The following is a 55404-nucleotide window of genomic DNA, read 5'->3' on the forward strand; positions in this document are numbered from 1 at the left end:
GGGCCTGTTCGTCCTGGGCGTCGGTGGAGGCCTGTGGGTCGGGCGAGTTCAGCTTCGGCAGCGGGTGCGCGGCGGCCGAGGGTACGACCAAGCGATCGCCGGGCTTGAGGGTATCGAGGTCGCGGCCGGGGTTGAGGCTGCGCAGGGTGGCGATGGTGGCGGCGTATTGGGTGGCGATCGAGGCCAGGGTGTCACCCATGGCGAAGGTGTGAAGACGGGAAGGCGCGGGTGATCGCTTGGCCGGTTCAGTGGTGGGGGCGGCACTGGCTGAAGGCGTGGCCAATGCCAGGGTCAACGGAAGGACCGCCTGGACGCCGATGTTGAGCCAGGCCATCCAGCGGATGCCCAAAGAGGTACCGGAATAAATAGGTTGGTTTTTCATGAAAGTCACGTGGGCAAGAGTTACGTAACTTCGCTACGAAAAGGCCGTGGAACCCATATTTCATTCAGGCGTGCCTAAATACTTGGTTACCCGCACAAAGGGGGCGGTAAGTTGAAGTTGGCAACAGAAATGAAGTAAGCGGCCTTTTCAGCAAAGCAGCGGAGTTCTACTTATCTGAAGGCGCTTGAATGATTGAGAAGTACGAGCATATCGAATGTCCCTTAGTATTTTCAGGGCGCGAAAAATACAAGGCGTTATGCGTTTGATCTGTAAGAAATTACGGATTGTTAACTTGAAAAAGCCGATGGTGGTATGGGTAGGCCCAAGGTAGGTGGCTGCACCAGTGGGACAATGCTCGCATTCGACAAAAAAGTGCTTAACGGCGTGGAACACTCTTGGCAGATGAAGTGACCTGCTGAGACGGCAGGTATGTTCAACGCGCCTGCCCTGACTGTTTTTGTCGCAGTGCCTTGGCGACCTCGGCCTCGATCTTGTAGGCCGGCCCTTCCAGGTCCTCGTAGTTGCGGGTGTACCGCCGGGCAAATTCCTCCACCCCCAGGTCCTGGTACTGCTGCACATGCTTGAGTTCATGAGCCCAGAGCGCCACGTTGTCCTCGGCGTCTTGGGCGTGGCGGAAGATGATCGTGTCGATCAGGGTCACCGCGTTCACGTCCGGGTTTTGCAGCAGGGCATTGGCCGCGCTGACCTGCTGCTCGTCTCCCACCCGATAACGCGCTGCATCGAGCACGGCAAAGTCATACCAGGGCTCGAGTTGGGCGCGGATGTGCAGGGGAATCGGCTCGGTGCCGTTGGCGGTGGCTTCGTCGCGAGCTTGGCGCAGAGCGAAGGCCAGGCTACCGGAGGCCATGAGTTCGACGTCCTTGAGTACCTGGCCGGCCTGGCCTGGGTCGATCGGTGCGCAGAAACAGCCCATCAGGCACACCTGGTACTGCCCAGGCGGGCAAGTGTTTTCGGCCAGGGCCGGCAAGGCGAGCGCCAGGCCGAGCAACAGGCTGATGCGCTTCATTCAGAGATTCCCGTGGCCAGGAGCTGCTCGATGCGGCCACGCTCCCAGATACTCAGCAGATCGGTGGGGTTGGTGCCATAGCGGTGCCAATCTTGCAGGCCGGCTTCATGGCCGTCGGGCGTGCGGCAATGGCTGCACTGGACCAGGCCATCGGCGTCCAGCAGCAAGCGCAGCTGCCAGCCGTCGATGCGTACATCGACCTGCCCCTCGGGTGTGCGGGCCAACACCTGCAGCGCATGGATACCCAGAGCGGCGTCACGCAGGCGTTGGCAGGCTTCTCGGCTGTTGGGCGGCAGCACGGCGGATCAGAAGTTGGCCGGGGTGTTGGCGCTGATGATCTCGGCCTCGTCCGGGCCGATGTTCTTGAAACTGTGCGGTAGGGTGGTGGGGATGTAGTAGCCATCGCCTGCATTGAGGACACTTACCTGGCCATCGACCCACAGCTCGATGGTGCCACGGGTGACCAGGCCACATTCTTCGCCTTCGGAGTGCACGATCGGTTCGCCCGAATCGGCGCCCGGTGCGTAGAGCTCGCGCAGCATGCGCATTTGCCGGCCGGGGACGCTGGCGCCGACCAACAGCATGCGCAGGCCATTGCGGCCCAGGTCGGGTTGCTCGCCGCCGCGGAACACATAGCGCTCTTCGCGCACCGGCTCATCGAAGCTGAAGAATTCCGCCAGGGACATGGGGATGCCTTCGAGCAGCTTTTTAAGGGAGCTGACCGACGGGCTGACGCGATTCTGCTCGATCTGCGAGATCGTCGAGTTGGTCAGGCCGCTACGGCGGGCCAGCTCCCGCTGGGAGAGGTTGTTGCGTTCACGCACCAGTTTGAGTCGTGTCCCCGTGTCCATAGCCGCCTTGTTAGATAGAGAGGTGTCAAAAATAATGGGCGACGCATTAAAGCACACTCTGGACAGCAACGCGCTGTGCTTGTCAGTGACGTTTATCGGCGGGTGTCGGCCATAGCCCGACCAGCAGCAACAGCACAGCGACCGCCGCGAAGGGCAGGGCTGGATCAACCGCATAGACCAGCGTGCCGGCCAGCGGACCGAGCACTGCGCCCATGCCCTGGGCCGCGCCGATGGAACCTGCGGTGGCGCCTTGTTCGGTGGCATGCATGGCGTTGGCCGCCAGTGCCGAAAACGCCGGGAAGACAAACCCCATGCCAGCGGCTGCCACGAAGAATGCCCCCCACAGCCAAGGCGCGGTGTTCGCCAGGGCGGCGCTGGCAAACCCCAATGCCGAGACTGTGGCGCCCACGCGGATCATCTTCAGCGGCGGCCACTCGAGCTTGCGCAGCAGTACCTGGGCCAGTATCAGCGCGACACCTACGCAGGTGAGGGCGATGCCCGCGGCCTGGGCAGCCTCGACCGCGGCCAGGTGCAGGCGGTCGAGGGCAAAGAAGCCCACGGTGATCTGCGAGACCGTCACGCTGAACATGGCGCTGAAGGCCACCAGCAACGGGCGACGCAGGCGCGGATCGCGCAGCCGCACCGGGCTAGGCGCATGGCCATGTGCCAAGGGTTGTGGTTTGAGTTTGAACAGCAGCACGAAGAAAGCGCTCGCCGGCAACAGCGACATGACATAGAACGGCATGCTCAGGCTGTGGCGAGCCAGCAAGGCCGCCAAGGCCGGCCCCAGGACCAGGCCGACGGCGTTGGCTGCGCCCAGCGAAGCCATGGCCCGCGCCCGGCGTTGGGGTTCGACATGGTCGGCGATCAGGGCGTTGGCCCCTACCGGTAGTGCTGCATAGAACGCACCGATCAGACCGCGAGTGAGCATCAGGCCGATGAAGGCCAGGGTCGCCCCAGGCATCCAGCGCAGTGCACCGTCGATGAACAGGCACAGCGACCAATACGAAAGCGTGAAGCCCGCGCTGCCCAGCAACAGGATGCGTCTGCGGCCATAGCGGTCGGCGGCGCGCCCCCAAGGCCGGGCCAGCAGTACCCAGACCACCCCTGCCACGGTCACTGCTGCACCTGCCTGCCAGGTAGCCATGCCCAGCTGGCGGGCGATCGGGCCGATCAGTGCCACGAACGCCATCATCGACAGGGTGCACGCGCCGCTGATCAGCAGCAGCGGGCGCAGATCCAAGGTCGCAGGGGGAATCAGGGCAGCAGGGTCCTTTGCAGCGGTCATGGGCAGTCCAGTCGGTTGGAGGTCAGGGGCCAAACTTGCCCACAGCGCTCATTCGCTGCGGCGCACTGGGCCAGGCCACATGCTACGCAATACGCCGTCCCGACGCACCCAAGCGTGCATCAACGCAGCACCCAGGTGCACCAGGATGGTGGCGAATAACAGGTAGCCAGCCCAGCCGTGAGCCTGGCGCAACACCGCGTACAGCTGCAGGTCATGGGGGGCGATGGCCGGCAGTTGCAGTGGGCGCGGGTAGTCGCCGGCCGAGAGCATGGCCCAGCCAAGCAGCGGCATGGCTAGCATCAGGCCATACAGCAGCAGGTGGGAAGCACCGGCGGCCAGGCGCTGAACGGGCGGAATGTCCCTGGGCAGCGGTGGGTGAGGTAGGGTCAGGCGCAGGGCGATGCGCAGCACCACCAACACCAGCAAGGTCAGCCCCGTGGCCTTGTGCAACTCGACCAGCAGCGGATGGCGTGGCGACAGGTCGCCGACCATGCTCACGCCGATGAACAGCATCGCCAGGATCAGCACGGCCATCAGCCAATGCACCAGTCGGGCGAGGGGATGGAAGACGGTGACGGTCATGGGCGTGCTCCGGTAGCGAGAGACTCGCGGCTGCGGCGGTTGAAAGACTCCGAGTACGCGGCCGAACGAGCGGCCAGGATCGGGTCGGCGGAGGGCTCGATGCCCTTGGGCAGGATCAGCGGGTCGAAGTTGATGTCACGGCACGCGCCTTGTTCGGGCGCATCGACCTGTTCGACGACAAGGGTGCCGGCCTCGATGCTGCGCCGCTCGGCCGGCCAGGGGCGAGAGGCGTCATCCACTGGGTCGCCGGGTTCGGCAAGCACCAGGCGCAGCGTCCAGCGCAGCGGGCCTTGCGCCAGGCGTCGCTGCAGGTCGTGCTGCAGGAACTGCTTGTCATCGATTTGCGTCGGCAGCGCTACGAACGGGGTTTGCGGTTCCAGCTGCCAGCGCACCGGATGGCTGATGCCGCCGCGATCCTTGAGCAGGAAGGCATTGATGCTGTGGTATTGGGTGCTGGCGAAGCTGTCGCTGGGTTTGTAGGTGGCGGCCCATTGACGGAAGGCCGCGCTTTCGGGGTGGGCCGCGAAGAAGGCCTGCATCTTTGCAGGGTCGGGCTTGCCGGTGGCAGGGGTTGGCGCCATGGCCAGGACTTGCTCGTAGAACGCTTGCGGCGTGCCGATTGCCAGCACAGGCGGATTGTTCATGCCGGTCCGCCAGATCTGCCCGTCATCGGTGCTGAATTGCAGCGCCAGGCTGCGTACCGGAATGCTGGTGTCCGGGGCGAACGGGTTGGCGCCACCGATGGCGAAGCGGCCAACGACTGGCACGCGGGGCTGGCTGAACACCCGCGCACTGGACAACGGCTCGGCCAGTCCGCTGCTCTGGAAGTAGCCGCTCACGCACAGGCCTTTGGCGTGGTTCTTGCGATAGCCGGGGTAATGGCCGGCCTGGGCTTCGAAGGTGTCGATGATGCGTTGGGGCGTCAGCGCCGGGGCACCGATCCAGCCGGCGGCATAGGCAAAGCCGGCGCCCACGGCCAGCAGGGCCGCGCCGATGGCCGCCAGGCGCAAGGCCTTGGCCGGGCCGTGCAGAGAAGTGGTCATGGTCAGGTTCCACGCAGTGAATGAGCCGGTACGACGGGCCGGCCAGAGATTTATTCCCGCTATGGGAATAAATGTCGTGCCAGTGCGTCTGCCCCCTTAGACTGACCATCAAAGGGCCCGGGACCTGACCATGCACGACCTGGATGAACAACAATGGCGCGAACTGCTGCAGCGGCTGCGCCGCTTCGCGTTGTGGCTGTGCCGTGAGTCTGGCAGCGCCGACGATCTGGTCCAGGCTACCATCGAGCGCGCCTTGCGCCGCAGCGGGCAGCAGCGTGACGCCGACAGCCTGCGCGCCTGGCTGTTCACCATCCTTTATCGCCTGTTTCTCGACGGCAAGCGCCGCGAGCGCCTGCATGCCCGCTGGCTGGCCTGGTTCGGCCGTGGCCAGGAAGAAGCGCTGGGCGGCGAAACCGAGCGCATCGTCATGGCCCATGCCGACCTTGCGGCCTTCGCCCGGCTGTCCACGGAACAGCGCGCCTTGCTGTTGCTGGTGAGCGTCGAAGGGTTGAGCTACAAAGAGGCCGCCCAAGCCCTGGGCATCCCCATCGGTACGGTCATGTCGCGCCTGTCACGCGCCCGAGCCGCCCTGCGCGACCTGACCGAGGGCGACCCGACGCCCCCAGCCTTGCGGAGACTGAAATGACCCCGTTGATCCCCACCGAACATGAGCTGCATGCCTACATCGATGACCGGCTCGACCCGGTGCGCAGAGCCCAGGTGCACGCCTGGCTGGCAGCCAATCCGCAGGAGGCGGCGCAGGTGGAGGCCTGGCGCAACGACGCCCGGCGCCTGCGCGCGGCCCTGGCCGGATTCGGGCAGGCCACCACCACGACCGACCTGGATCTTGGGCAGTTAAAGCGGCGCTTGCGTCAGCGTCGCCAGCGGCAGTGGGCATCGGCTGCGTTGCTGCTTCTGGCGCTGGGCGTGGGAGGTTTCGGAGGGTGGCAGGCCCGCGAGGCGACGCTGGTGGCCGATATCTTGCCGATGGCCGACGCCGTACAGGCCCATCGCCTGTTCGCAGGTGGAACCAAGCTGGATGTCCAGGCCGGCGACCCACAGCTCTTGCAGGCCTGGCTCGAGCGCCATTTCGACCGCGTCGGGCAGTTGCCGGACCTTGGCGCCTACGGGTTCCAGCCGGTGGGCGCCCGGCTGCTGAGCAACGAACAAGGCCCGGCGGCGCTGCTGGTGTTTCAGGACAACAAGGGTGAGCGGATCAGCTTGTTCCTGCGCTCGCCCAGCGAGCGCTTTGCACGTATGCCCAGCGGGCAACGGACTGAGGGGCAGCTCGAAGCGCGCTACTGGTCTCATGGTGCCTACAATTTTGCCCTGGTTGGCGCGGTCGATGATGCACGTGCCGATCGATTGCGGCAGGCGTTGGGCGTGAGCCTTTAGTCGCTGACACACCAGACGTAACTATTTAACGCGTGTACCTGTACCGTCCTCTCTAGCCTCACCGCTTCGTTTATCGGTGAGGGAATTCGCGGTATGGGAAACGTCAGTGACAACGCGCAATCGACGGCCATGGACATGATGGCCATTGCGCAGCAGTTCCAGGATCAACTGATTGCCAAGCGCCTGCCTGATTGGATGGGCAAGGTTCGGGTTTCTGATTTCACGCTCCTGCGGGAGGCGTTGGTCAACGGCCTGCAGAGTCGTCGGCAATTGGCCAAGTGTTGGAGCAAGATTGAAAGCCTCGACAGCTTCTGCATCACGCGCCTGAACACCGCGCTGCAAGAGAAATTCAACGCCGGTCTGGATGCAAAGCAGCACTTCCTGCGCCAGTGGTACACCTACACGAGCCCCGAGCACAGTTACTACACCAGCCATTACCCGACGCCGGCGAGCGACTACTTCGACGTGTCGTTGCTCAGCGCAGCAATGTCCAATTTCAGCAAGGCTCAGGCTGCCGAGGGCGGGCAGCATGCGCGTAACACGCTGGTCGATGGGCCGGGGGCCGCGCTCACGACACCCTCGGTGCCGGCATTCGCCACGTTCTGCCGTGACCTGGACTTGGGGGGACAGTACCAGAGCCATCTTGAAGCAGTGCTTGAGGCCAAAGAGCTCAAAGACATGCAGAGCTGCAAAGCCTTGCTCAAGGCGCAATACCGCTCAAACCTGCTGGTGGACGCCTTCAAGGCCCATGCCGAGGGTGTACTCAGGGACGCCGAACTCGAACTGATCATCGGCTTGTATACCGACGGCAAGCTCGGGCGGCTCGAAGGCGCACCGGTGGTCGCCAAGCAGCTCAAGGCATTCAACTGTCACCTTCAGCAGATCGTGGTGTTGGACGTGATCGACGAAGGCTTGCTGCTCAACAGCAGCAAGCGGGTGCTGGTGTATATCCCAGGGGACCGACTAGGTGCCTGGTGCGTCGCCAAGAACCTGGAAGGCTTCGCCAGGAAGATTCTGGGCAAGCGCCTGCGCAAGGACGATTACCGGCAGTTCTTCGAGCGGTTCGTCCTTCAGCGCGACCGCGCCGGATTCTTTGCCGCTGTCCAACAGCGGGTGGGCGATGTGGCGGACTGGGCCACGCGGGAGTTGGACCAGCACATGAAGGTCTACCCGACGCCCTTGTTCGACCATTTGGCGACGATGCGCATCCAGCAAATCAAGGACGACGCGGCCGTGTTCGCCACACCTGTTGCGCGCATCGATGGCGATGTCGCGTTGGCCAAGAGCGAGCGTCGGCATGCGCAAGGGATGGCCCTGTTGGCGCTCGCAGGGCTGTTCATCCCGGCGATCGGCGCGGCGTTGTTGGCGGTGATGGCCTGGGAGCTGCTCAGCGAGGTATTCCAGTCGGTCAAGGACTGGCGGGAGGGGGACACCAATGCGGCTCTGGACCATTTGGTGAACGTAGGCAAGGACGTGGCCCTGCTGGGGGCCACGGCTGTCGGAGTGGCGGCGGCGCGAACGCTGTGGACGCGCAGTGTCCTGGTGGACGGGCTGGTACCTGCGATGCTTGAAGATGGCAGCGAAAAACTCTGGAACCAGGATCTGGCGCCTTACGTCAGCGAACCGCCACCTGCGCAGGCGATTGTCGATCAAAGCGGGATCTACCGCCTGGGCGAGCAATCGTGGATCGAAATGGAAGGGTATTACTACCCGGTGTACCAAACCGAAAGCGAAGATTGGTACCTGGAACCTTACGAAAATCATGCCCCACTGCTCGAACACAATGGTGCTGGTGCCTGGCGGCTGTGGAGCGAACGGCCCGCGGAATGGCGAGGCACCGAGCGCATGTTTCGCAGGCTTGGCGTCGCGTATGCAAGCCTGAGCGATAAGCAGATTGGGCAAGTCCTGCTGGCCCACGGCCTCGAGGAAGACCACCTGCGGGCTGTGCATGTCTTTGCCAATGTACCCGAGGCAGAACTGACCGATACGGTGAACCGCTTCGTGCTGGCCAATCGTATCGTTGAGGTCAAGGATCGCCTGCAGGAAGGCCGGAATGTGATCGACCCGGCGCTGCTCGAAGAGGTGCTGGAGCTACCGGGTGTAGCCGGGCTGGAGGGCGAAGCCCTGGCGGAGGTGGTCTGGGAGCAGCGACGGGTCTTGTTTCAGAACCTCTACGACAAGAGCAACGTCAGCGAAGATGCTTCGGTGCAGGCATTGCGCAGGGACTTCCCCAGCCTGCATCGGCTTGCTGCCGAGCAGCTCCTGAGCGAGGCGAGCGATGGAGACCGTGAATTGCTGGTTCAGACCGGGCGGGTACCCTTGCCGATGGCCCAGGTTGCCCGACAACGAGCGATGCGTATCCGGGTGGCGCGGGTATTCGAGGGGCTATTCATCGACACGCCGCAGACGCTCGATATGGCCCGTGGCGTCATCAAGCTGATCGATAATTTGCCAGGTGCGCCGCAGGGCCGGCACTGGGTGCTGTCCGACGGGGACGGCCTGCTGGCGCCTCGCTCTGCAAACGAGGCCATCGAGACCATCCACCTCAGCCATCAGGAAGGCGTGTTCGTATTGCGCGATGAGCGCGGTCATGCGCTTGACCAGCCCGGCGAGCTATTCGAGGTACTGGCGGACGTATTCACCCAGGCGCAGCGAGAGGCGATGAACATTGGCGAACCGTTCGGCCAACAGCTTCGCGAGACGCTGGCCAAGGACGTTGCCTCGCGCCGTCAGGAGCTGGCCGAGCTGATGAGCCGGGAACAGCCCACACCTTCCTTCCTGCTGCCGTTTCGCCTGGACGATGGCCGGGTCGGCTACCCGTTGAGCGGTGGTCGGCGGCTCTTTGGTTTCGGCAGCCCCAGGTCTCTGGTGGCCAAACTTCGATACCTGTACCCCAGTTTCAGTGACAGTGATATTCAGAAATGGCTGCGAAGCATGCGGGACCGTGGCAACAACCTACAGGATGTACTCAACCAGCTGGAGGATCAGCACGAACTGCTCAGCGCCACCCTGACGAACTGGCAGCGAGAGGGGCTCCTCCACTATGAGCGCAATTCGCGCTACAAGTTGCGCAAGGAACTGATCCGCTGCTGGCGCCACTTGATACCCGAGCAGCCCAAGCCATTGGAGGATCGGTTGCGCTACAGGTTTTCTCGCAGGGGGCTGGATGTGAGCAGTTTGCCGGACCTGCCCGAGCCAATAAGTTTCCCACATGTCACCGCAATCGATTTTCGCTCGATGGCGCTCCAAGATCTTCCTGACGGATTCCTGAATGCTTTTCCGAATCTGGTCTCGGTGGAAATCACCCATTGCAAGTTGAAACGGTTCCCGCAGATGACTGGCAAGCGGGAGCTCCTGCGAATTCTCGACCTGTCCGACAACAAGATCCGACTGGATGCCGCGCAGGTAGAGCTGATCGAAGAGTGCGCGGCATTGGAATACCTGAATCTGTCACGCAACCCGCTGAAACTCCCGTTTTCGATCACAGCAATGCCGAGACTGACAACGTTGATACTGCGTGACGATCAGCTGGACGCAATGCCCATCGGCGTGGAGTCGCACCAAAAACTGTATGAGCTGGACATGATGGGCAATGACTTCAAAGTGTTGCCTGAAGGACTTCTGGAGTCGCCGCTGTGGGGTAAAGGCAGGGTGCGTTTTGCAAGCAAGACACTCGGCCGTTCGGCGACACAAGTAGGTGCCTGGTATCGGCCCGATGATGGCAAGGTTCCGGCGCGCTTGCTTTGGCTGGATCGTATCGATGCCAAGGACCGGGACGAAATGGCGCATCGCTGGCATCTATTGGTAAGCGATCCCGAATCCGAGGAATTCGTTCGGGTGTTGGAGCGCCTGGTGCAGTCCAAGGATTTTGCGATAGACCAAACCGCACGCGACCTGGCCGATCGAATCTTCTCCCTGCTCGGCGCTATGGAGGAAGACGAAGCGCTGAGCGAGCATTTGTTGGCACTGGCTCAAGAACCTAACTGTGGTGATAACGCCCTGTTGCGTTTCGTCGACCTGGAAAACAGAAAGCTGGCGTGGGACGCCGAGCATGATGAATACGAAGTCGATCCAGAACCAGGGCTGCTGCGCTTGGGGGGGCAGCTTTGGCGGCAAAACGCGTTGGAGGAGTATGCCAGGCGTTTTGCCGCAGGCATGCGTGGCCCTGTGGATGAGGTCGAAGTGGTGCTCGCATTTCGGGTTCGCTTGTACAAGGACCTGCAGTTGCCGGGCCATCCCAGTCAAATACGTTTCGAAGACGTGGTGGGCGACATTGACGAAGGCGTCGAGAACGCCCGCGAAACCATTTTGAGAAACCAGGACGAGGACACGCTTTCATTGTGGATGGTCAACCAGTCCTTCTGGAACAAGTACCTTGAGCACGCCTATGGGTCCAGACTCAAGCTGCCACGAGAATACCGCAAGAAAGAGCAGGAGTTGTCCAGCCGCGGTGGGACCCGGCAGGAGTTCGATGCGCTTCAGGCGCAGGTGAAACAATGGCGGCTCAATCAACGCCTGGCATTGACCAAGGCGGCAATGCGCCGATTGGTGTCTGATTGGCACCTCTCGACTCCAGGCCAGCTGGTCTAGCCCAGCGTACGTTCCAGCGCGCCGAGCAGGAGGCTCTGCATCAAGGCCAGGCCTTGGTCGCTGTCCAGCTCACGCCCGCGCAGCAGTCCGGGCAGTTGGTTGAGCAGTGTGGCCAGCACATGCCCGGTGGCCGCCAAGGCCTGGCCTTGCAGCCGGGCCTGTGGCGCGATCAGGTGCAGCAAGCCTTTCTCGTAGCGGGCCCGCGTACTGGCCAGGCGGGCTTGCTGGTCTTCGCTCAAACAGCAGAAATCGCGCTCGGCCAGACGAAACTGCAGGGGGCGCTCCTCGTGCAATTGCCAATGTGCGGCAATCAAACAAGGCAGCACCGCCTGGCCGCGAGCGAGGGCGCGCCGGCCCTGGTCGAGTGTTGCCTGCAGCTCTTCATAGAGCTCCTCGATCAAGTCGAACAAAAGGTCCTGCTTGCTGGGGAAATGGTGATACAGCGAGCCTGCGGTCAAGCCCACATGGGCCGCCAGCTCGCGCATGCTGACCTGGCCAAAGCCTTTTTCGGCAAAGAGCGCCATGGCCTTGTCGCGGCGCTCTTCGAAGCTCGCACAGCGTAGGGCGGCAGTGACTGGCATGGCGCTCGCTCCCGATCAGTAGGTGAAGAAACCGCGACCGCTCTTACGGCCCAGGTAGCCGGCGGCGACCATTTCCTTGAGCAGCGGGGCAGGGCGGTACTTGCTGTCGTTGAAGCCCTCGTGGAAGGCCTCCATGATCGCCAGCAAGGTGTCCAGGCCGATCAGGTCGGCCAGGGCCAGCGGGCCGATCGGCTGATTGCAGCCCAGGCGCATGCCGGTGTCGATGTCCTCGGCACTGGCCAGGCCCTCCTGGCGGACGAAGATCGCCTCGTTGATCATCGGCACCAGGATGCGGTTGACCACGAAGCCCGGGCGGTTGCCGGCGGTGATCGGCGTCTTGCCCAGCTTTTCGGTGACCACCAGTGCCTGGGCATAGGTACTGTCGCTGGTTTGCAGGCCGCGGATGATCTCCACCAGGGCCATCATCGGCACTGGGTTGAAGAAGTGCACGCCAATGAAGCGCTCAGGGTGCTCGATGCTGGCCGCCAGCGCAGTGACCGACAGCGACGAGGTGTTGGTGGCGATCAGGCAGTCGCTGGCGACGTTGGCCGCCACCTGCTTGAGGATGCGTTGCTTGAGCTCCAGGTTCTCGGTGGCCGCTTCGATCACCAGTTGCGCGCTGCCCAAGTCGGCATAGTCGGTGCTGGTGCGGATGCGCGTCTTGGCCGCCTCGGCCTTGTCGGCTTCCAGTGTGCCTTTGTTGACCTGACGCTCCAGGTTCTTGCCCAGGGTGGCCACGCCATGCTCCAGTGCCGCCTGCGAGACGTCGATCAGCAGGACCTGGTAACCGGCCACCGCGCATACCTGGGCGATACCGTTGCCCATGGTGCCGGCGCCGATCACGGCGATGTGTTGAATGCTCACGTTCAGGCTCCTCAGACGCGCTCGAAGACAACGGCGATGCCTTGGCCGCCGCCGATGCACATGGTGGCCAGGGCATAGCGGCCCTGGGTGCGTTGCAGTTCATGAATGGCCTTGGTGGCGATGATCGCTCCGGTGGCACCGACTGGGTGGCCGAGGGAGATGCCCGAACCATTGGGGTTGACCTTCTCTGGATCGAAGTCCAGCGCGCGGGCCACGGCGCAGGCCTGGGCGGCGAAGGCTTCGTTGGACTCGATCACGTCCAGATCCTTGATGCTCAGGCCGGCTTTTTCCAGGACTTTGCGTGTGGCCGGGATCGGGCCCAGGCCCATCAGCTCCGGCTCGACGCCAGCGTGGGCGTAGGCCACCAGGCGTGCCAGAGGCTTCAGGCCCAGGCGGCGAACCGCATCGCCAGTGGCCAGGACCAGGCCGGCTGCACCGTCGTTGATGCCACTGGCGTTGCCGGCGGTGACGCTGCCGTCTTTCTTGAACACCGGCTTCATGCCGGCCAGTTGCTCGGCGGTCACTTCGCCACGCACGTGCTCGTCGGTGGCGAACTGCACGCTGCCTTTGCGGGTTTTCAGCTCTATCGGGACGATCTGGCTGTCGAAGCGACCTTCGGCGATGGCGCGGGCGGCGCGGCGCTGACTGGTCAGGGCCAGTTCATCCTGCATTTCGCGCGTGATGCCATGCTGGGCGGCGACGTTCTCGGCGGTGATGCCCATGTGGAAGTGCTCGAAGGGGTCTTGCAGCACGCCGACGGTGTAGTCGATGCCCTGCAGGTCACCCATGCGCGCGCCCCAACGGGCTTGCGGCAGCAGGTAGGGGCCACGGCTCATGGATTCGGCGCCAGCGGCCAGGGCCACATCGGTGTCACCCAGCAGCAGGGTCTGGGCGGCCGAGACGATGGCTTGTAGGCCAGAGCCGCACAGACGATTGACGTTGAAGGCTGGGGTTTCCTTGGGCACGCCCGCGTTCATCGAGGCGACGCGGCTCAGGTAGGCATCGCGCGGCTCGGTCGGGATCACGGTACCCATGACCACATGGCCGACATCGCTGGCGGCGACACCCGAGCGCTCGATGGCTGCGCGGGTGATGGCGCTGGCCAGGTCTGCCAGTGGCAGGTCCTTGAGAGACCCACCGAAACCACCGATGGCCGAACGGACTGCACTGACGACGTAGATTTCTGCGTTGCTCATGGAAGGCTCCGATTGCGAAGGCATGGCGGGACCGGCACAGGCTCTGAGACAATGGCCGGCGTTCCCGGAATGGGTCGAGTCTAGGCAACCGCCCAGGCTTGGCCTATGCCGGATCTGTTCAGTAAACCTGGCATTTTTTGCCACCCAGCATAGACAGTGAAAACCAGCCATGCGCGATAGCGATTCGGTCGCGGTGTACTTTCTCAACGCCATGCTCCATGCCCTGCGCGAGCGCCCCGCCGAACGCGATGCCTACCTGCGCGGCGTGGGGATCGACCCGGCACTGCTCGAGCAGCCCCAGGCCAGGGTGCCGGCCAAGGCGTTCGCCCAGCTCTGGTTGCAAATGATCCATGTGCTGAACGATGAGTTCTTCCACCTCGACAGCCATGGCATGCCCTTGGGCAGCTTCGCCCTGATCTGCCGGGGGTTGATCCAGGAGCCCACCCTGGAAAAGGCCTTACGCCAATACCTAGGCAATTTCGCGCTGTTCCTGCGCGATGTGCGCGGTACATTTTCGGTGCGCGGCGGGCGGGTGGTGATCAGCGTGCAGTCGAGCATCACCGATCCGTTGACGCGGGTCTACGCCGAAGAAACCTACCTGGTGCTGGTGGTCGGATTGCTGTGCTGGCTGGCCGGACGGCGCATCGCGATCGACCGTACCGAACTGGCCGTGGCGCGCCCGGCCCAGGAGGACGACACCTTGTTGTGGGGCCCGGACCTGCGGCTGGGCAGTGGGCGTACGGAAGTGGAGTTCGACAGCGCTTACCTGCGCTTGCCGGTGGTGCAGGACCTGGCCGCGCTGAAGACCTTCCTGCGCAGTGCGCCCCAGGGGTTGGTGATTCGTTTTCGCAATCAGAACGGCCTGGCAGCGGTGGTCTATCGCCATCTGCGTGCCCGGCGCTACGGCCAATGGCCGACCCTCCAGGCCATGGCCGAGCAGCAGGGCATTAGCGCCAGCACCTTTCGCCGGCAGCTGGAGCGCGAAGGGCGCTCCTACCAGCAGATCAAGGATGAAGTGCGCCGTGCCATGGCGTTCGAACGTTTGCGCGAAGGTGTGCTGAGCATCGCCGAAATCGCCGAGCAGACCGGCTTCCAGGAGCCCAGCGCCTTCCACCGCGCTTTCAAGAAATGGACCGGTTACAGTCCGGGCAGCTATCGGGCGCGATTGGCCGATCGCACCCGCTAGGCGTTGTCAGTCGCGCAGCTCCCGTGCCAGTGCCTTGACCCGGGTGAGGTCACCCTTGGCGACCTTGGCAACGCGCTTGCCATAGTCGGGGTCGGCCTTGTAGAGGAACGACAGGATGATGTGCTTGCTGTCGTCATCGGCCCCCGCCAGGGACTGGCCAAAACTGTTCACCAGGTCGCGCTGCTCCTGCTTGCTGTAGGACCGGTACAGCTCACCGGCCTGCTTGAAGTTCTGCTCCCGTGTGATGCCGCGTTGCTGGGTGCTGCCAGCCAGGGGTAGCTGGCTGTAGCGCGCCGACTCGGTGCTGGTGCGCGGCTGCAGGCGGCTGGGCTCGTAGTTGACCATGCTGCGGGTGCGACCGTTGTCGAGGGCAGCGTCCTGGTTGCCGTTGTTCACCGCCGCCCGTGGCTGGTTGATCGGCAAGCGGCCGGCATTGGCGCCGACCCGGTACATCTGGGTGTCGGCGTAGGAGAACAGGCGTCCTTGCAGCAGGCGATCCTCGGAAGGCTCGATGCCCGGGATCAGGTTGGATGGGGCCAGCGTCACCTGTTCGGTTTCCTGGAAGAAGTTGTTTACGTTGCGGTTGAGCACCATCTGGCCGACACGGCGCTGCGGTACATCAGGCCAGATCTTGGTCGGGTCCAGCGGATCGAAGTCGAAGGCCGCCAGCTGCTCGGGCTTGAGCGTCTGGATGTACAGGTCCCATTTGGGGAACTCGCCACGGCCAATGGCAGCGACGAGGTCGTGGGTCATGTGGTTGAAGTCCTGGCCCTGGATACGCTCGACCTCCTTGGGCGCGAGGTTTTCGCGGCCTTGCAGGCTCTTCCAGTGGAACTTCACATAGGTTACGTCGCCCTGGGCATTGACGAACTTGTAGGCATGTACGCTGTTGCCGTCCATGTGCCGGTAGCTCTTGGGGGTGCCCTCGTTGGAGTACAGCAAGGTGAGGGTGCGGGTGGCCTCGGGCATGTGCGAGAACAAGTCGAAGCGCCGGGCGTCGTTGGCCAGGTTGGTGCGTGGATCGGGTTTGAAGGCGTGGACCATGTCGGGGAACTTCATCGCATCGCGGATGAAGAAAGTCGGGAAGTTGTTGCCAACCAGGTCCCAGTTGCCGCTGCTGGTATAGAAACGGGTGGCGAAGCCGCGAGGGTCGCGCAGGGTTTCCGGTGAGTGCAGACCATGAACCACCGAGGAAAAGCGCACGAATACGGGCGTTTTCTCTCCCGGCGTGAACAGCCGGGCCTGGGTCAGCGTGGAGAGATCTTCGAACGCGGTGAACTCACCATGGGCACCCGTGCCACGGGCATGGACGACGCGTTCAGGAATACGTTCTCGGTCGAAACGTTGCAGCTTCTGGATGAGCTGCACGTCCTGAAGCAATACCGGGCCGTTGGCTCCGGCGGTCTGCGAATGCTGGTTGTCGCCAACCGGGGCGCCGTTGTCGCGTGTCAGGGGGGCGGCATGCAGGGTGGCGCTGGCAAGCAACGTCGCACCGAGCAGACGCCCGACGATGCGGGTGGGTCGGGTTGCGGGCATGGAAAGGTACCTGAGGGCTATTGATCGGGTGATCGATGCTAGGGGTACACATCCACGCTTTCAGTCGGTGCGAACGTTGTTTGTCGTGGCTGTTTTCAGGGCAGGGTGTCAGGCCGGGACCATGGCAAAGCCTACGCCGAAGCGGTTCCAGGCATTGATGGTGGCGATGGCCAGGGTCAGGTTGGCGACTTCGGCGGGCTCGAAGTGTTCCAGCAGGGCTTCGTACTCCGGCTGCGGCGCGCCGCGCTCGGGCAGGCGGGTGAGGCATTCCAGCCAGGCCAGGGCGGCCCGTTCGCGTGGGGTGAAATAGCGTGTTTCCTGCCAGGCGCAGAGGGTCTGCAGGCGAGCCTCGGTCTCGCCAGCCTTGCGCGCATCGTTGGCGTGCATGTTGACGCAATAGGCGCAGCCGTTGATCTGCGAGGCGCGCAGGCGGACCAGTTCGAGCAGGGAGTTTTCCAGGCCGCTGTTGGCGAGGGCTTGCTCCAGGCCGATCATGGCTTTGTAGGCTTGCGGGGCGTGCTTGGCCCATTCGATACGTTCGTGCATGGCGGACTCCGGTGTAAGGGGATCACGTTTGCCGGCGCTGGGGCAGCGCCTGGCCTTGGTCATACGTTAGCGCTAGGGCACGAACGGCCCGATAGCCAATCCTGCGCTTTGCCAGGAGGCCAATGGGCTATTCAGGGGGCCACTGACCTGCATCCAATCTCTTCATTTTTGCTGGCGCCGCTCAGCCGCGATAATGAACACGTCTTGCACCGAGAGATTTCCTACGATGTCCGATGAACGTTTCATGCGCGAAGCCCTCGACCTGGCCCGCGCCAATATCCAGGCCGGCGGCCGGCCATTCGGCGCCGTGCTGGTGTATCAGGGGAAAGTGCTGGCGCGTGCCGTCAATGAAATCCACAGCACCCAGGACCCGACCACCCACGCGGAAATGCAGGCGATCCGCAAAGCGGCCCAAGCCCTGGGGCAGGCGCGTCTGGACGGCGCCGAGATCTACGCCAGTGGTCATCCATGCCCGATGTGCCTGGCTGCCATGCACCTGTGCGGCATCGAGCGCGCCTGGTTCGCCTACGACAACGACGAGGGCGAGCCCTATGGGCTGTCCACCGCGGCGGTGTATGCCCAGATGGCTCGTCCACCCCAGCAGCAAAGCCTGCCTCTGCGGCCGCTCAAACCCGCCGGTGAGGCCGACCTGTACATTCAATGGAAGCAGGCGCACCAGGGATGAGTGGCGCACTGAACCTACTGCTGGTGCTGTTGCTGGCACTGAACCTGCGGCCGATCCTCACCAGTATCGGTCCGTTGCTCGAACCCATGCGCGCAAGCACCGGCCTGGGCTACCAGCAGGCTGCGCTGCTGACGGCTTTGCCGGTGCTGTGCATGGGCCTGATCCCATTGCTGCAACCCTGGCTGCGCCGCTGGTTGAGCGAGCATGGCGGCATGCTCATGGGCCTTGCGGCAATCGCCCTGGCGTGCCTGTGGCGCTTGCAACTGGACAGCGCCTGGGCGCTGATTGCCAGTGCCGTGCTGGCCGGGCTCGGCGTGGCCGTTGTCCAAGGGATGATGCCTGGGCTGGTCAATCGCTGGTTCCCCACGCGCCTGGCGACCACCATGGGCCTGTACTCGGCGGCGTTGATGAGCGGCGGTGGTTTGGCGGCCGTGCTTGGCCCGTCCATCAGTGCCGCGACCGGGCGCTGGCAGGTCGGCCTGGGCGTCTGGGCGCTCCCGGCGGTGCTGGCAGTATTGGCCTGGCTGGCGCTGCGACCACGGCACAACACGCCGAAACTCGCCGGTGGCGGGGGCGGGCATTGGTTCGGCAACCGCCGGGCTTGGCTGCTGGCCAGCTACTTCGGACTGATCAATGGCGGCTACACCAGCATGGTGGCGTGGTTGCCGGCCTACCACATCGAGCACGGCGGTACCGCGCAGGGGGGTGGTGAGCTGGTTGGTTTGATGACGATCTTCCAGGTCACCGGCGCCTTGGGGCTGCCGCTGTTGCTGCGCAGCCTGGCGGACCGTCGCCCGGGCCTGTGGCTGGCGCTGTCTATCCAGTTGGGGGGCTTTCTTGGCCTGCTGCTGGCGCCGACCTTGGCCATGGGTGTGTGGGTGGCGATGATCGGCCTAGGCCTGGGCGCGTGCTTCAGCCTGAGCCTGACCCTGACCCTGGAACATTTGCGCAAAGACCCTGCTCAAGCCGGGAGCCTGGCCGCGTTCGTGCAGGGCATCGGGTTCATCATCACCGGGATCATTCCCTACCTGACGGGCTGGTTGCGCGATATAAGCGGCGATTTCCAGGCTTCCTGGACCTTGCTCACCATCACCGTGGTGGCGATGCTGCTGGTCACGGCGCGCTTCGCCCCGCACGGCTATGTCGCCGCCATCGCTCGCCCCGGTCAGCCGGCCCAGGCAGCGGTCAGCTGAGGCCTTGCAGGGTATCGCGCACGCGGTCCAGCGCGGTGTCGATATCCAGCAATTCGATGGCCCCGAAGCCCAGCAACAGCCCAGGACGCACCGGGGCCTCGCTGTAGAACGGGGCCAGCGAATACAGGCCGACCTCTACCTTGCGCGCCAGGCTCACCAGCAAATCCACATCGACCTCGGGGCTGGCCAGGGCGCTCAAGTGAAAGCCGGCGTTGGCCGGGACGGCCGTCAGCCAGGGCGCCAAGTCGCTGCTCAGACGGGCCAGGATTCGCTCCCGGCGGGCGCTGTATACCTCATGACAGCGGCGGATATGCTTGTTCAGGTGACCTTCGCTGATGAACCGCGCCAGCGCCCATTGCTGCACGCTCGGGCTGTGCCAGTCGGTCAGGTGTTTGGCCACGCATGCCGCGCGTAGCACGCTCGCAGGCAGCACGGCGTAGCCCAGGCGCAACTCGGACAGCAAGGTCTTGGAAAAGGTGCCCACGTAGGCCACCAGCCCATGGCGGTCCAGGCGCTGCAAGGCATCGCTGCCCGGCCCCTGGTAGCGGAACTCGCAGTCGTAGTCGTCCTCGATGATCAATGCCCCCAATTCGGCGGCCCGCGCCAGCAGGGCGGTGCGCCGGCGTTCGCTCATCGGCATGCCGAGGGGGAACTGATGGGACGGTGTCACGTAGATCAGCCGCGTGCCGTCGGCGATCTGTTCGACGCACAGCCCTTCGTCATCCACCGGCACCGACTGCAGGTGCGCGCCCAGCGCCAGGAACAGCTGGCGCGCCGGTGGATAGCCGGGGTCTTCCATGGCCACTTGGCAGCCGGGTTCGATCAGCACCCGGGCGATCAGGTCCAGTGCTTGCTGGGCACCGTTGCACACCATCACGTCGGCCGCGCTGCAATGCACGCCACGGGCGAAGGCGATGTGGTGGGCGATGGCTTCGCGAAGTTCCGGCAGGCCTTGGGCGTCGAACTGGCGTTGGGTGTGACGCTGGCTGCGGCGCAGGGCGTACTGCAGGCAACTGCGCCACTGATCGAACGGGAACTGCGCCTTGCTCGATGCGCCACCGACGAAGTCGTAGCGCGATGGGGTCTGCAGAGCGGACTGGGAGAGCACCGTGGCCCGCTGCTGCCAGCGCGCCACGGACGCGGCGGCGGCCAGGGGAATGGCCTGGGCCTGGATGGCTTGCAAGGGGCGTTGCGGTGTCACGAAGGTGCCGCGACCGACCACGCCGCTGAGCAGGTTGTCGTAGGTCAGGCGCGAGTAGGCTTCGGCGACGGTCTTGCGGGACACGCCCAGTTGTTCGGCGAGCAGGCGAGTGGGGGGCAGTTGGGTGCCGGCGGCCAGGTGACCGCTGTCGATGCTGGCACGCAGTTGCTGATAGAGCTGGTCGGCCAGGCCTTTGCGGCCTTGCAAGCGGATGTGCAGTTCCATGGGGTTGTCCGGGGGGTGAGAGGGCAAGCTTCGGGGTTTGTGGGGTTGGCTGCAAGGGCGCGGGCTGCAGGGCAGTCCTTCGCGGGTAAAGCCGCTCCAGCAGAGGGCAGCGCCAACCTTGTGGGCGCTACCCGCGAAGTGGCGGTCGGCTAGGTGTCTGTCAGGGCAGCGTCGACGATCTCGATCCAATGGCGGACCGGTGTGCGTCCGGCGCTGTCCAGGTGCGCCTGGCAACCGATGTTGGCGGTGGCGATGAGCTGAGGGTTGCCGCTTTCCAGCGCCGTGAGGCGATCGTCCCGCAGGCGGCGCGACAGCGCAGGTTGGGTCAGCGAGTAGGTGCCGGCCGAGCCGCAGCACAGGTGGCTGTCCGGCACGGGAGTAAGGGTAAAGCCCAGGCGTGACAGCAACTGCTCCACCGCACCGCCGAGCTTCAGGGCGTGCTGCAGGGTGCAGGGGCAGTGGAAGGCCAGACGCTGCTCGGCACACAGGCCTAGTCGCTCGACGGGCTCGGCCTGCAGCACCTCTACCAGGTCTCGGGCCAGGGCGCTGACCCGGGCGGCCTTGGCGGCGTAGCGCGGATCGTTTGCCAGCAAGTGTCCGTAGTCGCGCACGAAGGCACCGCAACCACTGGCGGTCTGCACGATGGCTTGGGCGCCGGCCTCGATGGCAGGCCACCAGGCATCGATATTGCGCCGCGCCCTGGCCAGGCCGTGCTCCTGGGCGTTGAGGTGGTAGTCGACCGCGCCACAACAGCCTGCTGCGGCCACCGGTTCCACACTGATCCCCAGGCGGTCCAGCACGCGTGCGGCCGCGGCATTGGTGTTGGGCGACAGGGCCGGCTGCACGCACCCTTCGAGCAGCAACACCCGACGGGCATGGTGGGGGGCCGGGCGTTGGCCGGGAGCTGCGATCCGTGCGGGCAGCTTGGCTTTGAGCACGCCGGGCAACAGCGGGCGCAGGGCCTGGCCTGTACGGGTCAGGGCCTTGAACAGCACAGGATGCGGCACCACGGCGCGCAAGCCCTGGCGCAACAGGCGCTCACCCAGCGGGCGCGGGACCTGTCGTTCGACCACGGGGCGGCCGATGTCCAGTAGGTCGTGGTAGTTGACACCCGATGGACAGGTGGTCTCGCAATTGCGGCAGCTCAGGCAGCGGTCCAGGTGCAACTGGGTGCTGGCGCTGGCCGGCGCGCCTTCGAGCACCTGCTTGATCAGGTAGATGCGTCCGCGCGGGCCATCGAGTTCATCACCGAGCAGTTGATAGGTGGGGCAGGTGGCGGTGCAAAAGCCGCAATGCACGCAACTGCGCAAAATGCGTTCGGCCTCTTCGCCGCGTGGCAGGGCCTTGGCGGCCTCGCTCAGGTTGGTTTGCATGGCAGCCTCACAGGTCTGGGTACAGGCGACCAGGGTTGAAGATGCCCTGGGGATCGAGTTGTTGCTTGAGCGTGCGGTGGTAACGCATCAGTGCGGCAGGCAGCGGCGGCATGCTGTCATCGCCCGGCGTGTACGCCGTGGCATGGCCGCCGACCTGGGCCAGTTGCGCACGTAGCTGCGCTGGCGCGGCCGAAGACTTCAACCAGCGCTGGGCACCGCCCCAGTCGATCAATTGCCTGCCGGGCAACGCGAGTGGGCCCGTGGCGGTCGGTACCGAGAGTCGCCACAGCGGCGCCGGGTCGTCGAAAAAGGCCAGGCGCTGTTCGCGCAAGTCCTCCCAGAAGCGGCTGTCGAGCGCCTCCCCCCCCAGCCGCTGGCGGGCCGACAACACCGAACCTTCTCCGCCTTCCAGGCGCAGGTAGAGCGCTTGGCCGTCGTGGCAGGCGGCGCTGATCGGCAGCGGTTGCTGACCCCATTCGGCCAGTGCGTGCAATGCTTGGTGAGTGTTCATCTCCAGGCGAAGGCTCGCGCATTGACGGGGTCGTGGCAGCACTTTCAGCGACACCTCGGTGAGCAGGCCCAGGCAGCCGAAACTGGCGACCATCAGTCGTGAGACATCGTAACCGGCGACGTTCTTCATCACCTCGCCGCCAAAACGCAGCAGCTTGCCGTGGCCGGTGATCACACGCGTGCCGAGCACGTAGTCGCGCACCGCCCCGGCCCAGGGCCGGCGTGGCCCGGACAACCCTGCGGCGACCATGCCCCCGAGGCTGGCATCCGGGCCCAGGTGGGGCGGCTCGCAGGGCAGCATCTGGCCGGCTTCGTGCAGTACTGCTTCGATCTCGCGCAGGGGCGTGCCGGCGCGGGCGGTGAGCACCAGTTCGGTCGGATCGTAGCGCACGATGCCTCGGTGGCTTCGGGTATCGAGGATTTCGCCAGTCACAGGGCAGCCCAGCATGGCCTTGCTGTTGCTGCCCTGGATGCGCAGAGGGGTGTCCATGGCCAGGGCTTGGTTGACTTGCTCGAGCAGGTCCTGGCTCATGTCGCGGTCCGCATTCATCAGAAACGCTCCAGGTCAGGGAAGGGCAGTTGGCCCTGGTGTACGTGCAGGGCGCCGAACTCGGCGCAGCGGTGCAGGGTGGGGATGTTCTTGCCGGGGTTGAGCAGGCCTTTGGGATCGAACGCGGCCTTGACCGCATGGAACAGGGTGATTTCGTCGGCGTTGAACTGGGCGCACATCTGGTTGATCTTTTCACGCCCGACGCCATGCTCGCCGGTGATGCTGCCACCGACCGCCACGCACAGCTCCAGGATCTTGCCGCCGATGGCTTCGGCGCGCTCCAGTTCGCCGGGCAGGTTGGCGTCGAACAGGATCAGCGGGTGCATGTTGCCATCGCCGGCGTGGAACACGTTGGCCACCCGCAGCCCGTATTCCCGGGACAGCTCGGCGATGCCCCTGAGTACCCCAGGCAGTTCACGGCGGGGTATGGTGCCGACCATGCAGTAGTAGTCCGGCGAAATGCGCCCCACCGCGGGAAAGGCGTTCTTGCGCCCAGCCCAGAAACGCACGCGTTCGGCCTCGTCGCAGGCCAGGCGTACCTCGCTGGCACCGGCCTGGCGCAGCAAGGCGGCGACGCGCTCGCAGTCGTCCTGCACGTCCGATTCCACACCGTCCAGCTCGCACAGCAGGATCGCCGCCGCCTCCACCGGGTAACCGGCGTGGATGAAGTCTTCGGCGGCGCGGATGGCCAGGTTGTCCATCATCTCCAGGCCGCCTGGGATGATGCCGGCGGCGATGATATCGGCGACCGCGCCGCCGGCCTTCTCGACGCTGTCGAAGCTGGCCAGCAGCACCCGCGCGACCTGGGGCTTGGGCAGGAGCTTGACGGTGACTTCGGTGACGATGCCAAGCATGCCTTCGGAGCCGGTGAACAGCGCCAGCAGGTCGAAGCCGGGGCAATCCAGGGCATCGCTGCCCAGGGTCAGGTGTTCGCCTTCGACAGTGAGGATGTCCACCTTGAGTAGGTTGTGCACGGTCAGGCCGTATTTGAGGCAATGCACGCCGCCGGCGTTTTCGGCGACGTTGCCGCCGATGGAGCAGGCGATCTGCGAGGAAGGGTCCGGCGCGTAATATAGGCCGTAAGGCGCTGCTGCCTGGGAGATCGCCAGGTTGCGCACGCCGGGCTGGACCCTGGCATAGCGCCCTTGTGGGTTGACCTCCAGGATGCGGTTGAAGCGCGCCATCACCAGCAGGATGCCCTGGGCCAGGGGCAGGGCGCCGCCGGAAAGGCCCGTGCCCGCGCCGCGCGCCACCACCGGTACGCCGCGTTGATGGCACAGGCGTAGCAGTGCCTGGACCTGGTCGAGGCGCTCGGGCAATGCCACCAGCAATGGCACGGTGCGGTAGGCCGAGAGGCCATCGCATTCGTAGGGTTTGAGGTCTTCGGCGTGGTGAAGGATCTGAAGATCCGGCAGGGCGTCGTGCAGGGCTGCCAACAAGGCCGCCTTGTCCACGGTGGGCAGGGGGCCGTCCAGGTGTTCGTCGTAGAGAATACTCATGGCTCGGCTTCACGCCTCCGGTGGGAAGGCGGTTGAGCCGTGGTATGACAGCGGCATGGGCTTGGGTCTCTTGTTCTTGTCGTCAAGAGACCAGCCTAGACCACTGTGACTGTTACAGGTCGAGCACCAGGCGCGCGCTGCGGGCACGCGAGACGCAGAGCATCATGGTTTGCTGCGAGGCTTTTTCCTCGTCGCTCAGGTACTGGTCGAAATGCTCGGCTTCGCCCTCGAGGATCGCGGTTTCGCAGGTGCCGCACACGCCTTCGCGGCACAGGCACTCGACCTTGGCCGCCTTGGACTTCTCGATGGCCTGGAGGATGGTCATGCCTTCCTCGACCTGCAGCTCGGTCCCGGACTTGGCCAGCACCACGGTGAATGCAGCGCCGGCGGCGGGCGCTGCGGCGGCGAACTGCTCCCAGTGCACGCGCGAGGCATCGATGCCCGCAGCGGCGGCCGTGGCGATGACGGCGTCGATCAGCGGCTTGGGACCGCAGACATAGAGGTGCGCGTCGTCGGCCAAGCCCGCGCACAGGCCGGCCAGGTCCAGCTTGCGGTCCAGGCTGTCGATGTAGAAGCGGGTGCTTTGCGCATGCGGGCCGCTTTCCAGGTCACCCTGGAAGGCGCCGTGCTCCGGGGCGCGGAAGGCGTAGTGCAGCTCGTAGGGGGTATCGCTGCCTTCGAGTTCATGCAACTGGGCCAGGAACGGGGTAATACCGATGCCCCCTGCGATCAGCACGTGGCGGCCGGCCGTGGGGTCCAGGGCGAACAGGTTGTTGGGGGTGGAGATGGTCAGCTCGGTGCCCACCTGGACGTGATTGTGCATGAACGCCGAGCCGCCCTTGGACTGCTCTTCCAGGCGCACACCAATCTGGTAGCTGGACAGGTCACGCGGGTCGCTCATCAGCGAGTAGGCATTGCTGAACTGGCTGCCACAGGCCGACTGCATCTGCACGATGACGTGACTGCCGCCGCTGAAGGCGGGCAGGCTGGCACCGTCTTCGCGGGCCAGGGTGAAGCGCTTGATCAGCGGCGTGGCCTGTTCCACGTCGGTGACACGCACCTTGAACATTTCGTATTGCTTGGCCATGGTTCACCTCGACTTGCTCATCACGCGGCAGGCCCTGCCGCGTGACACAGATACTGGCTCGCTCAGACGGCGAGGCACAGGTACTTGATTTCCAGATAATCCTCGATGCCGTACTTGGAGCCTTCGCGGCCCAGGCCCGATTGCTTGATGCCACCAAATGGCGCGACCTCGTTGGAGATCAGCCCGGTATTGATGCCGACCATGCCGTACTCCAGGCGCTCGGCCACGCGGAACACGCGGGCCAGGTCACGGCTGTAGAAGTACGCCGCCAGGCCATACTGGGTGGCGTTGGCCAGTTCGATCACTTGCTCGTCGGTGGTGAAGCGCACCAGCGCGGCCACCGGGCCGAAGATCTCTTCCTGCAGCAGCTCCATGCCCGGGGCGATGTCAGTGAGCACGGTCGGCTCGAAGAACTGCCCGCCCAGGGCGTGGGCCTTGCCGCCCAGCAGTACGCTGGCGCCTTTGCCGGTGGCGTCGTCGATCAGGCTGCGTACCTTGGCCACGGCCTTGTCGCTGATCAGTGGGCCAATCTGCGTGCCTTCGGTGTCGCCAGGGCCGACCGCCAGGGCGCGCACGCGCTCGACGAAGCGTTGGGCGAAGCGCTCATAGACGCTGTCGTGCACATAGAAGCGGTTGACGCACACGCAGGTTTGCCCGGCGTTGCGGTACTTGGCGATCAGTGCGCCTTCGACGGCCGCCTCGATGTCGGCGTCATCGAAGACGATGAACGGGGCGTTGCCACCGAGTTCCAGGCTGACCTTCTTGATGGTTTCGGCGCACTGGCCCATGAGCAGGCGACCCACCGGGGTGGAGCCGGTGAAGCTGAGCTTGCGCACGCTCGGGTGGCCGGTGAATTGGGCGCCGATGGCCGGGGCATCGCCGGTGACCACGCTGAACACCCCGGCAGGGATGCCGGCGCGCTCGGCCAGTTCCACCAGCGCCAGGGCGCTGAACGGGGTTTCGTTGGCCGGCTTGACCACGATGGTGCAGCCGGCGGCCAGCGCCGGGGCGACCTTGCGGGTGATCATCGCCGCCGGGAAGTTCCATGGGGTGATCGCGGTGCACACGCCGATGCCTTGCTTGATCACCAGCAGGCGTTTGTCATTGGCCGGGCTCGGGATCACATCGCCGTAGACGCGCTTGCCTTCCTCGGCGAACCACTCGACGAAGGAGGCGGCGTAGCGGATCTCGCCCAGGGCTTCGTGCAGGGGTTTGCCCTGTTCGCGGGTCATCAGTCGGGCCAGGTCCTGCTCATGTTCGAGCAGCAGTTCGAACCAACGGCGCAAAATGCTCGCCCGCTCTTTGGCGGTACGGCCGCGCCAGTCTGCCAGGGCCGCTTCGGCGGCTTCGATGGCGCGCACGGCTTCGGCGCTGCCCATCAGTGGCACATGGCCGAGCAGCTCGCCGCTGGCCGGATCATTGACCGCCAGGGTCTGGCCGCTGTCGGCGTCGCACCAGCGCCCGTCGATGTAGGCTTGCTGGCGCAGCAGTGTGGTGTCTTGAAGTTTCACGCAAGGCTCTCCGAAGGCCGCCGACCCGCAAGCCGGCGGCCGGGCGCATCAGTCCAGGTGGGCGACGGCGATCAGGTTGTGGAAATGGGCGATGCCATGCTCGCTCACGCCGCTGCGCTGCTGGTCGACCATGATCCGGCCCTGGCCACGGTAGCCACGGGATTTCAGGCCTTTCTGCACGCTTTCGACTAGGCGCAGGTCTTCTGGGCGGAAGACTTCGCGGTACCAGTCGATCAGCTTGAGCTGCTCTTCGGTCAGGTCCTTGTTCAGGAAGTAGATGTCGTAGTGCTGCAGGGTGGTTTCGGCATCGACCGGGAACTCATAGATCACGGTCATGAAGTTGGCGCCTGGCGGCACGTTGAACATGGTGCACGGCCAGGCCCAGAAACCGGCGAACGATGGGTCCTTGACGGATTCGTCGAACTTGAACGACTGCTCGGAGGGCTTGGCCAGGCCGTACTGCAGGGTCCAGTTGCCGTGCAGGCTATGGTTGTACTGGCCGACGTCGACGGAGTCGGAGAAACCTGGGTGGGCCGGGGCGCAGTGGTAGCACTCCAGGTAGTTGTCGACGATCGACTTCCAGTTGGCCGGGGTGTCGCTGACAAAACGCGCGGCCAGGTGCAGGTCGTCGATCACGGCGCAGGCTTCGCGCATGCGCTTTTGCAGACCCGGCAACTGGTCTTCCACGCTGCCGGCCTCCATGTCCATGTTGATGAAGATGAAGCCTGCGTACTCTTCGACGCGTAGCTGCACCAGGGTGGAGTTTTCCTTGTCGAAGTTGACCACGTTCTCGCAGTTGCGGGCGTGGGCCAGCTCGCCGTCGAGCTTGAAGGTCCAGGCGTGATACGGGCAGGTAATGACGTTCTTGGCCTTGCCGCTGCCTTCGAGCAGTTGGTGGCCACGGTGCGGGCAGACGTTGTAGAAGGCACGCAGCACATCGTCGCGGCCACGCACGACGATGATGCTCTCGCCGATCACCTGGCGGGTGATGTAGGCGTTCTTTTCAGCGACTTCGCTGCGATGACCGACGCAGATCCAGCTTTTGGCGAAGATCGCTTCTTTCTCATGCTCGAACACGGCGGCCTGGGTGTAGAAGTTGGCCGGAAGGGTGAAGGCCTCTTCAGGGTTGGCGCAGAAATCGGCTGGCAGTCGTTTGAAATCGTTCATGGCTCTTTCTCGGTTTTTACTTATTGGTTAACGCGTATCTATTGGTTAACAAGTCGGGCAAAAAAATTTGGCCGGACGCTTTAGGGCTGCTATGCAGCCCATCGCAGGCTTCGCCAGCGCCTACAGGAGACTGGCGATGCCCTGGGTCATGCGATCAATGCAGGGCAGCGGCGCTGCGCGGTGCCTGGTGCTCCGGCTCTTCGCCGGCCAGGCGCGCGGCCTCTTCTTCGATACGGTAGGCCGGAACCTGGCCGTAGTCGGCGGCGAGCCATTTGAAGAAGCCGTAGATCTTCACCAGCAGGATCACCATGAAGGGGATCGCGGTGAGGACCACAGCGGTCTTCATGGTCGACAGCGAGGCCTTGGCGAACAGCATGGCCAGCGGCACCAGGGTCAGCACGATGCACCAGAACAGACGCAGGGTCGGGGTCGGGTCCTCGCCTTCGCGCAGGTTGCGGGTGCTGGTGGCGGCCACGGCGTAGGCCGCTGCATCCATGTGCGAGGCGCAGAACACCGCCATGATGAACAGGTACACCGCCAGGAACAGGGTGCCCCATGGCAGGGCCAGCAACAGGTCGGTCACTGCGGCTTCGCCACCGACGCTGCTCAGCAGCTTTGGCACGTCGATCTGGCCGTTGATGAACTGGTGCATGCTGTAGCTTTCCAGGGCGCCGAAGAAGAACCAGCAACCGAAGCTGCCGCCCAGCAACAGGGCGAACACCACTTCCTTGATCTGACGGCCGCGCGAGACACGGGCGACGAACATGGCAACGCCTGGGGCGTAGGACACCCACCACAACCAATAGAACACGGTCCAGTTGCGGGTGAAGGCGCCGTCACCGGCAGGGTCGGTGAACAGGCTCATGTGCACGTAGTGCTGGATCATCAGGCCGATGGCGTTGGCAGTGTTGTTGACGGTGAACTGGGTCGGACCGACCAGCAGCACGACCACGGCGAACAACAGGGCGCCGATGCACACCATCTTCGACAGGCGCTGCAGGCCACCGTCGATGCCGATGTAGGAGCTGAGCGAGAACAGCAGCGCTACCGCACCGATCACCATCAATTGCACGGTGAAGGTGTTGGGAGTGCCGGCTAGGTCCGACAGGCCGCGGGTCAGGGTCGAGGCGGTCAAGGCCAGGGAAACGGTCAGCGCGCCCATCATGGTCAGCAGGAAGATCAGGTCGACGGTGCGTCCCACAGGGCCGGTGGCCTTGAAGCCGGTCACCGCTTCGATGATCGAGGCCAGGTTCAAGCCGCTCTTCTTGCGCACGTGGAAGTGGTAGGCCATGGCCAGCGAGGCCAGGGCGTAGATCGACCAGGCGCTGATACCCCAGTGGAAGAACGAGTAGCTGACGCTGTACTCCAGAGCTTGGGCCGACATCGGGGCGATGTTAAGACCGGGGGTCTGGTAGTAGTAGGCCCATTCCATCACGCCCCAGTACAGGGTCGAGGAACCCATGCCGGCGCAGATGAACATGAAGACCCAGGTCGCCGTGGAATATTCCGGTTTGCCAGCGCCCAGGCGGATGTTGCCGTACTTGCTGAAGGCAAGGTACAGAACGGCCAGGGAACTGCCGAACACCAGCACCTGGACGCTGGTGCCGAAGGTACGGGTGGACAGTTCGAACAGGTGGTTGGCCATGCTTTCCGCTTGGGCGGGGTAGGCAGCAAGGCCGATGACAGTGAGCAGTACAGCGATCAGGCTCACGGTAATCAGGAACACATCAATCTTTTTATTGTTGTGGGACATCAATTGTCTCCTGGAGCGTTTGGAATGCTAAGCGCTTGGGAAGTCCATGTCAGATAGAGCTTTTTTCCTCGACTGTTAACCTAAAGTTTACGCATATCTTTTGGTTAACGAAGTGTGCATTGAAATGGGGCAAAACTGCAATAGGATCGTCAGACAATCTGATGGTTGGTGGCGTCTATTTCGCGGGTAAACCCGCTCCTCCAGGGTCGCGGGGCCTGGCGAGCGGGTTTATTTGCTAATGGACGCCGCCGAATCAGGCCCCCAGCAGTTCTGCGATGGCCTTGCCGACTTCCTGGGTCGAGCGGTTCCCGCCCATGTCGCGGGTGGTATCGCCGTTGGCGATGACCGTCTCGATGGCCTTGAGGATGTCGTCATGGGCGGCCTGGTAGCGGGCGTCTTCACTGTCCTTGCCGAGGAATTCGAGCATCAGCGCGCCGGACCAGATCATGGCGATCGGGTTGGCGATGTTCTTGCCGTAGATGTCCGGCGCCGAGCCGTGTACCGGTTCGAACAGCGATGGGAACTTGCGCTCTGGGTTGAGGTTGGCCGACGGTGCGATACCGATGGTGCCCGCGCAGGCCGGGCCCAGATCCGAGAGGATGTCGCCGAACAGGTTGGACGCCACCACCACGTCGAAGCGTTCCGGCTGCAGCACGAAGCGGGCGCAGAGGATGTCGATGTGCTGTTTGTCCCAGCTGATCTCTGGGTAGTTGGCTGCCATGGCGGCGGTGCGCTCGTCCCAGTAAGGCATGCTCACGGCCATGCCGTTGGACTTGGTCGCGGAGGTGACGTGCTTGCGCTCGCGGGTCTGGGCCACGTCGAACGCGTACTTGAGGATGCGGTCCACACCACGGCGGGTGAACACCGACTCCTGCAGGACGAACTCGTTCTCGGTGTTCTCGAACATGCGACCGCCCAGGGAGGAGTATTCGCCTTCGGTGTTTTCGCGAATCACCACGAAGTCGATGTCACCCGGTTGCTTGTTGGCCAGCGGGCAGGGCACGCCAGGGAACAGGCGAACCGGACGGATGTTCACGTACTGGTCGAAGTCGCGGCGGAACTTGAGCAGCGAGCCCCACAGGGAAATGTGGTCCGGGACTTTGTCTGGCCAGCCGACCGCACCGAAGTACAAGGCGTCGAAGCCCTTGAGCTGTTCGAACCAGTCGTCGGGCATCATCTTGCCGTGAGCCAGGTAGTAGTCGCAGCTGGCCCACTCGAAGAATTCGATCTCAAGGTTCAGGCCATGTTTGCGCGCGGCGGCTTCGACCACGCGGATGCCTTCGGGGAGGACTTCGTTGCCGATGCCGTCACCGGGGATGGCGGCGATTTTGAAAGTCTTGCTCATGGGGGCGCACTCGCTGTTCTGGGTAACGGATGCTGGCCATGCTATAAGGACGCTAACCGGAGATAATCTGGTGAATCATCAATTCTTGGTGCACGAATCGTGAATAATCTGCCTAACCTTGACGACCTGGATATCTTCCTGCAGGTGGCGCGCCGCGCCAGCTTCGCCGCCGTGGCCGACGAGCGCGGCATGTCGGCTGCCTTTGTCAGCAAGCGTATTCGTCTGCTTGAGGAGAATCTCGGTGTGCGCCTGCTGCACCGCACCACCCGGCGGGTGACGGTGAGCGAGGAGGGCGAGCGGGTGTACCAGTGGGCGTTGCAGATCTTCGAATCCCTGCAACGCATGGACGATGACCTCAACGCTGGCCAGCGCGAACCGGCCGGGCAGTTGCGTATCGCCAGCAGCCTGGGGCTGGGCCGACGCTTCGTGGCGCCTGCGCTGTCGGAGCTGGCGGCGCGCTACCCGAAGCTGGATATCCGCCTGGATGTGCATGACCGCCTGATCGACCTGATTGCCGAGGGGGTGGACCTGGACATTCGCGTGGGCAACGTCATTGCGCCGAACCTGATCGCCAAGCTCCTGGCGCGCAACCGTCGGGTGCTGTGCGCGGCACCTGGCTACCTGGCGCGCAGGGGCACGCCCAAAAGCCTGGCGGATCTGGCCAGCCATGACTGCCTGGTGATCAAGGAGCGTGACCACCCGTTTGGTGTATGGCACCTGGAGGGACCAGGCGGCGAGCAAAGCGTGCGGGTGACCGGCCCGTTGTCCAGCAACCATGGCGAGGTGGCGCACCAATGGTGCCTGGATGGGCGGGGCATCCTGTTGCGCTCATGGTGGGATGTGCACGACAACCTTGCCGACGGGCGACTGGTTCAGGTGCTGGAGGACTACCAGCAGGCGGCGGACATCTGGGCGGTGTACACCACGCCCCTGGCCGGGTCGGCCAAGGTGCGGGTGGCGGTGGAGTTCTTCCGGCAGTACTTCGCCGAGCGATATCAGCTGCCTGTGTGAGCCTTGATGTTCAGCGTTGTTGCGTTCGCGGGTAAACCCGCTCCCACAGGGACAGCGGTGTCATTGAGAGCACCGCAGAGCCTGTGGGAGCGGGCTTAGCCATGAAAGGGCCGGTACGCTCTGCGCCTGACCCTGCTCAATGCGCTCCGGCAGCTTTGCTCAGGTCACTCTCGGCCCATTCGGTGTAGATGCAGGCATCAGCGACTGCCCAGCGGACCTTCACGGTATCTCCGGGCTGCATCGGCATGCCGGCTGCCGACAGCGCCTTGACGGTCATTTCGGTGCCGCCGACAGTCACCACATGGCAGGTCTGGCTCTCGCCGAGGAACAACACTTCCCCTACCTTGGCGGTCACTTCGTTCCAGCCGGCGGGCAATGGCTCGCGGGCTGCCTGCTCGGCGCTCAAGGCCAGGGCTTTTTCCGGGCGCACCATGATCAGCGCATCCTGCCCGGCATTAAGGCCCGTGGTCAGGCGGATCGCCAAGGACTGCCCTTCGAACGCGGCCGCGCCATGGCTGCTGGCCTTGACCCGCAGGAAGTTGGAATTGCCCAAAAACGATGCCACGAAGGCATTCGGCGGGTTCTGGTACAGGTCATAACCCGTGCCCAGGCCGACGATCTTGCCGTGGCTGAAGATCGCGATGCGCTGGGACAGGCGCATGGCTTCTTCCTGGTCGTGGGTCACGTAGACGATGGTGATCCCCAGGCGGCGGTGCAACTGGCGCAGTTCGTCCTGCAGGTCTTCGCGCAGCTTCTTGTCCAGCGCGCCCAGGGGCTCGTCCATCAGCAGGATGCGCGGCTCGTACACCAGCGCCCGGGCAATGGCCACGCGTTGCTGCTGACCACCGGAGAGCTGGGCGGGGCGGCGGTGGGCGAACTTTTCCAGCTGCACCAGCTTGAGCATGGCGTCGACCCGCTTGGCGGTCTCGGCGGCGCTCTGCTTGCGGATCGCCAGGGGGAAGGCGATGTTGTCGCGCACCGACAGGTGCGGGAACAGCGAGTAGCGCTGGAACACCATGCCGATGTCACGCTTGTGCGGCGGCACTTTCACCAGCGATTGGCCGTCCACCAGGATTTCGCCGCTGCTGGGGGTCTCGAAGCCTGCCAGCATGGACAGGGTGGTGGACTTGCCCGAGCCGCTGGAGCCAAGGAACGTCAGGAACTCGCCGTCCTGGATCTCCAGGTTGATGTTGTCCACCGCGGCGAAGTCGCCGTAGTGCTTGTTCAGGTTGCGCAGGCTGACCAGGGTCTTGGCGGGCGCGGCATCTTTCATCACTGCACTCATTGTTGTTGTCTCCGGGCGCTCAGGCGCTGACTTCGTTGCGCCGGCGCAGGGCGGCGGCGATGACCATGACCAGGACCGACAGGCCGATCAGCAGCGTCGAGGCGACGGCGATCACTGGGGTCAGGTCCTGGCGCAGGGTGGTCCACATCTTCACGGGCAGGGTCTGCAGGGTTGGGCTGGCCATCATCACGCTGAGCACCACCTCGTCCCAAGAGACCAAAAAGGCGAACAGGCCACCGGCGATCATCCCTGGACGGATCGCCGGGAAGGTCACCTTGAAGATCGCCTGCAAGCGCGAGGCGCCGCAGATCACCGCGGCGTCCTCGATCGACTGGTCGAACAGCTTGAGCGAGTTGATGATCGAGATGATGGTGAAAGGCAGCGCGACGATGACGTGGCTGACCACGAAGGAGAACAGCGTGCCGGTGTAGCCGAGCTTGAGGAACAGCGCGTACACCGCCACGGCGATGATCACCAGCGGCACGATCATCGGCAGGGTGAACAGGCCATACAGCAGCTCGCGGCCTGGGAAGCGTCCGCGTACCAGGGCAAAGGCCGTGGGCAGGCCCAGCAGTACGGCGCAGATCGTGGTGAGCACGGCCACCTTGAGGCTGGCCAGGGCAGCGTCCATCCACTCGGGGTTGGAGAAGAACTGGCCGTACCACTTCAAGGTCCAGCCGGGTGGGGGGAACACCAGCCACTGGGACGAGCCGAACGACAGCAGCACGATGAACAGGATCGGCAGCAGCAGGAAGGCCGCGATCACCCCGGTGGTCAGGTACAGGCCCGTGCGCAGCGGCCGGCCCATGGCATTGGGAGTCAGGAGCATGGCGGTTTACCTCGCGTTGCCGACCGGGGATTCCGGCTGCAGCTTCAGGTAGAAGTAGAAGAGCACCAGGGTGATCAGTACCAGCAACGCAGCGGCGGCGCTGGCCAGGCCCCAGTTGAGGAACGATTGCACCTGCTGGACGATGAATTCAGGCAGCATCATGTTCTGTGCGCCGCCGAGCAGGGCGGGGGTCACGTAGTAACCGAGCGACATGACGAACACCATCAGCGCGCCGGAGAACAGCCCCGAGCGGCACAGTGGGATGAACACCTTCCAGAAGTTGGTCCAAGGGCTCGCGCCGCAGATCGAGCCGGCCTGCAGGACCATCGGGTCGATGGCCTGCATGGTCGCCTGCAGCGGCAGCACGATGAACGGAATCATGATGTAGCTCATGCCGATCACCACGCCTGTGAGGTTGTGCACCATCTCCAGCGGCGCATCGATGATGCCCAGCGCCATCAACACCTTGTTGATCACCCCCGAGGCCTGCAGCAGCACCAGCCAGGAGTAGGTGCGGGCCAGCAGGCTGGTCCACATCGACAACAGTACGATGTTCAGCAGCCAGCGGCCCCAGCCGCGCGGCACCAGGGTGATCGCCCAAGCCAGCGGGAAGCCCAGCAGCACGCTGATCAGGGTCACCAAGCCCGCCACAGAGAAGGTGTTGAACAGCACCCGCGCATAAGCCGAATTGGCGAACAACTGTTCATAGTTGCCTAGCCCCGGTACGGGCTCCAACACCCCGCGCAGCAACAGGCCAATCAGCGGGGCGAAGAAGAACAGGCCCAGGAAAAGCAGCGCCGGCAGCAGATTGCGGCTGCCCCGCCAGCGCTGGCTCAGGGGAGGGCGGCGCACGGCCGCTCCCGGGGCGCCGGTGCCGCTAGGGGCACCTTGGGCGTTGTGCAAGGCGTTGATGGCGACTTTCATTTGACCAGCCACTCATTCCAGCGGGCCGCGATGGCCTGGCCGTTCTTCGCCCAGTAGGCGAAGTCCAGGGTCACCTGGTCCTGGGCATAGGCAGTCGGCAGGTTCGGTGCCAGCTCCGGCTTGAGCTGGGCGATGCTGTCGAGGTTGACCGGGGCGTAGGCGGTGAGATTGGCAAAGTCCGCTTGCCCCTTGGCGCTGCTGGCGTTGGCCAAGAACTTCATGGCCGCGTCCTTGTTCTTGGCGCCCTTGGGAATGACCAGGAAATCGGCCATGACCAGGTTCTGCTTCCAGCTCACGCCCACCGGCGCACCGTCCTGCTGCAAGGCGTAGACCCGACCGTTCCAGAACTGCCCGAGCGAGGCTTCACCGGAGGCAAGCAGTTGCTGGGACTGGGCGCCGCCGCCCCACCAGACGATGTCTTTCTTGATGGTGTCGAGCTTCTTGAAGGCGCGGTCCAGGTCCAGGGGGTAGAGTTTGTCCGCCGGTACGCCGTCGGCCAGCAGGGCCAGCTCCAAGACACCGGGGCTCGGCCATTTGTACAGGGCGCGCTTGCCGGGGTAGGTCTTGGTGTCGAACAGGGCCGACCAGTCCACCGGCTTGTTGGCGCCGAGCTTGCCTTCGTTGTAGCCGAGCACGAAGGAGAAGAAGAACGAGCCGACGCCATGGTCGGAAACGAATCGCGGGTCGATGCGGTCGCGCTGGATCGTGGTGAAGTCCAAAGGCTCAAGCAAGCCTTCGCTGGCGGCGCGCAGGGCGAAATCGGCTTCGACATCGACCACGTCCCACTGCACGTTGCCGCTCTCGACCATGGCCTTGAGCTTGCCGTAGTCGGTGGGGCCGTCCTGCACGACCTTGATCTTGCTGCTTTCGCTGAAGGGTTCGGCCCATGCCTGTTTCTGGGCGTCCTGGGTGGTGCCGCCCCAGCTGACGAAGCTCATGCTGTCAGCAGCCAGGGTGGCTTGGCAGGCCAGGGAGAGCAGGCTGGCGGACAGCACTGCGGTGACTCGTTTGCTCAACAGCATGGTTAACGCCCTCATTGCTTTTGTTATTTGAGCGGGCTTCCTGTCGCCCGCCATGTATTCGGGGAGCAGCTTTCCAACGATGTCGCGTGGCCGTTGTTTGAAGTGTAGGTGCGGCCGGAAATCTAAGGTCTACGGGATATCATATTATGGTATTCCAAACTTTTCGCAAGAGGTCGAAGGCGACCGGCCATCACTAAAAACGCCGGCCCCACTCAGCGAAACGCCACGCCGTCCTCCAGGGGGACGGCGTGGCGTTCTCAAGCGGTGGGTTGTGTGTTTACCCGCGAAGCACACCGCAGAGCAGGACGGTGGCTGTCACGGGTGTCGGCTCAGTTGAACTCGGCGGGCTCGAAGGGAATGCTCTGCACCACCTCCAGCTCGTATCCGGCCAGGCCTGCGTATTTGAGCGGTGGCCCCAGGTGTCGCAGTTTGCCCACGCCCAAGTCCTGGAGAATCTGGGCGCCAGTGCCCACTTCGGAGTAGACCTTCGACTGGCCTCGTTGGAATGGCTTGATCGGCTGGGTCAGCTGCGGCACGCGTTCGAGCAGGGCCTGGGAGGACTCGTGGTTGGCCAGGATCACCACCACGCCCGTGCCTTCGGTGGCGACCTTTTGCAAGGCTGCCCACAAAGTCCAGTTGGCGGGCCCTGCGTATTCGGCGCCGACCAGGTCGCGTAAGGGGTCGATGACATGCACCCGTACCAGGGTCGGCTGTTCTCGACGGATATCACCCATCACCATGGCCATGTGCACGCCACCGTCGATGCGATCTTCGTAGGTCACCAGGCGGAAGGTACCGTGCACGGTGGGCAGTTCGCGCTCGCCGATGCGTTTGATGGTCTGCTCGTTGCTCAGCCGGTAGTGGATCAGGTCGGCGATGGTGCCGATCTTGATGCCGTGGCGTTCGGCGAACACTTCCAGGTCCGGGCGGCGCGCCATGGTGCCGTCGTCGTTGAGCACTTCGACGATCACCGAGGCGGGGGTGAATCCGGCCAGGCGCGCCAGGTCGCAGCCGGCTTCGGTGTGCCCGGCGCGGGTCAGCACGCCGCCTTCGCGGGCGCGCAAGGGGAAGATATGCCCTGGTTGGACGAGGTCCTCAGGACGTGCGTCGGGCGCCATGGCGGCGGCGACGGTACGGGCTCGGTCGGCGGCCGAGATGCCTGTGGTGACGCCGGTGGCGGCTTCGATAGAGACGGTGAACGCTGTGCTGAACACACTGCCGTTGGCCGGCACCATCTGCTCCAGGCCCAGACGCTGGCAGTGCTCGTCGGTCAGGGTCAGGCAGATCAGCCCGCGTGCCTCGCGGGCCATGAAGTTGATGGCCTGGGCGTCACAGCGCTCGGCGGCGATCAGCAGGTCGCCTTCGTTTTCACGGTCCTCGTCGTCCACCAGCAGGACCATCTTGCCCTGGCGGTAGTCCTCGAGGAGTTCTTCGATGCTGTTGAAAGCCATGCTGCACACTCGCTGTGGTAGGGTGATTTTTATGGTATACCATCATACACAAATAACCGTTCACAGGAGAGCGATGGATGAAGGCCTACTGGATTGCCCACGTGAATGTCACCGACCCTGAGCAGTACCAGCACTACACCCAGCGCGCCCCCGCGGCCTTCGCCGCGTTCGGCGGGCGCCTGCTGGCCCGTGGCGGGCGCAGCGAGGCGATGGAAGGACGGCCCACGCCACAGCGTAGCGTGGTGATCGAGTTCGATTCATACGAACAAGCGGTGGCGTGCTACCGGTCCGAGGCATACCAGGAGGCTTGCCGGCATCGGCAGGGAGTGGCGACGGCCGAGGTGATCATCGTCGAGGGCATTGCGCCCTGAAACTACAAGGCGCAATGAGTGCAGGGCTCAGGGCGTCTTGAGATCGATTGCGAGGTCCTTGGCTGCCTTGGTGGCCAGTACACTCATGAGCTTGTTCATTTCATCCTGGCGACCGATGCCCGCTTCCGTGCCGCCCATCATCACATTGGGCACCGGGGCTCTGGCGGCGGCATCGGCCCAGGCCTTGTTGATCTGCACCAGCGCATCGAGCTTGTTCTGCAAGGCACCGTCAGCCTTCAGGGACGCCTCACGGGCGTAGGCTTCGGCGTCGGCGGTGATCTTGGTGGCCTCGGCATTGACCCGGGCCTTGTCGCGCAGCAGTTCGGCTGTCTGTTTGTCGATCTCGGCACGCCGCTTTTCTCGCTCGGCGTTGATCAGTGTGAGCTGTTTTTCCGTCTCGGCCTCGGTCGTGCGTTCGATCTGCTGGCGCAGGCTTTCCTGACGCTTGGCCTCGACATCCTTGGCTCCCCGGGCGGACACCAGCTCCTTTTCTTCCTCTTCCTTGAGGCGGTTCTGCCGGGCCACCGCCAGTTCCGCCAAGGCCTGTTGCACCCGGACCATCCGTTGCTGGTACTGAGGGTTGGGGTCGATGTGGGTGACCCGCGCATCGACGACTTCTACGCCATACAGGCGAAATTGCTGCTGCTTGCGTAGCTCCTGGCCGTGCTTGTCGAGTTTCTTCTCGATGATGAAGCGGGTGGCGGTGTTGTCGCCGAAGCTGCCCTGGTCGGTACCGGCCTGCAGGATGGCGGTCTGTGCCGGCAAGGCGTCGCGCTTGATACGCACTTCCTTGCGGCTGGTGAGGTACAGGCCATTGCGCAACTGGTTTTCGAATTCGGCGCCGAAGTGGCTGCGGTTACCCGCGTAGTAATCGTCTGCGCTCATCAACGAGGCTGTGGCCTGGAGGGTTTCCTTGACCGCGGGCAGCAAGGCGCGTTGCAGGAAGTTGTCTGGCGTTCGGTATTCCTGGGCGATCTTGAGGAAGGCCTCGCCCGATGGCAGGCGAAACTGCGTGCTGAACTCGGCCTTTGCATCGACGTTGCCCAGGAACACGATGGGCAGGTTTGGCAGGACGATCGAAGGCTGCCCGCTACGCCTGTCCTCCTGGATGTCCGCTTGCAGTGCGGACTGGACCCCGATGGTGCGGCGCCAGACCGTGCTGCGTCCGAACCACTTGGTGGCGTAGCCCACGTCCTCGACCACTTTCTCTTCGCCGAAGATCGTGCGCACATGGGTCATCTGACCCGCTTCGTTGTAGAAAAACACGCTATTGAACAGCACAGCCAGGCCGCCAAGGGCGAGTACCGGGAGGGTGACGGTGGTGACGAGCTTGCGGTTGATGCGAGGGGCGATGAATTTGACCAATGGAAGTTTTTGCATGGGGAACTCCTTGTCCGAGGAGCGGGCATGCTGGCGATCGGTTGCGTTGGTCACCATCAGGTGAATCAAGCGTCGCTGTAGGGGTTGTCGCAAATCAAGAAGAACAGAAGACCCGCCATGGCGGGTCTTCTGGGGTCAGGTGTCGTTGAGTGCTCAGACGCCAGCGGCGAGTTTGGCGCTCATTTGCCGGCGGCGGTAGGCGCTGTCGCGGGTCGCCAGCCACCAGTACAGTGGCGAGGTGACCAGCAGGCCCACCAGCCACGACAGGTCGGCGCCATCGATGTGGGCGGATACCGGGCCTACGTACAGCGGGGTGTTCATGAATGGGATCTGCACTGCGATACCCACCGCGTAGGCGATCAATGCCTGGGGGTTGTAGCGCCCGTAGATGCCCCCGTCGACCTTGAAGATCGACTGGATGTCATAGTCGCCTTTGTGAATGACGTAGAAATCGATCAGGTTGATCGCCGTCCAGGGCACCAACACCACCAACAGCACCAGGACCATGTCGACGAAGTGGCCGATGAAGTCCGCCGAGGCGAATACCGCCACCACGCAGCATGCCGCCAGCACGACCAGCGACAGTACCGCGCGGCTCTTGGCGGTGGGGATCCAGCGATAGGCGAAGGTCTGTACCAAGGTGATGATCGACAGTACCGCGCCATACAGGTTAAGGGCGTTGTGGCTGATCACGCTGAGCAGGAACAGCACCAGCATCAGTGGGCCGATGGCGCCGGTGGCGAGCTTGACGGCATCCATGGTGTCCATGCCCGCCGGGATCGCCAGTACCGCCACCGCACCGAACACGAACGACAGGCTCGAGCCCAAGGCCGAGCCCAGGTAGGTGGTCCAGAAGGTCGAGGACACCTTCACGTCGGCCGGTAGGTAGCGCGAGTAGTCCGACACATACGGGGCGAAGGCGATCTGCCACAGCGCTGCCAGCGACACGGTGGCCAGCCAGCCGGAGATGTTGAAGCTGCCGCGGGTCAGGAAGTCATCGCTTTGCACGTGGCTGAAGATGTAGCCAAAGCCCACCACGATGCCGATGCCCAGCACCCAGGTGCCGATGCGGTTTAGCACATGGATGAAGCGATAGCCGATGATGCCGATGATGCCCGAACCCAGCGCGCCGATGACGATGCCCACCGGGACCGGCACGGTATCGACCACGCCATGCAGCGACTTGCCGGCCAGCACGATGTTGGAGGCGAAGAAACCGATGTACATGACCCCGGCGATCACCACCACCAACAGTGCGCCGAGCGAGCCGAACTGGGCGCGGCTCTGGATCATCTGCGGGATGCCCATCTGTGGGCCCTGGGCCGAGTGCAGCGCCATCAACACGCCGCCGACCAAATGGCCGACCAGGATGGCGACGATGCCCCACACCAGGTTGAGGTGGAACAACTGCACGCCCAAGGCGCCGGTGACAATCGGCAGGGGGGCGATGTTGCCCCCGAACCAGAGGGTGAACAGATCCCTTACCTTTCCATGGCGGTCTTGCGGGGGCACGTATCCGATCGTGTGTTTTTCTATGAGAGGGGCCGATGTAGCTGCACGGGTCATGACGGACTCCAAGGCAGGGAGGGGCGCAGGAATGTGCCCGGGTGCGGGCCGGCAAAGGGCGACGCGTTCTTGTAAGCGCGATCATGAGGGGTGGGAGCGGATCGATAAATTAGTAAATATGTGCCTACAAACGTTAAAAAAACTAAGGCTGACAAACGGTTAGCAAACGGCCGATGCAAGGGCCGGGCAGGGGGTGTATCCTTCATTTGACGTTTGGGACTCATCAAATGAGGCTTTCCATGATCGAGACCACCAAAAAGCCCACGCCACGCCGCGCGCGTTACGCCACCATCGAAGGCGGACGCAAGGCCACGTCAGGCAGCGAAACCGCCGGGGTGTTCTGGGGCTATACACAGACTCATGACCAACGCACCGAAGCACAGCGCCTGGCGCAGATCCGCGACGGCTTGTCCGCCAAGCTCTACCTGGAGGTCAAGCGCTTGTTCGGCTTGCCCGAAAAACAAGTGGCCGAACTGTTCAATGCCTCGATCTCGACCCTTGAACGCCGTGTGCGGGACAACCAGCCACTCGATGCCGTGGCATCCGAGCGTCTGGACCGGATCGCCGAGATCACCCACCAGGCCGTGGCGGTGTTCGAGAGTGAGGAACAGGCTGTGGCCTGGATGTCCCGACCCAACGATGCCCTTGGCGTCATGACGCCGGTGATGCTGTGCCAGACCGAGATCGGTGCACGGCAAGTGCGTCGGGTGCTGGCGGCCCTGGAGTGGGGCGGCGTCGTCTGATGCTGGCCTGGCGTGTGGCCAAGGCCTCCCGGGCCGATGACCTGAGCGGCAAGGGAGCGGCCTTGGTTGGTGGCCGTTGGAACCAGGTCGATGTCCCTGCGCTGTACATGGGGCTATCACCGGCGATCTGCACCTTGGAGACGTTCGTGCATGCCGCCGGGCGTCCGCAGTTTCCCTTGAAGATCACCTGCTTCGAACTGCCTGACGACCCCGCCCTGTACCTGGCGCCCGGGCCGCAGGACCTGCCGCCCGGCTGGGATGCGCTGCCCGCCGACAGCCCCAGCATGGCGTATGGCACGCGCTGGCTCCAGGCCCGCAGCCATTTGGGTCTGGTCGTGCCCTCGGTGGTGTTGCAGCTTGAACGCAACCTGGTGGTCAACCCCCTGCACCCGGCCGCGGCGCACATCCGGGTGCGCGAGGTGCTCGATTTCGTCTATGACGAGCGGATGTTCAAGGTACGCGAATTCTGAGGAGGCCTACATGGGCAATTGCCGATCCTGCAGCACTTCCTTCATGACCAAGGTGGAGCTCAGCCGCTGCACATTGGGGATGCTGGTGAGCTGTTCGTCGTACAGCTTCTGAAACGCCGGCAGATCGCGAGTGACCACATGCAGCAGGTAGTCCGGGTCGCCGAACAGACGCTGGGCTTCGACGATCTGTGGGATCGCTGCCACCGCAGCCTCGAAATCCGCTACCGGTTGGCGGGTGACCTCGCGCAGGGTGACGAACACCAGTGCGGCGAAGTTCAGGCCCAGCGCGCTGGGCGCCAGGCGTGCGTGATAGCCCAGGATAGCGCCGGATTCTTCCAAGGCTTTGAGACGACGGTGGCAGGGCGAGAGGCTCAGGCCTACACGATCGGCCAGTTCGGTCACCGAGAGGCGACCGTCTTTTTGTAGCTCGGCAAGAATCTTTCGATCTGTTCTGTCCACGAGGGAGAACCTTCCATTTTTTTGAGCGATGGCGGGAATATACGAAAGAAAATCCCCCGTTGAAATCCGTACTCTTTTTTCACCCAATCGAGTGTGAAGGAAGATTCAACGTGGCAATCAGTGTGTTGACGGCGTTCTGGGCTGTGTCGATGTTGTTCGTGATCACCCCTGGCGCGGACTGGGCCTATGCCATCTCGGCGGGCATGCGCGGACGCTGGGTGATGCCAGCGGTGGCAGGGATGCTGTCGGGGCATTTTGCGGCGACCTTGATCGTTGCGGCGGGGGTGGGCAGCTTGATCGCCGGGCATCCGCTGGCGCTGTCGTTGCTGACGTTGGCCGGTTGCATCTACCTGCTGTGGTTGGGCGCCAACTTGTTGCTGAGTCCGTCGGTGCCACAGGCGGGCGCATCGCACAGCCAGGAGAGCGGATCGCGCTGGGCACTGAAAGGGTTTTGCGTGAGCGGACTGAACCCCAAGGTGTTCTTGCTGTTCGTTGCGCTGTTGCCGCAATTCACCGACCCGGCATCGAGCTGGCCGGTGTGGATGCAGATATTGCTGCTGGGCCTGGTGCACTTGGCCAGTTCGCTGGTGGTGTACCTGATGGTGGGTTACGGGGCCAAGGCCGTGCTGCGCACTCGGCCGGCGGCGGCCAAGGTCGTGGGGCGAGTGTCGGGGCTGGTGATGATCCTGATTGCGCTGGGGCTGATTGCAGGGCAGATGCGCTGAAGCTGCCGGCTGTGACGCGGGGCGCGTCGATCAGCGGATGAAATGCACCTTGCCGGTATCGTCGTTGCCCATGTAGATGCCATAGACCCCCGCCTGGCGTTCGAGGATATAGCGCTCGAGAATCTGCCGGATGGCGGGGTAGTAGATCTCGTCCCAGGGGATCTGGTCGGGCTCGAAGAAGCGGTAGGCGAGGGTCTCGGGGCCGTGCTGGCCGGTCTCTTCCGTGGCGATGGCGCGGAAGATGATGTACACCTCGCTGATCTTGGGCACGCTGAAGATCGAATAGGGCGAGACGATCTCGCCGCGCACGCCGCTTTCTTCCCAGACCTCGCGCAGGGCCGCCTGTTCGGTGGTTTCGCCGGCCTCCATGAAGCCTGCCGGCAAGGTCCAGGTGCCGGGGCGTGGCGGGATCGCGCGCTGGCACAACAGGTACTTGCCGTCACGCTCGATGATGCATCCAGCGATGATCTTGGGGTTGATGTAGTGGACGTAGCCGCACCCGGTGCAATGCAGGCGCTCGTGGGTGTCGCCGCTGGGAACGCCCCGGGCAAGCGCAGTGGTGCAGTGCGGGCAGTAGCGCGGGGCGGTGGGCATGATCAGCGGCCTATGCGAGGATCTTTGAGGGCCAGGGGTTCGACGATGTCACGGACCTTGGCGTTGTCGTCCTGCTTCTGGCGCAGGTAATCCAGAGCCACCTTGGCGGCGGCGCGCACATGGTCGACCGAGGCCTGGTGGGCGAGCTGGGGATTGCCGGTCTTGATCGCCTCGACGATCTTTTCCATTTCCCGGTTGCTGGCGCCGCGACGGTTCTGCTGGGACACCGAGGTGGCGCGCAGGTAGCTGATGCGTGCCTGCAACTGGCGCAACTGCTGGGCGGCGACTTGGTTGCCGGAGCCTTCCAGGAGCACGTCGTAGAAGCCTTGCACCGATTCGAGCACCTGTTGCAGCTCGCCTTCTTCGAGGGCTTCGCGGTTGACCTCCAGGGCGCGCTCCAGGGCGCGGATGTCCTTGGCCTTGGCATTGAGGGTGAACAGCTGGACGATCAGGCCTTCGAGCACGCAGCGCAGTTCATAGATGTCGCGGGCGTCTTCGAGCGTGATGATCGCCACCCGTGGGCCCTTGGCATCGGCGAATTCCACCAGGCCTTCGGATTCCAGGTGGCGCAGGGCTTCACGCACCGAGGTGCGGCTGACACCGAGGCGGTCGCACAGGTCGCGCTCGACCAGGCGATCGCCGGGCAGCAGGTGGAAGTTCATGATCGCCCCGCGCAGTTTGTCGAGTACGATTTCGCGCAGGGTAACGGGGTTGCGGTTGACCTTGAAGCTGTCGTCGAGAGGCTGGCGTTTCATCGATTGCGCTCTGAATGAGGCTGCCTGGCCACAACTTGAGAGCACCACGAACCTGGGGCGCTCTCCTTGCGTGGTTCGAACAGCCCGCTGTTAACGGGTTGACTCCGCATCGGCCTCGGCGAACGCTTCGCGGGCCAGGCGGAAGCTGTCCACCGCCGCGGGCACGCCGCAATAAATGCCGACCTGGAGCAGGATCTCGCGTATCTGTTCACGGCTCAGGCCATTTCGCAAGGCGCCGCGAATGTGCAGCTTGAGCTCGTGGGGCCGGTTGAGCGCGGAAATCATGGCCAAGTTTATCATGCTGCGCTCTTTGAGCGACAAGCCGTCGCGGCCCCAGACGTGGCCCCAGCAATACTCGGTGACCAGCTCCTGCAAGGGCTTGCTGAAGTCGTCGGCGTTCTGGATCGAGCGGTTGACATAGTCCTCGCCCAGCACTTGGGTGCGGATCTTCAGGCCTTTCTCGTACTTCTCGTTGCTCATTGCCGTGCTCCTGCATGAAAAAAGGGGCCGCAACCGAAGGTGAGGGGGAGGATGCGCGGCCCCCGGAAACAGGGAACGGCGTTGGTTTATTCGCGGGTAGACCAACGCCGTCCGTTCAGGTCTCAACCCAGCGGCGGCAGCGCGCCGAGCTTGCCCTTGTGATAGACCATCGGCGTGACCGGTTCGGGCGGCAGCACCAGGTTCTTCACCTGGCCAACGATGATCGCGTGGTCACCGCCGTCGTACTCGCGCCACAGTTCACATTCGATGATTGCCGTGGCCTTGGCCAGCAGAGGGTTGCCCAGCTCGCTCAGGTGCCACTCGATGCCGTTGGCCTTGTCCTTGCCCTTGCCGGCGAAGGCATAGGCCTCGGCGGTCTGGTCGGCGGACAGCAAGTGAATGGCGAATTGCTTGCTGTCACGCAGGATCGGGTAGGTGTCGGAGGCGTAGTTGGGGCAGAACAGCACCAGCGCCGGGTCGATCGACAGCGCGCTGAACGCGCTGGCGGTGATGCCGACGATGCCGCCTTCGGCGTCCAGGGTGGTGACCACCGTGACGCCGGACGGGAAGGAGCCCATCACGTCTTTGTAGATGCCAGGTTCGATCATCTTGGTGCTACCTCGTTAACGCATCACGAACGGGTCGGGCATGGGCGCGGTGGAGAGGTTGATCCACACCGTCTTCAGCTCGGTATAGGCGAGCACCGAGTCGATGCCGCTCTCGCGGCCGTAGCCGCTGTTCTTGAAGCCACCAATCGGCGCCATGGCCGAGACCGCGCGGTAGGTGTTGACCCAGATGATCCCCGAGCGCACGTCGCGCGCCAGGCGGTGGGCGCGGCCCAGGTCGCGGGTCCAGATACCGGCGGCGAGGCCGAACTGTGAGTCGTTGGCGATCGCCAGGGCCTGTTCTTCGGTCTTGAAGCGGATCACCGCCGCCACGGGACCGAAGACTTCTTCCTGCATGATCTTCATCGAGTTGCTGTCGCACTCGAACAGGGTCGGCTCGTAGAACCAGCCGTCACCCTCGACCTCGGCGCGCTTGCCGCCCAGGTGCAGCTTGGCACCCTCGGCCTTGGCCGCGGCGACCAGGCCTTCGACCACAGCCAATTGCTGGGCGGTGGCCATCGGGCCCATTTCGCTGGCGTCGTCCTGCGGGTTGCCGATACGAATGCGCTTGGCGCGCTCGACCAGGCGCGAGACGAATTCATCGAAGATTTCGTCCTGCACCAGCAGGCGCGAACCTGCCACGCAGCTCTGGCCGGAGGCGGCATAGATGCCGGCCACCGCGCCGTTGATCGCACTGTCCAGGTCGGCGTCGGCGAAGATGATGTTCGGCGACTTGCCGCCCAGCTCCAGAGACAACTTGGCGAAGTTCTCGGCGCTGCTGCGCACTACATGGCGGGCGGTGGCGGCGCCGCCGGTAAAGGCGATCTTGCGCACCAGCGGATGGCGGGTGAGCGCTGCGCCGGTGCTCGGGCCGAAACCGGTCACCACGTTGACCACGCCTGCCGGGAAGCCGGCTTCATGGGCCAGGCGGGCCAGCTCCAGGATGGTCGCCGAGGCGTGCTCGGAAGGCTTGAGCACGATGGTGTTGCCGGCCGCCAGGGCAGGGGCGAGCTTGATGGCGGTCAGGTACAGCGGGCTGTTCCAGGGAATGATCCCAGCCACTACGCCGATCGGCTCGTGCACGGTGTAGGCGAACAGGTCAGGCTTGTCCAGCGGCAGGGTGCCGCCTTCGAGCTTGTCGGCAAGCCCTGCGGTGTAGTGGAAGAACTCCGGCAGGTAGCCGACCTGTCCGCGGGTCTCGCGGATCAGCTTGCCGTTGTCGCGGCTTTCCAGCTGGGCCAGGTGCTCTTTGTTCTCGGCGATCAGATCGCCCAGCCGGCGCAGCAGTTTGCCCCGCGCGGTCGCGGTCAGGCCGCGCCATGCGGCGCTTTCGAAGGCGCGCTGGGCGGCCTGCACGGCCAGCTCCACATCGGCTTCATCGGCGTCCGGCAGTTGCGCCCAGGCCTTGGCGGTGGCCGGGTCGAGGCTGTCGAAGGTCTTGCCGCTCTGTGCATCGCACCATTGGCCGTCGATGCACATCTGGAAACGTACGAGGGTCATGCAACAATCCCCTTGGCGGATTCGTTGAGGGTGCGGGCGTGCGCCAGGAAGTCCAGCAGCATCTTGTTGACCTCCCGTGGCGCTTCGACCGGCATCATGTGGCGTTGCTCGGCCAGCACCACGCTGCGGGCACCGGGGATACGCGCTGCCAGCTGGCGGGTCATCTCCGGGGTCGAGCCCAGGTCGTGCTCGCCGGTGGCGATCAGGGCCGGTACCTGGATGCTGCCCAGGTCATCGGCGCGATACATGTCTTGGGTGGCGAACAATTTATAGGTGGTCAGATAGCCCTGCGGGTCGTTACCGGCCAGGGTCTGACGAATGGCCGCGACCTGGGCCGGATTGGCGGCCTGGTATTCGCGGCTGAACCAACGCGCCAGCGCCGCTTCGGCATTGGCGTCGGGGCCGTGTTCGGCGGCCTGGGCGGCGCGGGCGATGACGCCGGCGCTCTGCTCGGGGCTGCGGTTGAACACGCTGTTGAGCACCACCAGCGCCGTCAGGCGTGCAGGGTAGTGCAGGGCGAAGGCGCGGGCGACCAGGCCACCCATGGAGAAACCGATGACCGTGGCCTGCGGGATCTGCAGGTGGTCGAGCAGTTCGGCCAGTTGCGCGGCATAGCCGGCAAGGCCGGTGTCGGCGTCGGGGCGCGGGCTCTGGCCGTGGCCGAGCATGTCGTAGGCGATGACGCGGTAGTCACCGGCCAAGCCCACGAACTGTCCGCCCCACATTTCCTTGTTCAGGCCTACGCCGTGGATCAGCACCACGGGGTGGCCCTGGCCGAGGCTCAGGTAGCTGGTCCCGGCGGGTGTACGTTCAGCAACAGGCTGAATCATGGAGGGCGCTCCTTGAAGGTCGGGCGTGGCGGCAGTGCTTGCACGCAACGCCCCGGCCCGTCTGGTTGTTGTTATTGAGCGTTGGCCTTCTCGGCGGCCAGTTCTTCCAGGTCGATGTAGCGATTGCCGATGCGCGGGTGCAGCCGGCCCCCGTCGGCCGCGCCCAGGACCACGACGATCTCGTCGGCACGCGGGGCGTCTTCGATCTGCATTTCCAGGGTGATGTAGTGCGAGCGCAGACCTTCATCGTCCTTCTGCATCATCGGGATCTGGATCGAGGTGCCTGGGCCGCCGCGCTTGTTGGTGAAGCTCAGGTAGCTCTTGGCCTGCACGGCTTCGCGGTAATGGTTGCCAAAGCGCAGGGTATGGATGACGGCGGAGGCGTGCTCGATCTCACCGTCGGCACCGACCACGGCAGCTTTGCCGTAGGCCTCGATCTTGTCGGCACCGCCGATCGCTGCGCACAGGCGCTCGACCATCAGAGCGCCCAGCTCGGAGCAGTTGGCGCGGATCTCGGGCTTGAGGTCTTCGACGAAACCGCGACCGGCCCACGGGTTCTTGATCACCACGGCCAGGCCGACCATGGTCACCGGCTTGTCGGTGGCCTTGCCGCCTTCGATGCGGGTCTCTTCGGAGTAGGTGACGATCTTGCGGATTTCGAAACTCATGGATGGCTCCTGGTGAGGGTTATCAGCTCTTGCTGTCTGATGGTATACCATAATATTGGTTGTGCAAGAGGGCGGTAGAATTTCTCTTCAGAATCGAGCGGCAAGCGGGAAGCTCCGAGCTCCAAGCCGCGCGCGCTGCTGTTTCTTGCAGCTCGCCGCTCGCCGCCGGGGAATCAGGCGAACGCCGGGACCACTTCCTTGATGAACAACTCGAGCGACTTCTTCTTCTCGGCATGGGGCAAGCTGTTGTCGCACCAGAAGCTGAACTCATCGACGCCCAGCTCCTGGTAGTACTTGATGCGCGCGATGATTTGCTCAGGTGTGCCGATCATGGTGTTCTTGCGGATGTTCTCCAGCTCGAACGCCGGCACTTCGGCAAACTTCGATTCAGGGCTTGGCTCCAGGAAGCCGTTGACCGGAGTGGTCTTGTTGCCGAACCAGGCATCGAAGGTGCGGTAGAAGCGTGAGATGGCCTGGGCACCGATCTTCCAGCCCTCAGGGTCAGATGGGCTGTGCACATGGGTGTGGCGCAGCACCATCAGTTGTGGGCGTGGTACGTCGGGGTTGTTGTCCAGGGCGGTCTGGAACTTGTTCTTCAGGTCCAGCACTTCTTCGTCACCCTTCATTAGCGGGGTGACCATGACGTTGCAGCCGTTCTTCACCGCGAAGTTGTGCGAATCCGGGTCGCGGGCGGCGATCCACATTGGCGGTTGGCCCTTCTGGACCGGCTTGGGCACGCTGGTGGAGGTGGGGAACTTATAGACCTCGCCGTCGTGGGCGTAGTCGCCTGCCCACAGCTTGCGCACGGCCGGGACCATCTCGCGCAGGGCTTTGCCGCCGTCGGTGGCGGGCATGCCGCCGGCCATGCGGTCGAATTCGAATTGATAGGCGCCGCGAGCCAGGCCCACTTCCATGCGGCCATTGCTGATCACATCGAGCAACGCGCATTCGCCCGCCACGCGGATGGGGTTCCAGAACGGCGCGATGATGGTGCCGGCACCCAGGCGAATGGTCTCGGTGCGTGCGGCCAGGTAGGCCAGCAGCGGCATCGGGCTTGGCGAGATGGTGTATTCCATGGCGTGGTGTTCGCCGATCCACACGGTGCTGAAACCGCCGCGCTCGGCCATCAGGGTCAGTTCGGTGAGGTCTTCGAACAGCTGGCGGTGGCTGACCTGTTCATCCCAACGTTCCATGTGCACGAACAACGAAAATTTCATGGGGCTTTCCTCGAAGCTTGGAAGTGTCGCCTGTCGGGGCAGGCGTCAGGTGTCTCGACGCATGCCTGGGCATCCGTCATATAAAGGGTGACTTCAGGCGAAGGCTGGCAGGCTGGCCATCTTGCCGCGGCAGTAGACCATCGGCCGTGGCGCCTTTTCAGGGACGATGAGGTTATGCACCTTGCCGACCATGATCGCGTGGTCGCCACCTTCGTATTCACGCCACAGCTCGCACTCGATGATCGCCGTGGCATTGGCCAGCAGCGGATTGCCCAGCTCGCTCAGGCGCCACTCGATTCCGGCGGCCTTGTCCTTGCCTTTCTTGGCGAAGGCATAGGCTTCGGCCTGCTGCTCGCCGGAGAGCAGGTGAATGGCAAAGCGCTTCTGCTTGATCAGTACGGGGTAGGAATCGGAGCTGTAGTTGGGGCAGAACAGCACCAGCGGCGGGTCCATGGACAGGGACGAAAAAGCGCTGGCGGTAAGGCCGACGATCGAGCCGTCGTCGTCCAGGGTGGTGATGACCGTGACGCCGGACGGGAAGGAGCCCAGGACGTTCTTGTAGACGGTTGCGTCGATCATGGCGTGTTCCTCGAGGTAGGGCAGCGGTGGTCCGCATTTTTATCGTTGATGTGTCTGATGGTATACCGTAATACCTGGATTGCAAGTGGAATTTTCACCTGTCGCACGCATGCGATGAACGGTACAGGCCCCGTATTCATTGGCGTTGCTGGGAAACTAAGTGCATTGGGGTGGGGCGCAATACGGAGCAGATGCGCCGAAAAAGCGCAGCGCAGTGTTGTCAAAAGCTTGGAATACCATAATATGGTGCGCAGCTGAGAGGCCGCCTTGAGCGGTTTCCTACAAAGATAAAAAACGACCCTTTCGAGCTGAAAACCATGTCCCAATCGTCGTCGCAGCACCAGTTTGTCGAAAACCATACGGTCGATTACGTCCCACCTGCCGAACGCCATGGGAAGGCGCGCGACCTGTTCACCCTCTGGTTCAGCACCAACATTGCGCCGTTGCCCATCGTCACCGGTGCCATGGTCGTCCAGGTATTTCACTTGAACTTGCTGTGGGGCCTGTTCGCCATCGTGCTGGGTCATCTGTTGGGCGGTGTGGTCATCGCCTTGGCGTCTGCGCAGGGACCGCAGCTAGGCATTCCGCAGATGGTCCAGAGCCGGGGCCAATTCGGCCGCTACGGCGCGTTGCTGATCGTGTTTTTCACAGCGTTGATCTACGTCGGTTTCTTCATTTCCAATATCGTGCTGGCAGGCAAGTCGATCCACGGCATCGCCCCGAGCGTGCCGATGCCCACCGCGATTGTGATTGGCGCCTTGAGTGCCACAGCCATCGGTGTGATTGGCTACCGCTTCATCCACACCCTCAACCGCATCGGTACCTGGGTCATGGGCTCGGCGTTGCTGGCGGGCTTCGTCATGATGTTCAGCCAGGCGCTGCCGGTGGACTTCTTCAGTCGCGGGGCCTTCAACCTTTCAGGTTTCGTGGCCACGGTATCGCTGGGGGTGATCTGGCAGATCAGTTTCTCGCCCTACACCTCCGACTACTCACGCTACCTGCCGCGTGAAGTGGGCATCGCCCGGCCCTTCTGGGCGACCTACTTCGGCGCCACCGTGGGCACCATCCTGTGCTTTAGCTTCGGTGTCGTGGCGGTGCTGTGCGTGCCTGAAGGCACCGACGCCATGGCTGCGGTGGAACAAGCCACCGGCTGGCTGGGCCCGGTGCTGATGGTGCTGTTCCTGTGCAACATCATTAGCCACAACGCACTCAACCTGTATGGCGCGGTGCTGTCGATCGTCACTGCCATCCAGACTTTCGCCGCCCAATGGACGCCCAGCGTCAAGGTGCGGGTGGTGCTGGCTTCGGTGATCCTGCTGGCATGCGGGATGGTCGCGCTCAACGCCTCGGCGGACTTCATCGGTCAGTTCATCGGCCTGATTCTGGCGCTGCTGCTGGTGCTGGTGCCCTGGGCGTCGATCAACCTGATCGATTTCTACCTGATCAAGAAAGGTGAATACGACATCGCATCGATCTTTTGCGCCGACGGCGGCATCTACGGGCGCTTCAACCATCATGCGATCGTCGCCTATGCCTGCGGCATCCTGGTCCAGTTGCCGTTCGCCAATACGTCCCTGTATGTCGGGCCGTACTCGAACCTGGTGGAAGGGGCGGACCTGTCATGGCTGTTCGGCCTGCTGGTGACCTGCCCGCTGTACTACTGCCTGGCGACTCGGGGCAAGTCTTTGGGCAAGGTAGGCCGGGCTGTGAGCGCCAGTGACTGAACAAGCAGCGCGATGGGCTGCCATAAAGCCCATCGCGCGAGGCGGTCTGCGTGAGAACAGCCCTAGGCTCAGACCTTGAACTGCGCCACCATCGCGTTCAGGTCTACGGCCAGGCGGGACAGGTCCTGCGCCGCCGCGCTGGTCTGGTTGGCGCATGCTGAGGTTTGCATGGCCAGGTCGCGGATGTTGACCAGGTTGCGATCCACCTCGCGGGCCACCTGGGCCTGCTGCTCCGAAGCGCTGGCGATCACCAGGTTGCGCTGGTTGATCGACGTGATGGCCTCGGCGATCACCTCCAGGGCCTGGCCTGCCGACTGAGCCACTTCCAGCGTGCCGTTGGCACGATCCTGACTGGTATGCATGGCGGTGACCGCACGCTCGGTGCCGGACTGAATACCACTGATCATCTGCTCGATTTCCGCTGTGGACTGCTGGGTGCGGTGGGCCAGGGCTCGCACTTCATCGGCGACCACGGCAAACCCACGTCCGGCCTCGCCGGCCCGGGCCGCTTCGATGGCCGCGTTGAGCGCCAGCAGGTTGGTTTGCCCGGCGATCGCGCCGATCACGTCCAGCACGCGGCTGATCTCGTTGGCATTGCTGGCCAGTTGCTCGATTTCCCCTGAGGTGTCGGTGACATCGCTGACCAGATACTGGATCGACGCCAGGGCTTGGTTGACCTGGTCGCGGCCCTCGCGGGTGGTTTGATCGGCGCCTTTGGACGCGTCAGCGGTGCTGACGGCGTTGTTCGCGACTTCTTCGACCGCGGCGGTCATCTGGTTGACCGCGGTGGCGGCCTGGTCGATTTCCGCGCTCTGCTGGTGCAGGCCGCGGCTGGTGTCCTCGGTGACGGTATGCAGCTCCTCGGAGGCCGAGGCCAATTGGTCGGAGGAGGCGGCGATCTTGCGCAAGGTATCGCGCAGGCTCTGTTGCATGCGGCTCAGGGCGCGCAGCAGCAGGGCGGGCTCGTCACGTCCGAGCACCGGGATATCCTGGGTCAAGTCGCCGGTGGCCACGCGCTCGGCCACGGCCACGGCATCGGCCAGGGGAAGGACGATACTGCGGGTGAGCAGGGTGGCGATGGCGATCAGCGCTACAAGTATCATCACCAAGGCAACGACGATCAGCGAGAAGGCCTCTTCGAACACCGCGCTGCTACGTTGGGATGCTTGCTCGGCGCCTTTGGCGTTGTACTCGATGAGCGCTGCGAGGGCTTTCATCATGCTGTCGGCGTATTCGGCCAAGGGGCCATTGATCAGCCGGCGGGCCTCGTCGAGCTGTTCGGCGGCAACCGCATCACGGATGGATTTCTGCAGGCCGTGGTACCGCTCGCTCATCTGCAGGAAAGTGTTGAACAGGGCGCGGTCGTCATCGGCGATGATGGTGCGCTCATAGTCGTCCAGATTACCTTGCAGCGTCTGGTTGATCTCGGTGATTTTCTCCAGGGTGGCCTTGCGGGCCGAGGGCTGCTCTTCCAGGGCGCTGCGCAGGGTTAGGGCGCGTGCCCGGCCCAGGGCGCTGCTGACATCGCCCAAGGAAATGACCGCCGGCATCCAGGTGACGCGAATCTCATCGGTGGCGCGGTCCATTTGCCGGGTCTCGTAGAGCGAGACCAGTCCCATGACCAGCACCAGAACGCCCAACAGGACGAACATGCAGGCAGCCCGTAGGCCGATTTTCAGGTTGCGTAACTGCATAGAAATGCTCCATCGCATGTGGCAGCGACCCAGCGCTGGACAGCAGGGGAGATCAGGCGCTCGATACACTGCGGATTGGGTTAAGTCCTTACCATTTCTATTGTTTTTGGCGATGATGCCACAGTGCCATCACTGTTGAACAGTTGGTCAAAAAAAGGCAAAAAAAAGAGGCCGCATCGCGGCCTCTTTGACACAGGGGTGTCCCGTCCTGAATAAGGTTTACACGACAGGGATCAGCGGATCGGCCGCCGCCAGGGCTACGGCTCGATCCGCCGCCGGTGGGTAGATCCACACTGTATTGATCTGGCGTTTGAGGTCCTTGCCCTCCTGGCCTTTGTACTTGAGTGTGCGTTCCCAGCCCTCGCTGAACGTCGCGCCCCAACCGCCGAGGTCGAGGCAGGTCACGTACACCGGCTGGCGGTACACCACCGGCGCCACACCCAGCAGGTCGGCGGCCGCATTGTTACCGCAGTGGCGACCCATGGGGATGGCGTGCTGGCAGGTCATCAGAGCGTGATTGCCCGACTCGTCCACCGCCGCCCAGGCCACATCGCCAGTGGCGTAGATGTGTTCCTGGCCGATCACCTTGAGGTGGTCATCCACTCGCAGGCGGCCAAAGCCGTCACGTTCGCCGGGGACCTGAGCCGTCAGCGGGCTGGCCTTGACGCCCACGGTCCAGATCACGGTCTTGCTGGCGATGTACTCGCCGTCGTCCAAGGTCACGCCGCCCGCATCGACTGCCACCACCGAGCGCCCTGTCAGCCATTGCACTCCCGCCTGTTCACAAGCTTCGACGATCGAAGGCGTGATACCTGCACCCAGCGCCGCGCCAATGCTGGGGCCACGATCGACCACCACTACCCGCACGGGGGCGTCTTCGCCGAGGATGGTACGCAGGCGCGTCGGCATTTCAGTCGCGGTCTCGATGCCGGTGAAACCACCACCGCAGACCACCACGGTATCGCGGGCCGGGGAGGCCGGCTGCTTGGTCAGGCCAACCAGGTGCTGCTCCAGGCGCATGGCCGATTCCATCTGATCGACATCGAAGGTGTGCTCGGCCAGGCCCGGGACCGGTGGGCGGGCCACCTGGCTTCCGGCGGCGAGCACCAGGCGGTCGTAACCGATTTGCCGCGGCTGGCCGTCGGCGTCGGTGTAGCCGACGGTGCGACCTTCCACATCGATGGTCTGGGCGTGCCCCTTGATGAAGGTGACTCCTACGGTCTCGAACAGGGCGCCCAGCGGCGCCTTCATGCTGTGCACGTCGCTTTCGTAGAAGCGCGGGCGGATGCGCAGTTCGGCCTGGGGAGCCAGCACACTGATGCTGACATCGCCGCGCTGGGCCTGGTCGAGCAGGCG

The 55404-nt window shown here is 64.0% G+C and carries 52 protein-coding genes (1 of these 52 only partly in view); 12 read left to right on the forward strand and 40 right to left on the reverse strand.

Annotated features, from left to right (window positions below):
- The 7 genes from BLS27_RS00005 to BLS27_RS00035 form a co-directional block, all read right to left on the reverse strand.
- Positions 1-382, reverse strand: a 382-nt coding sequence (locus tag BLS27_RS00005; RefSeq protein WP_139205727.1) for a LysM peptidoglycan-binding domain-containing protein, incomplete at its 3' end; no start/stop codon positions are given.
- 433 nt (positions 383-815) lie between these two features.
- On the reverse strand, positions 816-1409 hold the full coding sequence (locus tag BLS27_RS00010; RefSeq protein WP_090342131.1) for an eCIS core domain-containing protein: 594 nt from the start codon (positions 1407-1409) through the stop codon (positions 816-818).
- Positions 1406-1708, reverse strand: coding sequence for a DUF7693 family protein (locus BLS27_RS00015; protein WP_324724601.1), 303 nt, complete (start codon positions 1706-1708; stop codon positions 1406-1408). Before BLS27_RS00015 ends, BLS27_RS00010 begins: the two co-directional genes overlap by 4 nt.
- A 6-nt stretch (positions 1709-1714) precedes the next feature.
- Entirely contained in the window at positions 1715-2260 is a 546-nt protein-coding gene (locus BLS27_RS00020; RefSeq protein WP_043214747.1) for a cupin domain-containing protein, read from the reverse strand.
- 82 nt (positions 2261-2342) lie between these two features.
- The gene (locus BLS27_RS00025; RefSeq protein ID WP_090342134.1) at positions 2343-3548 is read right to left on the reverse strand and encodes an MFS transporter; all 1206 of its coding nucleotides are present in this window, start codon (positions 3546-3548) and stop codon (positions 2343-2345) included.
- A gap of 48 nt (positions 3549-3596) precedes the next feature.
- Positions 3597-4130, reverse strand: a complete 534-nt coding sequence (locus BLS27_RS00030) for a cytochrome b (protein ID WP_043214752.1) — start codon at positions 4128-4130, stop codon at positions 3597-3599.
- Positions 4127-5179, reverse strand: coding sequence for a catalase family peroxidase (locus tag BLS27_RS00035; protein WP_090342137.1), 1053 nt, complete (start codon positions 5177-5179; stop codon positions 4127-4129). Before BLS27_RS00035 ends, BLS27_RS00030 begins: the two co-directional genes overlap by 4 nt.
- Positions 5180-5303: 124 nt before the next feature.
- Here BLS27_RS00035 and BLS27_RS00040 point away from each other — a divergent pair, with 124 nt between their 5' ends.
- The 3 genes from BLS27_RS00040 (at position 5304) to BLS27_RS00050 (ending at position 11158) form a co-directional block, all read left to right on the forward strand.
- Positions 5304-5819: a sigma-70 family RNA polymerase sigma factor gene (locus tag BLS27_RS00040; RefSeq protein ID WP_043214755.1), complete on the forward strand. Its 516-nt coding sequence runs from the start codon at positions 5304-5306 to the stop codon at positions 5817-5819.
- A complete protein-coding gene (locus BLS27_RS00045; protein WP_090342139.1) occupies positions 5816-6568 on the forward strand; it encodes an anti-sigma factor family protein in 753 nt (250 codons plus the stop codon). Before BLS27_RS00040 ends, BLS27_RS00045 begins: the two co-directional genes overlap by 4 nt.
- A 93-nt stretch (positions 6569-6661) precedes the next feature.
- Entirely contained in the window at positions 6662-11158 is a 4497-nt protein-coding gene (locus BLS27_RS00050) for an NEL-type E3 ubiquitin ligase domain-containing protein (protein WP_090342142.1), read from the forward strand.
- Here the strand turns inward: BLS27_RS00050 and BLS27_RS00055 are convergent.
- Genes BLS27_RS00055 through BLS27_RS00065 form a run of 3 tightly spaced genes read right to left on the reverse strand, consistent with a single transcriptional unit; the run spans position 11155 to position 13799 of the window.
- Positions 11155-11739, reverse strand: a complete 585-nt coding sequence (locus BLS27_RS00055) for a TetR/AcrR family transcriptional regulator (RefSeq protein WP_090342144.1) — start codon at positions 11737-11739, stop codon at positions 11155-11157. The two genes, BLS27_RS00050 and BLS27_RS00055, sit on opposite strands and share 4 nt — an antisense overlap.
- A 15-nt stretch (positions 11740-11754) precedes the next feature.
- A complete protein-coding gene (locus BLS27_RS00060; protein ID WP_090342147.1) occupies positions 11755-12603 on the reverse strand; it encodes a 3-hydroxybutyryl-CoA dehydrogenase in 849 nt (282 codons plus the stop codon).
- A gap of 11 nt (positions 12604-12614) precedes the next feature.
- Positions 12615-13799, reverse strand: coding sequence for an acetyl-CoA C-acyltransferase family protein (locus BLS27_RS00065; RefSeq protein ID WP_043214765.1), 1185 nt, complete (start codon positions 13797-13799; stop codon positions 12615-12617).
- A 169-nt stretch (positions 13800-13968) separates the two neighbouring features.
- Between BLS27_RS00065 and BLS27_RS00070 the strand changes: the two genes are divergently transcribed.
- Positions 13969-14985: an AraC family transcriptional regulator gene (locus BLS27_RS00070; RefSeq protein WP_043214767.1), complete on the forward strand. Its 1017-nt coding sequence runs from the start codon at positions 13969-13971 to the stop codon at positions 14983-14985.
- A gap of 6 nt (positions 14986-14991) precedes the next feature.
- Here the strand turns inward: BLS27_RS00070 and BLS27_RS00075 are convergent, their stop codons facing one another.
- The gene (locus BLS27_RS00075) at positions 14992-16521 is read right to left on the reverse strand and encodes a catalase (protein WP_090342149.1); all 1530 of its coding nucleotides are present in this window, start codon (positions 16519-16521) and stop codon (positions 14992-14994) included.
- 108 nt (positions 16522-16629) lie between these two features.
- A complete protein-coding gene (locus BLS27_RS00080) occupies positions 16630-17067 on the reverse strand; it encodes a carboxymuconolactone decarboxylase family protein (protein WP_070575245.1) in 438 nt (145 codons plus the stop codon).
- Positions 17068-17293: 226 nt separating this feature from the next.
- On the opposite strand from BLS27_RS00080, the gene BLS27_RS00085 reads away from it, so the two are divergent.
- A complete protein-coding gene (locus tag BLS27_RS00085; protein WP_090342152.1) occupies positions 17294-17752 on the forward strand; it encodes a nucleoside deaminase in 459 nt (152 codons plus the stop codon).
- Complete coding sequence (locus tag BLS27_RS00090; RefSeq protein ID WP_090342155.1) at positions 17749-18945, forward strand: cyanate transporter; 1197 nt, start codon at positions 17749-17751, stop codon at positions 18943-18945. Before BLS27_RS00085 ends, BLS27_RS00090 begins: the two co-directional genes overlap by 4 nt.
- Here the strand turns inward: BLS27_RS00090 and pdxR are convergent.
- The 9 genes from pdxR to BLS27_RS00135 form a co-directional block, all read right to left on the reverse strand.
- Entirely contained in the window at positions 18938-20371 is a 1434-nt protein-coding gene (gene pdxR / locus BLS27_RS00095) for a MocR-like pyridoxine biosynthesis transcription factor PdxR (RefSeq protein WP_043214775.1), read from the reverse strand. The two genes, BLS27_RS00090 and pdxR, sit on opposite strands and share 8 nt — an antisense overlap.
- A 149-nt stretch (positions 20372-20520) precedes the next feature.
- Positions 20521-21744 carry a glycolate oxidase subunit GlcF gene (gene glcF, locus BLS27_RS00100; protein WP_090342158.1) on the reverse strand — a complete coding sequence of 408 codons (1224 nt, stop codon included), beginning with the start codon at positions 21742-21744 and terminating at the stop codon, positions 20521-20523.
- 7 nt (positions 21745-21751) lie between these two features.
- Positions 21752-22804: a glycolate oxidase subunit GlcE gene (glcE, locus tag BLS27_RS00105; protein ID WP_090342162.1), complete on the reverse strand. Its 1053-nt coding sequence runs from the start codon at positions 22802-22804 to the stop codon at positions 21752-21754.
- On the reverse strand, positions 22804-24303 hold the full coding sequence (gene glcD / locus BLS27_RS00110; RefSeq protein ID WP_090342166.1) for a glycolate oxidase subunit GlcD: 1500 nt from the start codon (positions 24301-24303) through the stop codon (positions 22804-22806). The genes glcE and glcD overlap by 1 nt, the downstream gene beginning before the upstream one ends.
- A 112-nt stretch (positions 24304-24415) precedes the next feature.
- Positions 24416-25390 (reverse strand): PDR/VanB family oxidoreductase, encoded by a 975-nt coding sequence (locus BLS27_RS00115; RefSeq protein WP_043212670.1) that lies wholly within the window; start codon positions 25388-25390, stop codon positions 24416-24418.
- A gap of 62 nt (positions 25391-25452) precedes the next feature.
- Positions 25453-26901: an NAD-dependent succinate-semialdehyde dehydrogenase gene (locus BLS27_RS00120; protein WP_090342170.1), complete on the reverse strand. Its 1449-nt coding sequence runs from the start codon at positions 26899-26901 to the stop codon at positions 25453-25455.
- A gap of 48 nt (positions 26902-26949) precedes the next feature.
- Positions 26950-28068, reverse strand: a complete 1119-nt coding sequence (locus tag BLS27_RS00125) for an aromatic ring-hydroxylating oxygenase subunit alpha (protein WP_043212675.1) — start codon at positions 28066-28068, stop codon at positions 26950-26952.
- A 154-nt stretch (positions 28069-28222) separates the two neighbouring features.
- Positions 28223-29821: a BCCT family transporter gene (locus BLS27_RS00130; RefSeq protein ID WP_090342174.1), complete on the reverse strand. Its 1599-nt coding sequence runs from the start codon at positions 29819-29821 to the stop codon at positions 28223-28225.
- 253 nt (positions 29822-30074) lie between these two features.
- Entirely contained in the window at positions 30075-31166 is a 1092-nt protein-coding gene (locus tag BLS27_RS00135; RefSeq protein ID WP_043212680.1) for a tartrate dehydrogenase, read from the reverse strand.
- Positions 31167-31265: 99 nt separating this feature from the next.
- On the opposite strand from BLS27_RS00135, the gene BLS27_RS00140 reads away from it, so the two are divergent.
- On the forward strand, positions 31266-32177 hold the full coding sequence (locus BLS27_RS00140) for a LysR substrate-binding domain-containing protein (RefSeq protein WP_043212682.1): 912 nt from the start codon (positions 31266-31268) through the stop codon (positions 32175-32177).
- A gap of 136 nt (positions 32178-32313) precedes the next feature.
- Here the strand turns inward: BLS27_RS00140 and BLS27_RS00145 are convergent, their stop codons facing one another.
- The 5 genes from BLS27_RS00145 to ribBA form a co-directional block, all read right to left on the reverse strand.
- The gene (locus BLS27_RS00145; RefSeq protein ID WP_070575279.1) at positions 32314-33462 is read right to left on the reverse strand and encodes an ABC transporter ATP-binding protein; all 1149 of its coding nucleotides are present in this window, start codon (positions 33460-33462) and stop codon (positions 32314-32316) included.
- 19 nt (positions 33463-33481) lie between these two features.
- Positions 33482-34291, reverse strand: coding sequence for an ABC transporter permease (locus BLS27_RS00150; protein WP_043212685.1), 810 nt, complete (start codon positions 34289-34291; stop codon positions 33482-33484).
- A 6-nt stretch (positions 34292-34297) separates the two neighbouring features.
- Positions 34298-35215, reverse strand: a complete 918-nt coding sequence (locus BLS27_RS00155) for an ABC transporter permease (RefSeq protein ID WP_043212687.1) — start codon at positions 35213-35215, stop codon at positions 34298-34300.
- A complete protein-coding gene (locus BLS27_RS00160) occupies positions 35212-36237 on the reverse strand; it encodes a polyamine ABC transporter substrate-binding protein (RefSeq protein ID WP_070575286.1) in 1026 nt (341 codons plus the stop codon). Before BLS27_RS00160 ends, BLS27_RS00155 begins: the two co-directional genes overlap by 4 nt.
- Positions 36238-36566: 329 nt before the next feature.
- Complete coding sequence (gene ribBA / locus BLS27_RS00165) at positions 36567-37688, reverse strand: bifunctional 3,4-dihydroxy-2-butanone-4-phosphate synthase/GTP cyclohydrolase II (RefSeq protein ID WP_070575289.1); 1122 nt, start codon at positions 37686-37688, stop codon at positions 36567-36569.
- Between the two features lie 77 nt (positions 37689-37765).
- Here ribBA and BLS27_RS00170 point away from each other — a divergent pair, with 77 nt between their 5' ends.
- Positions 37766-38059 (forward strand): DUF1330 domain-containing protein, encoded by a 294-nt coding sequence (locus BLS27_RS00170; RefSeq protein WP_043212693.1) that lies wholly within the window; start codon positions 37766-37768, stop codon positions 38057-38059.
- Between the two features lie 27 nt (positions 38060-38086).
- Here BLS27_RS00170 and BLS27_RS00175 read toward each other — a convergent pair whose 3' ends face one another.
- Both BLS27_RS00175 and BLS27_RS00180 read right to left on the reverse strand, forming a co-directional pair.
- Complete coding sequence (locus BLS27_RS00175; RefSeq protein ID WP_043212747.1) at positions 38087-39439, reverse strand: SPFH domain-containing protein; 1353 nt, start codon at positions 39437-39439, stop codon at positions 38087-38089.
- Positions 39440-39592: 153 nt separating this feature from the next.
- Positions 39593-41005: a purine-cytosine permease family protein gene (locus BLS27_RS00180; protein WP_043212695.1), complete on the reverse strand. Its 1413-nt coding sequence runs from the start codon at positions 41003-41005 to the stop codon at positions 39593-39595.
- A gap of 239 nt (positions 41006-41244) precedes the next feature.
- On the opposite strand from BLS27_RS00180, the gene parS reads away from it, so the two are divergent.
- Positions 41245-41748: a type II RES/Xre toxin-antitoxin system antitoxin gene (gene parS / locus BLS27_RS00185; RefSeq protein ID WP_090342177.1), complete on the forward strand. Its 504-nt coding sequence runs from the start codon at positions 41245-41247 to the stop codon at positions 41746-41748.
- On the forward strand, positions 41748-42218 hold the full coding sequence (locus BLS27_RS00190) for an RES family NAD+ phosphorylase (protein ID WP_043212697.1): 471 nt from the start codon (positions 41748-41750) through the stop codon (positions 42216-42218). Before parS ends, BLS27_RS00190 begins: the two co-directional genes overlap by 1 nt.
- Positions 42219-42224: 6 nt before the next feature.
- Here the strand turns inward: BLS27_RS00190 and BLS27_RS00195 are convergent, their stop codons facing one another.
- On the reverse strand, positions 42225-42677 hold the full coding sequence (locus tag BLS27_RS00195) for an Lrp/AsnC family transcriptional regulator (protein WP_090342181.1): 453 nt from the start codon (positions 42675-42677) through the stop codon (positions 42225-42227).
- Between the two features lie 110 nt (positions 42678-42787).
- On the opposite strand from BLS27_RS00195, the gene BLS27_RS00200 reads away from it, so the two are divergent.
- Positions 42788-43402 carry a LysE family translocator gene (locus tag BLS27_RS00200; protein WP_090342185.1) on the forward strand — a complete coding sequence of 205 codons (615 nt, stop codon included), beginning with the start codon at positions 42788-42790 and terminating at the stop codon, positions 43400-43402.
- 30 nt (positions 43403-43432) lie between these two features.
- On the opposite strand, the gene BLS27_RS00205 is transcribed toward BLS27_RS00200, so the two are convergent.
- The 9 genes from BLS27_RS00205 to BLS27_RS00245 form a co-directional block, all read right to left on the reverse strand.
- On the reverse strand, positions 43433-43996 hold the full coding sequence (locus tag BLS27_RS00205; protein ID WP_090342188.1) for an NUDIX hydrolase: 564 nt from the start codon (positions 43994-43996) through the stop codon (positions 43433-43435).
- Positions 43997-43998: 2 nt separating this feature from the next.
- Entirely contained in the window at positions 43999-44751 is a 753-nt protein-coding gene (locus tag BLS27_RS00210; protein ID WP_043212706.1) for a GntR family transcriptional regulator, read from the reverse strand.
- 90 nt (positions 44752-44841) lie between these two features.
- Positions 44842-45231, reverse strand: a complete 390-nt coding sequence (locus BLS27_RS00215) for a carboxymuconolactone decarboxylase family protein (RefSeq protein WP_043212708.1) — start codon at positions 45229-45231, stop codon at positions 44842-44844.
- Positions 45232-45353: 122 nt separating this feature from the next.
- Complete coding sequence (locus tag BLS27_RS00220; protein ID WP_043212710.1) at positions 45354-45839, reverse strand: flavin reductase family protein; 486 nt, start codon at positions 45837-45839, stop codon at positions 45354-45356.
- A gap of 15 nt (positions 45840-45854) precedes the next feature.
- Complete coding sequence (locus tag BLS27_RS00225; protein ID WP_043212712.1) at positions 45855-47336, reverse strand: aldehyde dehydrogenase; 1482 nt, start codon at positions 47334-47336, stop codon at positions 45855-45857.
- Positions 47333-48166: an alpha/beta fold hydrolase gene (locus BLS27_RS00230; RefSeq protein ID WP_043212713.1), complete on the reverse strand. Its 834-nt coding sequence runs from the start codon at positions 48164-48166 to the stop codon at positions 47333-47335. Before BLS27_RS00230 ends, BLS27_RS00225 begins: the two co-directional genes overlap by 4 nt.
- A 71-nt stretch (positions 48167-48237) precedes the next feature.
- Positions 48238-48834 (reverse strand): amino acid synthesis family protein, encoded by a 597-nt coding sequence (locus BLS27_RS00235; protein ID WP_043212716.1) that lies wholly within the window; start codon positions 48832-48834, stop codon positions 48238-48240.
- 173 nt (positions 48835-49007) lie between these two features.
- Positions 49008-50051: an LLM class flavin-dependent oxidoreductase gene (locus BLS27_RS00240; protein WP_043212718.1), complete on the reverse strand. Its 1044-nt coding sequence runs from the start codon at positions 50049-50051 to the stop codon at positions 49008-49010.
- A gap of 93 nt (positions 50052-50144) precedes the next feature.
- Positions 50145-50630, reverse strand: coding sequence for a flavin reductase family protein (locus BLS27_RS00245; RefSeq protein WP_090342192.1), 486 nt, complete (start codon positions 50628-50630; stop codon positions 50145-50147).
- A 317-nt stretch (positions 50631-50947) separates the two neighbouring features.
- Here BLS27_RS00245 and BLS27_RS00250 point away from each other — a divergent pair, with 317 nt between their 5' ends.
- A complete protein-coding gene (locus BLS27_RS00250) occupies positions 50948-52354 on the forward strand; it encodes a purine-cytosine permease family protein (RefSeq protein ID WP_043212722.1) in 1407 nt (468 codons plus the stop codon).
- A gap of 68 nt (positions 52355-52422) precedes the next feature.
- On the opposite strand, the gene BLS27_RS00255 is transcribed toward BLS27_RS00250, so the two are convergent.
- Positions 52423-54066: a methyl-accepting chemotaxis protein gene (locus BLS27_RS00255; protein WP_425262088.1), complete on the reverse strand. Its 1644-nt coding sequence runs from the start codon at positions 54064-54066 to the stop codon at positions 52423-52425.
- A gap of 201 nt (positions 54067-54267) precedes the next feature.
- Positions 54268-55404, reverse strand: the 3' portion of a protein-coding gene (locus BLS27_RS00260) for an NAD(P)/FAD-dependent oxidoreductase (RefSeq protein WP_090342198.1). 66 nt of this gene lie beyond the right edge of the window; the window shows 1137 of its 1203 coding nt (coding positions 67-1203); its start codon lies off the right edge, out of view; the stop codon is at positions 54268-54270.

This window comes from Pseudomonas guariconensis (assembly GCF_900102675.1).
In the GTDB taxonomy this organism is placed as follows: domain Bacteria; phylum Pseudomonadota; class Gammaproteobacteria; order Pseudomonadales; family Pseudomonadaceae; genus Aquipseudomonas; species Aquipseudomonas guariconensis.

What these genes read in the sequence shown, in the direction of transcription:
- glcF (WP_090342158.1), bottom strand. Translation starts at nt 21,744, where the DNA reads ATGCAAACCAACCTGAGCGAGGCCGCCAAGGCCCTGCCACGCGGCGAA.
- BLS27_RS00235 (WP_043212716.1), bottom strand. Translation starts at nt 48,834, where the DNA reads ATGAGTTTCGAAATCCGCAAGATCGTCACCTACTCCGAAGAGACCCGC.
- ribBA (WP_070575289.1), bottom strand. Translation starts at nt 37,688, where the DNA reads ATGGCTTTCAACAGCATCGAAGAACTCCTCGAGGACTACCGCCAGGGC.
- BLS27_RS00215 (WP_043212708.1), bottom strand. Translation starts at nt 45,231, where the DNA reads ATGAGCAACGAGAAGTACGAGAAAGGCCTGAAGATCCGCACCCAAGTG.
- BLS27_RS00255 (WP_425262088.1), bottom strand. Translation starts at nt 54,066, where the DNA reads ATGCGATGGAGCATTTCTATGCAGTTACGCAACCTGAAAATCGGCCTA.
- BLS27_RS00025 (WP_090342134.1), bottom strand. Translation starts at nt 3,548, where the DNA reads ATGACCGCTGCAAAGGACCCTGCTGCCCTGATTCCCCCTGCGACCTTG.
- BLS27_RS00170 (WP_043212693.1), top strand. Translation starts at nt 37,766, where the DNA reads ATGAAGGCCTACTGGATTGCCCACGTGAATGTCACCGACCCTGAGCAG.
- BLS27_RS00090 (WP_090342155.1), top strand. Translation starts at nt 17,749, where the DNA reads ATGAGTGGCGCACTGAACCTACTGCTGGTGCTGTTGCTGGCACTGAAC.
- BLS27_RS00040 (WP_043214755.1), top strand. Translation starts at nt 5,304, where the DNA reads ATGCACGACCTGGATGAACAACAATGGCGCGAACTGCTGCAGCGGCTG.
- BLS27_RS00085 (WP_090342152.1), top strand. Translation starts at nt 17,294, where the DNA reads ATGTCCGATGAACGTTTCATGCGCGAAGCCCTCGACCTGGCCCGCGCC.
- BLS27_RS00155 (WP_043212687.1), bottom strand. Translation starts at nt 35,215, where the DNA reads ATGAAAGTCGCCATCAACGCCTTGCACAACGCCCAAGGTGCCCCTAGC.
- BLS27_RS00175 (WP_043212747.1), bottom strand. Translation starts at nt 39,439, where the DNA reads ATGCAAAAACTTCCATTGGTCAAATTCATCGCCCCTCGCATCAACCGC.
- BLS27_RS00075 (WP_090342149.1), bottom strand. Translation starts at nt 16,521, where the DNA reads ATGCCCGCAACCCGACCCACCCGCATCGTCGGGCGTCTGCTCGGTGCG.
- BLS27_RS00220 (WP_043212710.1), bottom strand. Translation starts at nt 45,839, where the DNA reads ATGATCGAACCTGGCATCTACAAAGACGTGATGGGCTCCTTCCCGTCC.
- BLS27_RS00125 (WP_043212675.1), bottom strand. Translation starts at nt 28,068, where the DNA reads ATGAACGATTTCAAACGACTGCCAGCCGATTTCTGCGCCAACCCTGAA.
- parS (WP_090342177.1), top strand. Translation starts at nt 41,245, where the DNA reads ATGATCGAGACCACCAAAAAGCCCACGCCACGCCGCGCGCGTTACGCC.
- BLS27_RS00205 (WP_090342188.1), bottom strand. Translation starts at nt 43,996, where the DNA reads ATGCCCACCGCCCCGCGCTACTGCCCGCACTGCACCACTGCGCTTGCC.
- BLS27_RS00145 (WP_070575279.1), bottom strand. Translation starts at nt 33,462, where the DNA reads ATGAGTGCAGTGATGAAAGATGCCGCGCCCGCCAAGACCCTGGTCAGC.
- BLS27_RS00065 (WP_043214765.1), bottom strand. Translation starts at nt 13,799, where the DNA reads ATGAGCAACGCAGAAATCTACGTCGTCAGTGCAGTCCGTTCGGCCATC.
- BLS27_RS00135 (WP_043212680.1), bottom strand. Translation starts at nt 31,166, where the DNA reads ATGAGCAAGACTTTCAAAATCGCCGCCATCCCCGGTGACGGCATCGGC.
- glcD (WP_090342166.1), bottom strand. Translation starts at nt 24,303, where the DNA reads ATGAGTATTCTCTACGACGAACACCTGGACGGCCCCCTGCCCACCGTG.
- BLS27_RS00245 (WP_090342192.1), bottom strand. Translation starts at nt 50,630, where the DNA reads ATGATCGACGCAACCGTCTACAAGAACGTCCTGGGCTCCTTCCCGTCC.
- BLS27_RS00055 (WP_090342144.1), bottom strand. Translation starts at nt 11,739, where the DNA reads ATGCCAGTCACTGCCGCCCTACGCTGTGCGAGCTTCGAAGAGCGCCGC.
- BLS27_RS00180 (WP_043212695.1), bottom strand. Translation starts at nt 41,005, where the DNA reads ATGACCCGTGCAGCTACATCGGCCCCTCTCATAGAAAAACACACGATC.
- BLS27_RS00030 (WP_043214752.1), bottom strand. Translation starts at nt 4,130, where the DNA reads ATGACCGTCACCGTCTTCCATCCCCTCGCCCGACTGGTGCATTGGCTG.
- BLS27_RS00230 (WP_043212713.1), bottom strand. Translation starts at nt 48,166, where the DNA reads ATGATTCAGCCTGTTGCTGAACGTACACCCGCCGGGACCAGCTACCTG.
- BLS27_RS00160 (WP_070575286.1), bottom strand. Translation starts at nt 36,237, where the DNA reads ATGCTGTTGAGCAAACGAGTCACCGCAGTGCTGTCCGCCAGCCTGCTC.
- BLS27_RS00210 (WP_043212706.1), bottom strand. Translation starts at nt 44,751, where the DNA reads ATGAAACGCCAGCCTCTCGACGACAGCTTCAAGGTCAACCGCAACCCC.
- BLS27_RS00050 (WP_090342142.1), top strand. Translation starts at nt 6,662, where the DNA reads ATGGGAAACGTCAGTGACAACGCGCAATCGACGGCCATGGACATGATG.
- pdxR (WP_043214775.1), bottom strand. Translation starts at nt 20,371, where the DNA reads ATGGAACTGCACATCCGCTTGCAAGGCCGCAAAGGCCTGGCCGACCAG.
- BLS27_RS00010 (WP_090342131.1), bottom strand. Translation starts at nt 1,409, where the DNA reads ATGAAGCGCATCAGCCTGTTGCTCGGCCTGGCGCTCGCCTTGCCGGCC.
- glcE (WP_090342162.1), bottom strand. Translation starts at nt 22,804, where the DNA reads ATGAATGCGGACCGCGACATGAGCCAGGACCTGCTCGAGCAAGTCAAC.
- BLS27_RS00115 (WP_043212670.1), bottom strand. Translation starts at nt 25,390, where the DNA reads ATGGCCAAGCAATACGAAATGTTCAAGGTGCGTGTCACCGACGTGGAA.
- BLS27_RS00080 (WP_070575245.1), bottom strand. Translation starts at nt 17,067, where the DNA reads ATGCACGAACGTATCGAATGGGCCAAGCACGCCCCGCAAGCCTACAAA.
- BLS27_RS00240 (WP_043212718.1), bottom strand. Translation starts at nt 50,051, where the DNA reads ATGAAATTTTCGTTGTTCGTGCACATGGAACGTTGGGATGAACAGGTC.
- BLS27_RS00070 (WP_043214767.1), top strand. Translation starts at nt 13,969, where the DNA reads ATGCGCGATAGCGATTCGGTCGCGGTGTACTTTCTCAACGCCATGCTC.
- BLS27_RS00020 (WP_043214747.1), bottom strand. Translation starts at nt 2,260, where the DNA reads ATGGACACGGGGACACGACTCAAACTGGTGCGTGAACGCAACAACCTC.
- BLS27_RS00130 (WP_090342174.1), bottom strand. Translation starts at nt 29,821, where the DNA reads ATGTCCCACAACAATAAAAAGATTGATGTGTTCCTGATTACCGTGAGC.
- BLS27_RS00190 (WP_043212697.1), top strand. Translation starts at nt 41,748, where the DNA reads ATGCTGGCCTGGCGTGTGGCCAAGGCCTCCCGGGCCGATGACCTGAGC.
- BLS27_RS00150 (WP_043212685.1), bottom strand. Translation starts at nt 34,291, where the DNA reads ATGCTCCTGACTCCCAATGCCATGGGCCGGCCGCTGCGCACGGGCCTG.
- BLS27_RS00225 (WP_043212712.1), bottom strand. Translation starts at nt 47,336, where the DNA reads ATGACCCTCGTACGTTTCCAGATGTGCATCGACGGCCAATGGTGCGAT.
- BLS27_RS00250 (WP_043212722.1), top strand. Translation starts at nt 50,948, where the DNA reads ATGTCCCAATCGTCGTCGCAGCACCAGTTTGTCGAAAACCATACGGTC.
- BLS27_RS00045 (WP_090342139.1), top strand. Translation starts at nt 5,816, where the DNA reads ATGACCCCGTTGATCCCCACCGAACATGAGCTGCATGCCTACATCGAT.